General features: G+C 58.0%; 48 protein-coding genes and 1 pseudogene (1 of these 49 running past the window's edge). 27 read left to right on the top strand and 22 right to left on the bottom strand.

The window, feature by feature from the left end; all coding sequences use genetic code 11:
• Positions 1–95, bottom strand: partial view of an HPr family phosphocarrier protein gene (locus ACOYNB_RS05555; protein WP_374257918.1) — the beginning only. 175 nt of this gene lie to the left of the window's left edge; only the first 95 of its 270 coding nucleotides appear in the window; the start codon lies at positions 93–95; its stop codon lies off the left edge, out of view.
• Positions 64–522, bottom strand: coding sequence for a PTS sugar transporter subunit IIA (locus ACOYNB_RS05550; protein WP_422838138.1), 459 nt, complete (start codon positions 520–522; stop codon positions 64–66). The genes ACOYNB_RS05555 and ACOYNB_RS05550 overlap by 32 nt, the downstream gene beginning before the upstream one ends.
• A gap of 246 nt (positions 523–768) precedes the next feature.
• Between ACOYNB_RS05550 and ACOYNB_RS05545 the strand changes: the two genes are divergently transcribed.
• Complete coding sequence (locus ACOYNB_RS05545; RefSeq protein ID WP_422838137.1) at positions 769–1,920, top strand: hypothetical protein; 1,152 nt, start codon at positions 769–771, stop codon at positions 1,918–1,920.
• Positions 1,921–1,934: 14 nt separating this feature from the next.
• Here the strand turns inward: ACOYNB_RS05545 and ACOYNB_RS05540 are convergent, their stop codons facing one another.
• Positions 1,935–2,399, bottom strand: coding sequence for a TlpA disulfide reductase family protein (locus tag ACOYNB_RS05540; RefSeq protein ID WP_422838251.1), 465 nt, complete (start codon positions 2,397–2,399; stop codon positions 1,935–1,937).
• 112 nt (positions 2,400–2,511) lie between these two features.
• On the opposite strand from ACOYNB_RS05540, the gene ACOYNB_RS05535 reads away from it, so the two are divergent.
• Positions 2,512–3,162 (top strand): DUF4197 domain-containing protein, encoded by a 651-nt coding sequence (locus ACOYNB_RS05535; RefSeq protein WP_422838136.1) that lies wholly within the window; start codon positions 2,512–2,514, stop codon positions 3,160–3,162.
• On the opposite strand, the gene ACOYNB_RS05530 is transcribed toward ACOYNB_RS05535, so the two are convergent.
• The gene (locus ACOYNB_RS05530; RefSeq protein WP_422838135.1) at positions 3,137–7,480 is read right to left on the bottom strand and encodes a YhdP family protein; all 4,344 of its coding nucleotides are present in this window, start codon (positions 7,478–7,480) and stop codon (positions 3,137–3,139) included. The two genes, ACOYNB_RS05535 and ACOYNB_RS05530, sit on opposite strands and share 26 nt — an antisense overlap.
• A gap of 134 nt (positions 7,481–7,614) precedes the next feature.
• On the opposite strand from ACOYNB_RS05530, the gene glnE reads away from it, so the two are divergent.
• The 4 genes from glnE (at position 7,615) to ACOYNB_RS05510 (ending at position 14,273) form a co-directional block, all read left to right on the top strand.
• On the top strand, positions 7,615–10,512 hold the full coding sequence (glnE, locus tag ACOYNB_RS05525; RefSeq protein WP_422838134.1) for a bifunctional [glutamate--ammonia ligase]-adenylyl-L-tyrosine phosphorylase/[glutamate--ammonia-ligase] adenylyltransferase: 2,898 nt from the start codon (positions 7,615–7,617) through the stop codon (positions 10,510–10,512).
• A gap of 325 nt (positions 10,513–10,837) precedes the next feature.
• Positions 10,838–11,833: an EpsD family peptidyl-prolyl cis-trans isomerase gene (locus ACOYNB_RS05520; RefSeq protein WP_422838133.1), complete on the top strand. Its 996-nt coding sequence runs from the start codon at positions 10,838–10,840 to the stop codon at positions 11,831–11,833.
• Positions 11,834–11,904: 71 nt separating this feature from the next.
• The gene (gene epsF, locus ACOYNB_RS05515) at positions 11,905–13,365 is read left to right on the top strand and encodes a chain length determinant protein EpsF (protein ID WP_422838132.1); all 1,461 of its coding nucleotides are present in this window, start codon (positions 11,905–11,907) and stop codon (positions 13,363–13,365) included.
• A complete protein-coding gene (locus ACOYNB_RS05510; RefSeq protein WP_422838131.1) occupies positions 13,362–14,273 on the top strand; it encodes a polysaccharide biosynthesis tyrosine autokinase in 912 nt (303 codons plus the stop codon). Before epsF (ACOYNB_RS05515) ends, ACOYNB_RS05510 begins: the two co-directional genes overlap by 4 nt.
• Here ACOYNB_RS05510 and ACOYNB_RS05505 read toward each other — a convergent pair.
• From ACOYNB_RS05505 to xrtB (ACOYNB_RS05475), 7 genes are all read right to left on the bottom strand, one after another.
• Positions 14,260–16,182, bottom strand: coding sequence for a hypothetical protein (locus tag ACOYNB_RS05505; protein ID WP_422838130.1), 1,923 nt, complete (start codon positions 16,180–16,182; stop codon positions 14,260–14,262). The two genes, ACOYNB_RS05510 and ACOYNB_RS05505, sit on opposite strands and share 14 nt — an antisense overlap.
• A gap of 186 nt (positions 16,183–16,368) precedes the next feature.
• Positions 16,369–17,973, bottom strand: a complete 1,605-nt coding sequence (locus ACOYNB_RS05500) for an O-antigen ligase family protein (protein WP_422838129.1) — start codon at positions 17,971–17,973, stop codon at positions 16,369–16,371.
• Between the two features lie 38 nt (positions 17,974–18,011).
• Complete coding sequence (locus ACOYNB_RS05495; RefSeq protein WP_422838128.1) at positions 18,012–19,190, bottom strand: lipopolysaccharide biosynthesis protein; 1,179 nt, start codon at positions 19,188–19,190, stop codon at positions 18,012–18,014.
• 25 nt (positions 19,191–19,215) lie between these two features.
• Positions 19,216–20,394 (bottom strand): glycosyltransferase, encoded by a 1,179-nt coding sequence (locus tag ACOYNB_RS05490; protein ID WP_422838127.1) that lies wholly within the window; start codon positions 20,392–20,394, stop codon positions 19,216–19,218.
• A complete protein-coding gene (gene gmd, locus ACOYNB_RS05485; protein WP_422838126.1) occupies positions 20,394–21,524 on the bottom strand; it encodes a GDP-mannose 4,6-dehydratase in 1,131 nt (376 codons plus the stop codon). Before gmd ends, ACOYNB_RS05490 begins: the two co-directional genes overlap by 1 nt.
• A gap of 1 nt (position 21,525) precedes the next feature.
• On the bottom strand, positions 21,526–22,269 hold the full coding sequence (epsI, locus tag ACOYNB_RS05480; RefSeq protein WP_422838125.1) for an exosortase-associated protein EpsI, B-type: 744 nt from the start codon (positions 22,267–22,269) through the stop codon (positions 21,526–21,528).
• On the bottom strand, positions 22,256–23,161 hold the full coding sequence (gene xrtB / locus ACOYNB_RS05475) for an exosortase B (protein WP_422838124.1): 906 nt from the start codon (positions 23,159–23,161) through the stop codon (positions 22,256–22,258). The genes epsI and xrtB (ACOYNB_RS05475) overlap by 14 nt, the downstream gene beginning before the upstream one ends.
• Before the next feature lie 457 nt (positions 23,162–23,618).
• Here xrtB (ACOYNB_RS05475) and ACOYNB_RS05470 point away from each other — a divergent pair, with 457 nt between their 5' ends.
• The 11 genes and pseudogenes from ACOYNB_RS05470 to ACOYNB_RS05420 all read left to right on the top strand — a co-directional run bounded on the left by ACOYNB_RS05470 (position 23,619) and on the right by ACOYNB_RS05420 (position 35,528).
• Positions 23,619–24,491 (top strand): WecB/TagA/CpsF family glycosyltransferase, encoded by an 873-nt coding sequence (locus tag ACOYNB_RS05470; RefSeq protein ID WP_422838123.1) that lies wholly within the window; start codon positions 23,619–23,621, stop codon positions 24,489–24,491.
• Between the two features lie 96 nt (positions 24,492–24,587).
• Complete coding sequence (gene fcl / locus ACOYNB_RS05465) at positions 24,588–25,529, top strand: GDP-L-fucose synthase (protein WP_422838122.1); 942 nt, start codon at positions 24,588–24,590, stop codon at positions 25,527–25,529.
• Positions 25,530–25,613: 84 nt separating this feature from the next.
• Positions 25,614–26,504: an exosortase B gene (gene xrtB, locus ACOYNB_RS05460; protein WP_422838121.1), complete on the top strand. Its 891-nt coding sequence runs from the start codon at positions 25,614–25,616 to the stop codon at positions 26,502–26,504.
• A gap of 16 nt (positions 26,505–26,520) precedes the next feature.
• Complete coding sequence (gene epsF, locus ACOYNB_RS05455; protein WP_422838120.1) at positions 26,521–27,936, top strand: chain length determinant protein EpsF; 1,416 nt, start codon at positions 26,521–26,523, stop codon at positions 27,934–27,936.
• A gap of 13 nt (positions 27,937–27,949) precedes the next feature.
• Entirely contained in the window at positions 27,950–28,816 is an 867-nt protein-coding gene (locus tag ACOYNB_RS05450; RefSeq protein ID WP_422838119.1) for a polysaccharide biosynthesis tyrosine autokinase, read from the top strand.
• Positions 28,817–28,840: 24 nt separating this feature from the next.
• Positions 28,841–29,530 carry an exosortase C-terminal domain/associated protein EpsI gene (locus tag ACOYNB_RS05445; RefSeq protein WP_422838118.1) on the top strand — a complete coding sequence of 230 codons (690 nt, stop codon included), beginning with the start codon at positions 28,841–28,843 and terminating at the stop codon, positions 29,528–29,530.
• A 15-nt stretch (positions 29,531–29,545) separates the two neighbouring features.
• Entirely contained in the window at positions 29,546–30,514 is a 969-nt protein-coding gene (locus tag ACOYNB_RS05440; protein WP_422838117.1) for an NAD-dependent epimerase/dehydratase family protein, read from the top strand.
• 2 nt (positions 30,515–30,516) lie between these two features.
• Positions 30,517–31,641 (top strand): annotated as a pseudogene (locus ACOYNB_RS05435) (glycosyltransferase family 4 protein); the annotation flags it as partial.
• 44 nt (positions 31,642–31,685) lie between these two features.
• Positions 31,686–33,101, top strand: a complete 1,416-nt coding sequence (locus tag ACOYNB_RS05430) for a cellulase family glycosylhydrolase (RefSeq protein ID WP_422838116.1) — start codon at positions 31,686–31,688, stop codon at positions 33,099–33,101.
• A gap of 7 nt (positions 33,102–33,108) precedes the next feature.
• A complete protein-coding gene (locus ACOYNB_RS05425) occupies positions 33,109–34,500 on the top strand; it encodes a hypothetical protein (protein WP_422838115.1) in 1,392 nt (463 codons plus the stop codon).
• The gene (locus tag ACOYNB_RS05420) at positions 34,497–35,528 is read left to right on the top strand and encodes an acyltransferase family protein (protein ID WP_422838114.1); all 1,032 of its coding nucleotides are present in this window, start codon (positions 34,497–34,499) and stop codon (positions 35,526–35,528) included. Before ACOYNB_RS05425 ends, ACOYNB_RS05420 begins: the two co-directional genes overlap by 4 nt.
• Before the next feature lie 30 nt (positions 35,529–35,558).
• Here the strand turns inward: ACOYNB_RS05420 and ACOYNB_RS05415 are convergent, their stop codons facing one another.
• From ACOYNB_RS05415 to ACOYNB_RS05405, 3 genes are read right to left on the bottom strand one after another with little or no spacing between them, the layout of a single operon-like run.
• Positions 35,559–36,671 (bottom strand): acyltransferase family protein, encoded by a 1,113-nt coding sequence (locus ACOYNB_RS05415; protein ID WP_422838113.1) that lies wholly within the window; start codon positions 36,669–36,671, stop codon positions 35,559–35,561.
• A 23-nt stretch (positions 36,672–36,694) separates the two neighbouring features.
• Positions 36,695–37,804, bottom strand: coding sequence for a glycosyltransferase family 4 protein (locus ACOYNB_RS05410; RefSeq protein WP_422838112.1), 1,110 nt, complete (start codon positions 37,802–37,804; stop codon positions 36,695–36,697).
• An 8-nt stretch (positions 37,805–37,812) separates the two neighbouring features.
• Complete coding sequence (locus ACOYNB_RS05405) at positions 37,813–38,703, bottom strand: glycosyltransferase family 2 protein (RefSeq protein ID WP_422838111.1); 891 nt, start codon at positions 38,701–38,703, stop codon at positions 37,813–37,815.
• A 192-nt stretch (positions 38,704–38,895) separates the two neighbouring features.
• Here ACOYNB_RS05405 and ACOYNB_RS05400 point away from each other — a divergent pair, with 192 nt between their 5' ends.
• Complete coding sequence (locus ACOYNB_RS05400; protein WP_422838110.1) at positions 38,896–40,035, top strand: acyltransferase family protein; 1,140 nt, start codon at positions 38,896–38,898, stop codon at positions 40,033–40,035.
• Between the two features lie 21 nt (positions 40,036–40,056).
• On the opposite strand, the gene ACOYNB_RS05395 is transcribed toward ACOYNB_RS05400, so the two are convergent.
• From ACOYNB_RS05395 to ACOYNB_RS05370, 6 genes are all read right to left on the bottom strand, one after another.
• Positions 40,057–40,962 carry a glycosyltransferase family 2 protein gene (locus ACOYNB_RS05395; protein WP_422838109.1) on the bottom strand — a complete coding sequence of 302 codons (906 nt, stop codon included), beginning with the start codon at positions 40,960–40,962 and terminating at the stop codon, positions 40,057–40,059.
• Between the two features lie 93 nt (positions 40,963–41,055).
• Complete coding sequence (locus tag ACOYNB_RS05390) at positions 41,056–42,534, bottom strand: oligosaccharide flippase family protein (protein WP_422838108.1); 1,479 nt, start codon at positions 42,532–42,534, stop codon at positions 41,056–41,058.
• Between the two features lie 7 nt (positions 42,535–42,541).
• On the bottom strand, positions 42,542–43,630 hold the full coding sequence (locus ACOYNB_RS05385; RefSeq protein WP_422838107.1) for a glycosyltransferase family 4 protein: 1,089 nt from the start codon (positions 43,628–43,630) through the stop codon (positions 42,542–42,544).
• A gap of 125 nt (positions 43,631–43,755) precedes the next feature.
• Entirely contained in the window at positions 43,756–45,087 is a 1,332-nt protein-coding gene (locus ACOYNB_RS05380; protein ID WP_422838106.1) for a UDP-glucose dehydrogenase family protein, read from the bottom strand.
• A gap of 44 nt (positions 45,088–45,131) precedes the next feature.
• Entirely contained in the window at positions 45,132–46,151 is a 1,020-nt protein-coding gene (locus ACOYNB_RS05375; protein WP_422838105.1) for an NAD-dependent epimerase, read from the bottom strand.
• Positions 46,152–46,189: 38 nt separating this feature from the next.
• Positions 46,190–47,281 carry a sugar phosphate nucleotidyltransferase gene (locus ACOYNB_RS05370; protein WP_422838250.1) on the bottom strand — a complete coding sequence of 364 codons (1,092 nt, stop codon included), beginning with the start codon at positions 47,279–47,281 and terminating at the stop codon, positions 46,190–46,192.
• 174 nt (positions 47,282–47,455) lie between these two features.
• Between ACOYNB_RS05370 and rfbB the strand changes: the two genes are divergently transcribed.
• The 9 genes from rfbB (at position 47,456) to ACOYNB_RS05325 (ending at position 56,509) form a co-directional block, all read left to right on the top strand.
• Complete coding sequence (gene rfbB, locus ACOYNB_RS05365; protein WP_422838104.1) at positions 47,456–48,538, top strand: dTDP-glucose 4,6-dehydratase; 1,083 nt, start codon at positions 47,456–47,458, stop codon at positions 48,536–48,538.
• Positions 48,535–49,458 carry a dTDP-4-dehydrorhamnose reductase gene (gene rfbD / locus ACOYNB_RS05360; protein ID WP_422838103.1) on the top strand — a complete coding sequence of 308 codons (924 nt, stop codon included), beginning with the start codon at positions 48,535–48,537 and terminating at the stop codon, positions 49,456–49,458. Before rfbB ends, rfbD begins: the two co-directional genes overlap by 4 nt.
• The gene (gene rfbA, locus ACOYNB_RS05355) at positions 49,455–50,336 is read left to right on the top strand and encodes a glucose-1-phosphate thymidylyltransferase RfbA (protein ID WP_422838102.1); all 882 of its coding nucleotides are present in this window, start codon (positions 49,455–49,457) and stop codon (positions 50,334–50,336) included. Before rfbD ends, rfbA begins: the two co-directional genes overlap by 4 nt.
• A gap of 5 nt (positions 50,337–50,341) precedes the next feature.
• Positions 50,342–50,905, top strand: coding sequence for a dTDP-4-dehydrorhamnose 3,5-epimerase (gene rfbC, locus ACOYNB_RS05350; protein ID WP_422838101.1), 564 nt, complete (start codon positions 50,342–50,344; stop codon positions 50,903–50,905).
• Positions 50,906–50,949: 44 nt separating this feature from the next.
• Positions 50,950–51,921, top strand: coding sequence for a lysylphosphatidylglycerol synthase transmembrane domain-containing protein (locus ACOYNB_RS05345; RefSeq protein WP_422838100.1), 972 nt, complete (start codon positions 50,950–50,952; stop codon positions 51,919–51,921).
• 13 nt (positions 51,922–51,934) lie between these two features.
• Positions 51,935–53,356, top strand: a complete 1,422-nt coding sequence (locus tag ACOYNB_RS05340) for a UbiA family prenyltransferase (protein ID WP_422838099.1) — start codon at positions 51,935–51,937, stop codon at positions 53,354–53,356.
• 7 nt (positions 53,357–53,363) lie between these two features.
• Positions 53,364–54,707: an FAD-binding oxidoreductase gene (locus tag ACOYNB_RS05335; protein ID WP_422838098.1), complete on the top strand. Its 1,344-nt coding sequence runs from the start codon at positions 53,364–53,366 to the stop codon at positions 54,705–54,707.
• Positions 54,704–55,441 (top strand): SDR family oxidoreductase, encoded by a 738-nt coding sequence (locus ACOYNB_RS05330; RefSeq protein ID WP_422838097.1) that lies wholly within the window; start codon positions 54,704–54,706, stop codon positions 55,439–55,441. The genes ACOYNB_RS05335 and ACOYNB_RS05330 overlap by 4 nt, the downstream gene beginning before the upstream one ends.
• A gap of 306 nt (positions 55,442–55,747) precedes the next feature.
• Positions 55,748–56,509: a PEP-CTERM sorting domain-containing protein gene (locus ACOYNB_RS05325; protein WP_422838096.1), complete on the top strand. Its 762-nt coding sequence runs from the start codon at positions 55,748–55,750 to the stop codon at positions 56,507–56,509.
• A gap of 124 nt (positions 56,510–56,633) precedes the next feature.
• On the opposite strand, the gene ACOYNB_RS05320 is transcribed toward ACOYNB_RS05325, so the two are convergent.
• On the bottom strand, positions 56,634–57,302 hold the full coding sequence (locus ACOYNB_RS05320; protein WP_422838095.1) for a Crp/Fnr family transcriptional regulator: 669 nt from the start codon (positions 57,300–57,302) through the stop codon (positions 56,634–56,636).
• Positions 57,303–57,402: 100 nt separating this feature from the next.
• Positions 57,403–57,671, bottom strand: a 269-nt coding sequence (locus tag ACOYNB_RS05315; protein ID WP_422838094.1) for a sensor histidine kinase, incomplete at its 5' end; no start/stop codon positions are given.

The following is a 57,671-nucleotide window of genomic DNA, read 5'->3' as shown; positions in this document are numbered from 1 at the left end:
TCGCAGGGAAAGCTGCTGGCCAATTTCGTCAGCTTTGCCGAAGCGCGCGCGTGCAAACCCAGCTTATTGCTGATGGTGACGGTGGTCTTGATCATGGGTAGGTTGGATCGCTTGGTTGTGCGGCCGGCTGGAGGCAATCTGCATGACACCTTGTGCCCCACCCGCCACCGCCCGGGTCACCACGGCCTCAAGAGGCTCACTGGCGTAATTCAATGCACGCCAAACCATCGGCACATTGACCCCCGTGATGACCTTGACGCGCACGCCATCGGCCAGTCGCTGAACCACATTGCACGGCGTGGCGCCGAACACATCGCTGAGCACCAGCACTTCGTGCCGCGAATCGGAAGCCTCCGCCAAACCTAGCAGCAAGCGAGCCTGAGCTTCCACTTCGTCAATCGGCAAATTGGGGGGCACATCCAGAATCTGGACGTGCTGTGCCGCCTCCGGAAAGCAATGCGCAGCTGCCTGTTTCAAGGCAGAAGCCAAAGGAGCGTGCGCAATGATGAAGAGGCCAGGCATACAGGGCAGATTATCGACTCGCCGACGGAGAAATTGAAAGCACGACGCCGCAGATAGCGTCGTTTTCATCGCAAATCGACGAAATCAGGATGCCCGTACTAACCCGAAAACGAGCTCGCTTGACAAGACGAGAATCGTGAAGAAGATCACACTAATTAAAGCAATGATCTTGGCACTCCCGCGAATGGGGATGGACACACGACAACGTGGTGCGAAAGACTGCTCAAAACACCGACGCCAACAGCCATGTCAAGCTCTTCAGATCGCCTCATGGTGGGACTCGCCGCCCAACCATTCGATGCTGACTCTTTCGAGTCCGTGGCAGAGCATGACCTGTCGCGCTGGCACGCCTTGCTTGCCCAGGTTGGCAGTGAACTGGCCGAGCCACTGACTTCGGCTCTGGAACGCGTCACCGCCATGACCACAACCGGACGCATCGACCATCTTGGCCTGCGCGCCCTGCGTGCGGAGCTGGATCGCGCACGCCAAGCCGGCATTTGGTCTCAGCAAATTGCCCGCCTGGCGTCTGGTCACATTCGGCAGAGCCACGAGCGCGTTCACTTGACGCACACCCTTCAGAGTGTGCTGGCCTATCGCGCCCGCGAGTTGCATAACCGTGGCATCCAACTGACTCAGTCCTTGACCCCCACCGAGGTGCAAGTCGATGCCTCCATGTTATTTGGATTGCTCAACGCACTCGTTGACTGGTGGTTGCAGGCCGCGCAAGGCACGATTGATATCCGCGTCGACACCCGAGGCTGGCCAGAACAGGCCTGTCTGACATGCCGGGTTCAGCATCACCCGCAGGACTTCTTCAGTGCCATCAACATGGACACTTTGTGTGCCAGTTTGAGTACGCTGGAGTGGCGCCTGCTGGAGCAGTACACCCTGTCCATGGGTGTCGGCCTGGAACGCGACATCGGCGCCAGCCACGTCCGAGTTCACTTGCAGTTCCCGATTGCCCCGTCGGTCGTACTTGAGCCGGAACCCGCGCAACTTGGTTTCCTGGACTCGGTCAACTCCCGCCCGCTGGCTGGCAGCCATGTCTTGATCGTGGCATCTCGCCGCGACCTACGGGTCCGAATGAGAGAAAGTTTGAAATCGATGGGACTCATCCTCGATTTCGTCAACACGATTCAAGACGCCATTGACTTCTGCCAGGAAGGCTTACCCCATGCCATCGTGTTTGATGGCGCACTCCGTTCAGCAGACTTCGAGCAACTCGCTGCCAGCATCCGCAAGGAAGTCCCCGAGTTCGTTTTCATTGAACTGGTCGAAGGGGCCGGCAATTTCGAAATGGCCAGTACCTGCCACGATGGCATGGCCAAAGTCGGGCGTCACGTTCTGGATACCGCGCTGCCGTCAGCCTTGGTGTACGAACTGGGTCGCATCATGTAATGCGATGCAGCCTATCAGGCTGGCTGGTTGAGCAACTCCGCCAGCAGTTTGTGAAGCGCAGCAAAATCAGGCTCCCCCACAAACCGCTTCACGATTTCCCCGCGGCGATTGACCACAAAAGTGGTTGGCGTCATCTGGATATCCCCAAACGCCTTGGATACCCCACCATCGCGGTCAAAAGCGACCTTGAAGGGCAATTGTCGGCTTTGCTTGAACTGCGCGACATACTCCGGGGAGTCATAGGACATGGCCACGGCCAAGGTTTCCAGCCCCTGGGCCTGAAATTTCTGATGTGTCGCCACCAGATCCGGCATTTCTTTGACACAGGTCGCACAACTGGTTGCCCAGAAGTTCACGATCAAAACCTTGCCCTTCAGATCAGTTGTACGGTGTACGCTGCCGTCCAGCTGCACATAGGGCACGTCGGGCATCTGCGGAACCGCTGACTGGAAACAACCCGCCAACATCAGCGGCAGCATCCATGCAAACAGGCGGCGGCTCAGTATCATCGAAAGCTTCACAGTGGTCAGAGGAAAAGTTGCCATGAATCGTCGACACGTATTGTCATCTCTCTGTGGCGCCAGCGCCAGCATGTTGGCTTTTCATCTCGTGCCAAGCAACGCCTGGGCAGCAAGCTTCTCTAACACCGACGCCATTTCAGCCTTGCGAGCCGCGCTGTCCAAAGGCGCCGATGTAGCGGTATCCCAGTTGGGTGCCACCGATGGATTCCTGGGCAACGATAAAGTTCGCATCGGTTTGCCAGACATGCTGGAAAAGGCCTCCCCCATCCTGCGCACCATGGGGCGTGGCAAGCAGTTGGATGAACTGATTTCGGCCATTAACCATGCTGCAGAACAATCCGTTGCCCTGGCTCGCCCATTGCTGGCCGATGCGATCAAGAGCATGTCGATTCAAGACGCGCAGAACATCCTGCAAGGTGGTGACAACGCGGTGACCCAGTACTTTGCCACCAAGACCCGAGCCCCTCTCACTCAGCGTTTTCAGCCGGTGGTCAACCAAGTGGTGGACAAACTGGCCGTCACCCGCAGCTACAACGAACTGGCCGGCAGAGCCAGTGCGTTTGGGGTCGTCAAGGGATCTGCCATGACGGTGCAAGACCATGTCACCGCCAAAGCATTGGACGCGCTGTACTTCGTGATTGGTGAAGAAGAGCGTCGCATCCGACGCGACCCGGTCGGCACAGGCAGCGCCATCCTCAAGAAGGTTTTCGGGGCTTTGTAAGCAGATCCCCCACCTTGTCCACCTGTGGGTCCCCCCAGGGACCTGTCACCAGGAACTCTTGCGTGGTCACGTCAGCCATCTGCTTGCGCAGCAGATACTGCGCAATGAACGTGCCCAAGCCAACGACCGGGTTGATGGCGGCATAGGCCAATGAGGCCCCCTCGGCGTTGATTTGTGGAACCACGTAGACATGGAGATTTTGCGTCTCCTTGGCCAGATCTGCCTGCCCTTCCATCAGCACTACCGCTTGCACGCCACGCATCCGCAAGTTACGCGTCGCCGCAACCCCTTGGGTGATCTTGACATCCCCGTCAATCGCATCGAAAGCGAAACCCTGCTGGAACAAATCACGAAAATCCAGCGTCAGTCGTCGAGGCAAGGACTGCAGACTCAGCACCCCCAGCAGCTTCGCGGCGCCAGGCTCCACTTTCAAGAATTGCCCTTCACTGATTTGAATGGTCAGGTCGCCGGACATGGTGGGGGGATCTGGCTCCAAAGGTGATCCCGACCAACTGACCTGGCCCGCAATCCGCCCCTTGCCGCCCTTCATGGTTTGAGGCAGTCCGAGTCGTGTCAGCAAAGCGCCGCTGTTGGCCAGATCCAGCCCGAATGTGAAATTGGACCGTGGGCGCACCTTGGCTTTCCCCCCTGACGTGGCAACGGCGGCAGCCCAACTGCCCGACGCATCCAACTGCGCCTCGGGCGTCTTCATCCTGAACTTGGTCAACCGCCACTCAGGCACCCCAACAGTGCCAGCTGCCAGGCGGTTGATCGCTTCCACCTCAATACGTCCCAAGGGGAGCCCCGCCCACTCGAATTGGTCGATGGCCACGTCCAACGCAGGCAGTGAGGCGGCTTCCGGCGACAGCATCTGCTCTGTCGCATCTTCCTGAATCGCTTGAGCCTCGGCTTTGGGCACAGCAAGACGCGACAGACGCGCAATCAGGCGAGAACCCGCAGAACCCTTGGCCAATGGCGCACGCTCCGGCACCCACTCCAGTTGCCCTGCAGCTTGCTGGGATGTCAATTGCACGCGCCACACACCACCTTCAGGATGTGCCACCGAAGCGTTCACGTCGCGCAGCGTCCGCTTTTGGAGCGTCAAGCTGGGCGTGCGCACCGCGATGCTGTCAGGCACATAGCTTTCCCCTGCATCCCCTGCAGCCTGGCCATTCGCAGGCGCCGACACGTCGTGAATATCCAGAATCTGTTTCCCAACCGGAATCCAGGCGTCGAGATCAAGACCATTGACCATCACCTGGGCGGTCACGCCCTTGGTCGGCAAACTGAGCGATCCCCCACCGCCCGTGGTGTGCTGCAGACTGATGAGCCCACGCGTCACCCGCGCGTTGGCACCTGAAATGTCTCGACGGAAATCGACACGCAGCCACGGCGTTGCGACGGATGTCATGTGCAAGGACTGAGGGTTCCCGACATCCACAATCAACTCATCCTGATGCCCCAGAGCATCATCCAGCCGATGGGTCACCTGCAAGGGCCACACAGCTTGTGCAGGCTTGTTCAACGGTGCAGGCAGGGTCGTACCCATCCCTTGCAGACTGGAGCTCACCGTGACCTCGGATTTGGCGCCAATCGTCACGGCCACATTAAATGGCGTTTCGCCCTGCATGTGCTGCGCAAGCCGGGCCAAAATGGGGTATTCCTGCGATTGCCTCAGTCCGTCAGCGGACATTTGTCCTCGGGCTGAAAACCGGATCACGCCGTCCGCACCTCTGGCGCCCTCAACCGTCGCATCGTGACCCCACACGCGCGCTCGCGCCTGCACGTTCAATTGCGACTCGGTGATGTGGATCGCTCCCTTCAGTGCCGAGAGCACAGGCACCGACGGACTGATTCGCAAATTGGCCTGGTCTCGTTCGGTCAGCAACACACCCGCCTTCAGCTTCGTCTGCTCCGTGCGATCCAAGGGGATATCCAGAGACAGCTGCAACGTCGCAGCGCCTGTTCCTTGCGCCTGGCTCAAGGCATGCCCCGTCCACTCGTTGATGGGCGACAGCGCCAGGAAGCGCATCAGATCATTCAGCGGGCCCTCACCCTGTCCTTTGATCATCAGATGCGGATCACTGCTCCCCAAATTGTCGATTCGGCCCTCTACCTTGCGCAGCGCGAAATTGCCGGTTCCCACGCCCCCCAGTCGGCCGCTGGCGTCCTGGATGAGCATGCGCTGTCCCTCGAACACCAGCAAACCGTCCAGCCCGGTAAAGGCGGGCCAAAAACCCGTCTTGGCGCCCTGAGGCAAACCCAACAGGGATGGCGGCACATAGTCCAAGGTCACATTCTTCAGCGGGACACGTACTCTGAAACGCCCCCCCAGATCATTCTGAAAAGGAAAATCGTCCAAATTCCCCCTGACTTCGAAGCCCACATCTTCACCCTGCCCGCCCTTCATGGCCAACCGCACATACTCACGCGGGCCCGAAGGAATGCTTACCGGCAAGTAGCGCCAAACGCTCGAGGCCTGCGCACGTTGCAACCGCCCCGACAAATCCAGGACACCAGGCAGAGCTGCGAGAGGCTTGCCATCCCGGCCAGGCTGACCTCGACCCGTCCGCCACGTTCCCGTCAAAGTCCCCTGAGCGTCCGAATTGGCGAAACTCGCTTCCGTGACCTTCACCTCGACGCCGTCGGTCAATCCTTTACCCGCAGGCAAAACGGTCCAGTTGACCAAAGCCCTCAACGACGACAGTTCGATGCGTGGATCCTCAAAGACCCCAGGGAAAGCCAACCATCCGTCGCGCATCGTCAACTCAGCCTGCCCCCCCCGCTCATCGGCAGAGATGCGCACATCTGCGCCACTCAAGCCGGGCCGCTCGGGCTGACTGGCTTCCGCCAAACCGAGCCCTGTCACTTGCCCCTTCAGCTTGTAATGACTCGGCGCCGTCAACTGCCCCGCCCATTGGCCATCCAGCCCGGAGACCACACCACGAGGCGCCATTTCAGCCAAACGCTGACGCAGCCCCTCAGCCAGCGGCAATCTATCTGCAATTTGCGCCAACAGTGCCAGATCGAGCCGCTCTGCTTGGATGCTCCCACCTTGCGTCGAGGCCCAATTGGCTTGTGTCCACCCGCCCTTCCATGCCGCGTGCTGCCATGACAAACGTCCACTGCTGGCAGGCCAGCTCAAGCCGTCCTGCAACACAAAAGCCAGCTGGCTGAACGACAGTGTCGACACCGTGGGCTCGTTTTGGAGCACCACCTCGCCAGTCAGCGCCTTGAAGGCCAACGGATTCAGGTCCCCGGCCAACCGCACCTGCACATCCTGCAAGCTCAGCGACACACGCACATTGCGTGGCTCGCCCTTGCGCAAGGAGAGTTCACCACTGACTGCACCGTGCCCCCCATTGATGTCGACGGGGAGACTGAGGTGTTGCTTCAACCGCTGCACGTCCACATGCGGCAAGGCCACGCGCACCTTGCCCGACCACGTCTGCCAATGTGTCGGCCGGGTCAGTCCCACCTGCAGTTGCTGCCACCAGCCAGGGGTATCGCCCTCTTTGACGTCCAGCGTCGAGGAAGTCGCCCACAAAGGCTGATACATGTCACCCTGGAGCTCGAACCGTCGACCGAACGCCGCAGAAGGCGTCGCGGCCAGCGCCAGCTCGTGCTTCCGTCGTCCCAGCCCCAAGCCGTTACGCAAGAGCAATTCCACCTGCTGCAAAGCCAATGGCTGCGCCCCGCGCAGCTCATCTGTCCACCGAACCGTGCCTTGGGTAATTTGGATTCGAGGCTGCGACAACACCCAGTCCAGCCCACTTTGGCCCCCGTCTGCCACCGGACGCGCAGACGAAACCTTGAGCCCAGCCACATGGATGACGCCCGACGCATCCCGACGCACATCCAGCTCAGGACGAACCAGCGTGAGTCGATCCAAGCGCACCTCTCCCGATAGCAAGGCAACCGGCGACAACGTCCTCAGCGAGATTCGCGCAGACACCTGCGGCAACGACAAGGCGACCTGCCCGCGCTCATCCAGCAGTTCAACTTGATTGAGGGTCAGCGTAGGCCAGATGCCATCGGCCTGACCTTGCACCGGTCCTAACCTGACCGTCACCCCTAACGCCCGTGTGGCTTGTTCAGCCAGATCAAACCGCCAGGCATCTGCGCGGGGCAGAATTTGAGTCAGAACGAAGCCCCAAGCAATTGCCAGCACCACCAACAAGATGCCTAGCGCGACGCCCGTCCACTTCAGCAGACGTCGGCCAGTGCGCCCAACGAAAAAGGCGGACGCTTTCAACCAGCCACGGCGCAAACTTTCGGCTGCTTGGTGTGATTCAGAAACGGGGCTCGACACAGACATGCAAAAACAACACTTTTCTTCAGTCGAACCACCTAATGCAGCCTTAGCGCGGCTGCTCTAACATCCGCATCACAGCCTCAGGGATCGACAAGCGATAACCCTAGCACAGACCTCTCAGCCGGCCACACGCTTCCATGATTGATTTCCCGTCAGACGCTGTCAAAACAGACGCTCCAGCCGATCACTCACGCTTTGTGCAGCGCGTACGGCGTCGCTATGGTGTGGAATGGGCGCATTTCGCTCAAACCGCCCCCGGCACGCCTCGTACGGTGGACATCCAGGCGCTGATCGATCATCTGCTGGCTCAAGGTCGTGAGTTAGGTTCTGCCTTGCGGATCGCTCGTCAGTTGGTGCTGGAGCGCTTGGTTTGCCAAGACGTTTCCGCCGGTTCGCCCATGCTGGACATCACGGCGTCGGTGACCGAATTGGCTGAAGTCACCCTCGACCGAGCCTTGGCTGCTGCAGAGGCGGAGCTGGATCAAAAACATGGTGCCCCGCTCAATGACCAAGGCCAACGCGTCGACATGTGGGTCATTGGCATGGGCAAACTGGGCGGACGCGAACTGAACGTGTCGTCGGACATTGATCTCATCTACGTCTACGAAGACGACGGCGAAACAGCGGGGATCAACGACAACGGCATCCTTCGAGGCCGCATCACCGTCCACGAGTATTTCAGCCAAATCGCAAGGCGGCTATCCACCCTGATTGGGGACACCACAGAGGACGGCTTTGTCTTCCGTGTGGACTTGGCGCTGCGCCCCAACGGCAACTCGGGCCCGTCCGTGGTCAGCATGAGCATGCTGGAAGAGTATTTCCTCGTTCAGGGACGCGAGTGGGAGCGTTTTGCCTGGCTCAAGAGCCGCATCATTGCCCCCCGTCGCGCCATGCCCGGTGGCGAGCACCACACGCGCGCGCTGCAGTTGCGCAATCTGGTGATGCCCTTTGTGTACCGCCGTTACCTGGACTACGGCGTGTTCGAGGGCCTTCGTCAATTGCATCGCAAGATCCGAGACGAGGCCACGCGACGCGCAGCAGGACGCCCCGAGCGTGCCAACGACGTCAAGCTGGCCCGCGGCGGTATCCGCGAAATCGAGTTCACGGTGCAGTTGCTGCAAGTGGTTCGGGGCGGTCAGTTCCCTGAAATTCGCACGCGGTCTACCTTGAAGGCCCTGCCACGCCTGGCAGCGAGAGGGTTGATCTCGTCAGGCATGGCAGACAGCCTGGCGCAGGCCTACACGCTGCTGCGACGCATTGAGCACCGCATCCAGTACTTGGACGATCAGCAGACTCACACCCTCCCGACCGAAGACCGAGATCTGGAGTGGATCGCCAACAGTTTGGGCATTCAGGCAAGAGAAAACGGCTCCGCCGAGCGCCCTGACTGTCGCAGTGCCACCTGCCAGATGTTGGACGTGTTGTGCCAAGTGCGTGAACTGGTCGCCAACGAATTCGACTCCCTGCTGCATGACGGGCGCGGCGGCAGTGGTGAAAAGCAAGGCTGTCGCAATTGCGGTGGGCCCGCCCTCCCGGTCGACAGTGAAGAGTTCATCACCAAACTGCCGGAGCCCATCGCCTCGCACGTCAAACAGTTTGCCGCCCAAAACAAAGTCACCATCCTGTCTGATGCGGCCAAGCTCCGTCTGGCCAAACTGATCGGCCGTGCCACACTGATCGCGCTGGGCGACGAAACCAGCACCGACACGACCCGCCCCCTGGGGGCCGACGCGGTCATCCATTTCATTGATTGGCTGAACCCTCTGCTGCGCAGAGACAGCTACCTGTCTCTGCTGGCGGAGCGTCGTGAAGTGCTGACCCGCTTGTTGCGCCTGCTCGGACTTGCCAAGTGGTCCATGCGCTACCTCCTGCGGCACCCGGGCGTGATCGACGAACTGGCCGACCCTCGGCTGATGGATGGCCGCTTTGACCCAGCGGCCTACCAGCGCGAGCTGGAGGAGCGCCACACGGCTTGGGAACGTGCAGGGCAAGCCGACGAAGAGGCCTTGCTTGACACCCTTCGCCGTGCGCACCATGCCGAAGTCTTCCGCACCCTGGTTCGAGACGTTGAAGGCTTGATCACCGTCGAGCAAGTGGCCGATGACTTGTCTGCACTCGCGGACGCCACCCTGTCAGTGGCCATCCAGTGGGCCTGGAGCCATCTCCAGCAGCGTCCAGGCAAACAGGCTCAGTACGCCGTAGGGCGTCCTCCACACCTGGCCGTCATTGCCTACGGCAAGTTAGGCGGCAAGGAGCTCGGTTATGGCAGCGACCTGGACGTCGTCTTCCTCTTTGACGAAACGCTCGACGCACCAGACCCCAATGCCGGCCCCGACACGCCCACGGCCATCGACGCATATCTTGTCTTTGCTCGAAAGCTGATCGGCTGGCTCACGCTTCGAACCGCCGCTGGCGAGCTTTTCGACATCGACACCGCGCTGCGCCCCAACGGCAACTCTGGGCTGTTGGTCACCAGTTTTCACTCGTTCGACGACTACCAGCGTCAACGTGGCAGCAACACAGCATGGACCTGGGAACACCAGGCCCTGACGCGGGCGCGCTGGTGCGCCGGAGAGCCCGCCCTGGACACACGCTTCGAAGAGACCCGACGTGCGGTCCTGTCGACCCCGAGGGATGCAACCGCGCTGGCGCAAGAAGTCTTGGCCATGCGCGCCAAACTGCGAGAGGCCCATGCCTGCCCCGCCACGCAATTTGACATCAAACACAGCCATGGCGGCATGATTGACGTCGAGTTCACCGTGCAGTATCTGGTCCTGACTCACAGCCACGCTCACCCGGAACTCATGGACAACGTCGGCAACATCGCTTTGTTGCAGCGAGCCGAGCAAGCAGGCTTGCTGCCAGCTGGCGTTGGCATGGCTGCCGGACAAGCCTACCGAGAGTTGCGCCGTGTTCAACACAGGGCCAGACTGGATGAGGCCCCCACCAAGCTGGAAGGCGCTGCGGCCGAAGCGTGCCAACCCAGCCGTGACGCAGTCCTGTCACTGTGGCAGGCCGTTTTCCCTGAATTCTGAGCACGTCACACACCTGCGATGGGGCTGTGCCCCCATCGCAACAAATTGGCGGCAAAGGTCACCCCCGGCTTAGGGGATCGTCAGGACGCGGATCTGAGCCATGCGTGCTCCCTATCGGAGTGCCTATCTGGAAAACCCCCAGCGTTTTCCATCGCACCCACCGACACAAGTGGCTATAACACTGCCCCCAGCCCAATGCTCCGCCATACACTCATTTAAGCGGCCGGACAAAACCCCAGGGAACTTACGCCTCGGCTGCATGATCATGCACAAGTGACTTGGTCACCAAGCACGCGTTTTTCTTGACCCCAACATCGGACTCATCATGACCACCCGCCTGCAAGCCCATGCCCGTCATCGTTCCATTCGTACGCTGGCACTGCTGCCTGTCGTTGTTGCAGCCACCATGCTGGTGGGTTGCGGTGACAAGCAAAAGGCGGACAGCAAGGCCAGTCAAGCTGCAGCGCGTGTCAACAGCGATGAAATCACCGTCCACCAGATCAATCAGGTTCTGGAGCGTCAAAAAGGGCTGAAGCCCGACCAAGCCGATGCGGCCAGCCGTCAGATTCTGGAAGGCCTGATCGACCAGCAACTTGCCGTTGCCAAGGCAGAGGAGCAGAAGCTGGATCGCGACCCGCAAGTCGTCCAGTTGCTGGATGCCACACGTCGAAACATTTTGGCTCGCGCCTATCTAGAGCGTGCGGCAGCAGCGGGGGCCGGCACACCGACCGCCGACGACGTGCGCAAGTACTACGACACCAAGCCCGCGTTGTTCTCTGAGCGCAAGGTTTACGCACTGCAAGAGTTCACGGTTCCAGCCAAGCCCGAAGAGAGCAAAACCGTCATGGCGGCGCTCAAGGGAACCAAAACCGCCAGCGAATTCATCGAAGTGTTGAAGGCCAGTGGGCTCAAATTCTCTGCGACGCAAACCACGCAAGCAGCTGAAGGTCTGCCCCTCAACATCCTGGACCCACTCAGCAAAGTTAAAGACGGCGAGGCCCTTTATGTCACCGCACCAGATGGTTTCAAGGCCATCCTCGTCATCGCAACCAAGAGCCAGCCGCTCTCGTTCGAGCAAGCCAAGCCAGCCATTGAGCAATTCCTGACAGTGGATCGCCGCCGCGAGTTCACCCAAAAGGAGATCAAGAACCTGCGCGCTACAGCCAAGATTGAATACATCGGCAAATTTGCAGAGAAGCCGGCATCCGGTGCGTCGGCCTCGGCGCCGGCAACTGAGACGGCCCCATCAACCCCCGAGGCTGCGGCATCAACAGGGTTGGATGCAAACGCCTTGAGCAAGGGCCTGTCTGGGCTGAAGTAAGAGCGTAGAAGGGCCGGTCAGACACCGGCCCGCCACATCATTGCCACGCACCGATTAACTTGAGTTTGGACATGTCCTTGGACCAGATTATTCGCATCATTCGAGCCCGATGGAAGCTGGTCAGCGCGATGGCTTCCTTGGTCGTCTTGGGTACATTGATCACGAGCTTGTTGCTCCCCAAAAACTACACTGCCACAGCGACCCTGATGGTCGACATCAAGCCCGATCCCGTCGCTGGTTTTTCCGCTGGTGCCCAGCCTGGTCAATATCTGGCCACCCAAGTTGATCTGATCAAGAGCACCATGGTGGCGCAGCGCGTGGTCCGCAAGATGCAAGTCGGCGAATCCCCACAGATGCGAACGCGCTGGGAAAAAGAAACGGGCGGACAAGGCAGTTATGACGCGTGGTTGGCCGACCTGCTCGGCAAAGGCCTGGATGTCAAACCCGCCAAGGACTCCAGCCTCATCACGATTAACTATGATGGGTCAGATCCTGCATTCGCCGCGAGCATGGCCAATGCATTTGCCAAGGCATTCATGGACTCCTCGGTTCAAATCCGCGTGGACCCTGCCCGGCAATATGCTGATTTTTTTGAAGAGCGCGCCAAGTTGGCCCGCGAAAAACTGGAGCGTGCCCAGGCTCGACTGTCCGAGGCGCAGCAGGCTAACGGCATCATCTTGACGGATGAGCGATTGGACTACGAGACCAATCGTCTGAACGAACTCTCCACACAGGTTTTGCAATTGCGCGCCATCAAAACGGAGACGGACAGCCGTAACGCGCAGGCCAATCACGATCCCGAGCGCATTCAGGATGTGGTCACCAGTCCATTGCTAAGCAACCTGAAGGCTCAGTTGGCCGTTCAAGAGGCCAAGCAAAACGAGAACACGGCCAAGTATGGTGATGCACACCCTGTGATTCAGGAAGGACAAGCCGCCATCAACAACTTGCGAGAGCGCATTCGCACCGAGACGCGGAAAATTGCAGCCGGTGTGAGCACCTCCAGCAGCATCAACAGCACCCGAGAATCTGTGGCTCAAGCAGCGTTCGAAGCACAGCGCGAGCGCGTCCTCAAGCTCAAAGGGGAGCGGGCCAAGCTTCAAGTGCTGGAACGAGATCTCGATAGCGCGCAACGTGTCTTTGACTCCATTCAATCTCGACTCAACCAAATGAACCTCGAGAGCACCAGCAGCCAGTCGAATATCTATCTGGTCAGCAGTGCGACGCCACCCACCAAAGCAACCAGCCCTCGTATCGTTCTGAATATGGTTCTGTCGGTGATCTTGGGGGGCTTCATCGCCATTTTCACGGCGCTCGGCATCGAGTCCCTCGACAAGCGTGTTCGATGTGCTCGTGACATCGCAGAACACCTTGAGTTGCCAGTCATTGGTTTCATTCCTGCCCCTAACCGCTCATCCTCGCCACTGTGGTCCAAGCTGGTTGGGTCAGGCGCACCACGCTTGTTTGCCACGCTGGGCGCCTCATCGGCCACCCACGATGCATCGCAGTCACAGCAAAAGATCACAACATGAGTCAGCATCATCGTTTTGGGCCCATGCAGGATGCACTCCCCTCGGAGTTCCCTGACACGCAGTTGGCCAAGGACGACCGTTCCATCGGCGAAATCATCAAAGAAGCCAACTCGCTGAGCCCCGATCAGATCGAACAGATCTTGTCCTATCAGCGGGAGCATGGTGTCAAGTTTGGTGAAGCAGCTGTGGCCCTTGGCTTGGCCAACACCGATGATGTCCTTTGGGCACTGGCACAGCAGTTCCACTACCCCTACGCCTCCGAGGGACGAACGCTGTTAAGCCAAGATCTCGTGGTTGCAACGCGTCCATTCTCGGAGCAGGCTGAATCCTTCCGTGCCATCCGCAGCCACATCAACATGCGCCTGCAGAATGAAGCGTCACCTCGTCCTGCTGTGGCCATCCTGAGCGCCAACAGTGGCGACGGGAAATCATTCTTCGCCGCCAACCTGGCAGCTGCATTCGCACAGCTCCCTGGCCGCACCCTGCTGATTGATGCGGACCTGCGTAACCCGCGTCTCCACGAGATCTTCAATATTCCGCCTCGCTCCGAGGGGCTTTCGGCCATTTTGTCCGGGCGCGCCGCGACCAAAGTTATTCAGAGCGTCAAGGAATTCCCCAACCTCTTTGTGATGCCTGTGGGGATCAAACCACCCAACCCCTTGGAATTGCTCGAACGCCCCGCATTGGACCTCCTCTTGAAGGAACTTCGTGTCCGCTTCGATCGGGTCATTGTGGACACACCCGCTACGGCACAAGGCATGGACGGCCCGGTCATTGCTGCCAAGTGTGGCGCTGCACTGATCATTGCACGACAGGATCACACCCGCGTTCAAGACATCCAGCAAATTGCACGCGAAGTGTCGATGAGCTCCGCCAAACTCATTGGCACCATCGTCAACGAGTTCTAACGCGAAGGTCGATGCTGCGGCCAAAGTCCTGAACCGCCTCATTGAGGCGTTTCAGGACAACGCCATTCATCTGATCGATCTGCTCATTGGTCAACCACAGGTAGCCACCCTTGGCGCACCCGTTCGCGTTGTCGGCCAAGTCGTAGGAATAAAGACCCAACAGGCGAACGTCTGCCATGGCGAGCGTGGCGACAGACTGGTAGATCACGTCGGCTTTCTTGGCATCGCTCATCTGATCCAAGTTCGTCACGCCCGCAGCAGGCTGGTTCACACATCGATCAACACCGAACTCGGTCACGGCAATCGGCTTGTTCACCTTGTACGCAGCAAGACGTGCCCGTATCAGCGCCAACTCGTCATCCAAGCTGTCTGCGCTGGCTGCTCGACCTGTCAGATCCCGGCCAGTTCCTTTGTAGATGTGCGCCCCAACCATGTCGCAGAAGTCCGTGATGGACTCACCTTGCGATGTCCTGGCTGCCAGCACGAAGCCCATGCCCTCAGGGCTCGAAGCTTGTGGACAGATGACGGGAATACTCGCATCTGCCGCTTTGACCGACTGATACACAGCTTTGCATTGATCGGCCAAATCACGTTGCGAACCAGCGAAGAAACCGATCACATCGGGTTCATTCCAACATTCGACTGCTACCAGTCGGTCTTTGTAGCGCGACACGGAGTCGCGTACGGCCTTGCCATAGACCTCCCAATTGTTCGCTGGCTCACTCAAGCCTGGCGCGCCAAATGGGTTGTTGCGGTTCTCTGGATGACGGCTCGCTGAAGTTGGCATGCCGCTGAAGACCATCAGTAAACGGCGCTGCCCGGCATCCGCAAACGCATTGGCCCACCGATCCAATCGGGCCCACGCATAGTCGGGACGCTCGGAAGACACTGTCCACCATGGCAACACAGCGTGATCGCTGGCATAGCTGCGAGCGAACTGGTACTTGAGTTTCACCGCGCCCAATCGCTCTGCGCTACGGCCTTGACTGGAATTAGGGTAATGATGAAAGCCCGCACCAATCAGCATCTCATCTGCTTTACCCCATGCGAGGCGCCCGATTACCGCAGCGCCCACACCTGCACCAGCCAATTCAACCGACACACTGGACTGCAACGGTGCAAGCTTGACGGACGCACCGTTCCTCGACAGGCGGTACAACACCCGCACCGCATGCCCATGATCCAAGCCCTGGTTCGTCGGAACACGCATTAGCCAAACATCCCAGATCTGGCCCGAGGTCGCAGCGACGCCATCCGGCAGAGGATGCGAGTCAGTCAGCAACACTCGGCCTTGATCATTGACGATGCTCATCGTCGCCTGCCAGCCCTTTCCCGCAGGCTGTGCAAACCAAAGTGGCACCTGCAGCTTCACGGATCGACCTGAAAGCAGGCTCTTGGGCACGAATGGCAGAGCCCCCACCCCCACCCCAGTCAACGTGGCGCGGGCTACCGCCATTTTGAAAATTCGCAGAACAACCGTTTGCCCGGGCAGAATGTTCATCACCGTCAACCGCGGCGCCACCGAGGCTGGCGCATGCCCCAACCGAGGCATCACCGTGCCGGAGACATGCTCTGCAACCAGGGTCTGTCGTGGCACGAAGTAAACGTCACCCACCCCCTCGGGTGGCGCCCATTCCGTTGCGTAGTTGCCATTCGGTTCAAATGCATGGAAGCCGAGCCCTACGCCTCCTCGAAACTGCCCCCGTTCAATTTGAACGATCGCTGCCACTCGATACAGCACACCCGAGTTCGCCCCCAATCGGTCCCCCACAAACAGCGCGTAATGCCCAACGCCTTGGGCTGCGGCGTTTGTCAGTTCGACTTCAAGATAGCGCTCGGCAGCCTCGCTGGCATATCGATAGCGTGCTGTAACCCCACCTTGGACTTGGTCAGACAGGCCTCTCGGCAAAGTGGTTCTGCCTGAATCCGTGCCCCAAACACCTTCAAGTTTGAAGGTGGACTCAAAGGCCACGCCACGGTCAATCGTCTGAGCAAAACAGGGGCCCCACCAACAAGTCAGGACAACCAAACTTGCTGTCACGACAGATCGCACTACCGCCAACAGCCTGTGCATATCGAGCATGAGATCGCAGCCTTAGGCAACACGTCGCGCGACATACACAGCACGACGCCGTGCAAGCTTGTCTTTGTCAAATGCTGATTGCTGCCATTGCCAGATGGCCCAAGCCACGCCGTAGACAAAGTAAGTGGGCACGATGTAATGGGTCACCTCAAAATGCGGTTCGCCCCAAGCATCCAACAACGTGTAGATCTGGAACATGCACAAACTCAGATAAAACGCCGCCCATCGCCGATCTGTGTGGCGATTTCGGCGATACCCAACTACAGCAACGTAACAAATCCAGAGCTGAACTGCCATCATCACGGCAAACCCGATCAAGCCCGCACGCGTCAAGGTGGTCACATAACTGTTATGCGGATCTTGCACAGCGACCTCTTTGCCATCCTCACCGGTGGTCGTGAGATCGGTCAGCACGCGCCCGTAGCCAATGCCAAGCAGCCTGGATGACATCGAGTAATCCCACAACTTGAGCGAATAGGCGCGCCACGCTTTACGCTGGCTGATGCCTCCCGCAGCACCCGCAAACTCTTCATTCCTGGACTCACCTGTCAGCGAATGCAGGTGGTCAGCCACACCCGACAGACTCAGCGTCCCCACCCGCCCTTTCAGCTGGACTCCAGACACCTCCAGCACCAACAAGCCCATCGCACAGACCAGCAACAGGCCCAGCGCCGATCGCACCAACTTGCCCTGCCCGCCCAGGACAGACATGACCAGCAACGCTGCAGCCACAAACACATAGCCTGCGCGAGACTGCAACATGGCAAATGCGGTCAGCCCGCCCAATGCCACCAGCACGCACACCAGCTTTTGTGCGGCGGTCAGTGGCCTCGCATAGGCCCAGCGCCAGGCCAGCATGCTCAAAATGCCCACAAGCCCGGCCATCGGCCATGTTTGATAGTTCCCCAGGACCGGCACCCACTTTTGCAGCCCCATGAAGCCGGGGGAGTACCGCATCATCACGTCCTGAAACGGAATGAGCAGCCCGTAGATGCCCAATGCAAGCCCCAAAGACCACAAAACAGAACGCACCCAAACCATCCCCTGCTCTGGTCGCTGCAGTGCCATGCGAGCGATCACATACGCAGGGATGATGACCAGCGACTCCGCCACACGCACCCCGTCGCGAGCGGCTGCCGTTCCAAATGCCTGCCAGTCGTCCGGCAAATGCAATGCCAACGTAAAAACGACCCACAGACTCAAGACAACGATGCCAGCAGGCAAGCGAATCGTCCGTTTGCTGTCCAGCAGCACCTTGGACAAAGACATCAACAGGGCGAACGCCAACACCACATCCGTCAATGGCAAAGGCAGGCTGCCCACGGGAAATGCGATCCCGGCAAAACCCATGTTGAGCACAAAGAGCCCCATGGCGACCAACACCATTCCCCTGGCCCAATAGGGCGCAGTGGGGGCAAAGCTCACGACGTACTTGATCAAGACGGCCAAAAAGAACAACAGGCCGAACAACACACTACCAAAGACTGGCGCCAGGCCCACAAATGCCCCGAACAAAAAGAGCACCATGGCGATGAAGGTGCCACCTCCCCAAACAGCTATCGGGGACAACGCCAGCGTCTGCCACGTCGATGGTGCAGCATGCGAAGCCCAATTCACGGCTTCACCATGGGCTGAGTTGCGTCTGAGCCAACTTCTCAAGATTTCCATAAGACCACCAATGCTGCCAACATGCCCACGCAAGATGCAAGCGCCACGCTGTACGCTTGCAAGCCTGGTGCGGCAAGCCAGACCACGACCACGGACAAGAGGGCCTGCAAGACACCCGATGACATGATGCGGGTCGAATGATCCAGCGCCCGCGCACGATACGTCGACAAAAGCCATACGAACGTCAATGCCACCACGGCTGACTGCGCAGTCACCAATGCACCATACGGTCGATAGGATGGACCAAACACCCAGGCCATCAGGTCTGCGCCCTCGATCGAAATCAAGAGCAGCCCCATAGCGAGTCCCCCACCCACCCAAACAGCCACTTGGCGAAGGTAGCGGCTCATCCCGACATGCCCCCGGTTTTTCAGCGCTTCAACGCATCCAGGCTGAATGACGTTATGAAAGGCCTGGAACAGCACGTTCGTAGGCCCAAGTAAATTCTGCGTGGCCCGTACAGCACCAGAGGCCTGAGGGCCCAGCAAGTGCGCCACCACATAGAGCAGCCCGGCGGAGCCCAACCATTGAGACTGCTCGGCAACCAAATAAGCACGCCCAACACGCCACAACTCCAGGCTGGCAAAGCGGAATCCCGTCCAAGACGGGGAAAGTCTGAGGAAAACCAACCCGCACATGCTCCCCAGCGCATAACAAGATGCAACGCACAGCAATGCACTGCCAACCGTCAACTGTGCCTTTTGATGGAGCACCGCCAGGGCACCAACCTGCCCCCCATAGGCCAACAGATCCATCCACAACGCGGCATGTGGCGCCCCCGTTAAAAAGCAATAACGACGGACCCAGTCCTGCAACTGAAAGCAAAGGACCACAGCTGACAGACCGCACACCTCGAACGACGTCAACCAATCCGGACGCCATTGACGCAAGAGGCTTCCCGCAAAAAGCACCACTGAGGCGGCAACCAAGGCCAAAGCGATCTGACTGGCCAATGTCCCGCGGAGAAAAGACATCTTCCGCACGCCGTCCAGACGCGGCGCCAACGTCAGCATGGGCAACCAAATCAATGCGCCAGCCACCGTATTCACATACAGCACCACACCAAATACGAGCGCCCAATGCCCAAACTCCGACACCCCCAGGAATCGCGCGATCAACGCACTCACCAGAAAGTTGCAGGCACTCACCAAACCTTGGTCGGCCAACACCCAAATTGGGCTTCGCCGCGCGTCAGCCACGCATCATCTCCGCTTCGCGCGTCTGGTCGTAAATAGAGGACAACAGCTCGTAATTGCGTTCAGCCGTATAGGACTGTTCATACGCCACACGGGCATTTTGGCCCATTGCACGCATCGCCTCGGGATGGGCGTCGGCCCATTGCAACTTCACCAACAAGTCCGATGCATCACCAGGCTCGAACAACAAACCTGTACGCCCCTCCTGGACCAACTCGGCAAGTGAGCCATGCCGACTAGCAATCACAGGCAAACCTGACGCAAAGGCCTCCACCAACGTGCGAGGAAAGCCCTCATAGCAAACACTCGGAATCACCAAGTACGAAGCTGCCTGCATCTTGCTCAGGATCACGTTCAGAGGTTGAGCCCCACGATAGGTCGGCCCCGCCACCGCGCGAACCTGCGACTCCAGAGGACCCGAACCAATGATCTCGACCTCATGCACTGGATATTGCTGCAAGGCACTCAACAAAACCTGAATGCCCTTCTCCACCGACAGACGGCCCACATAAAGGCCACCCTTGCGCGCCCCCTCCTGCGGGCGCGATACGCCATCCACAAAATTGGGCTTGATCACGATGCGATCGTCAGGCAAACCACCTTCGATGAACTTGCTGCGACAGAACTCATTCAAGGCAATGAACCGATTCACCTTGGACACATAGGTGCCCAGCACCCGATGCAGCCCCAGCATCATCGCAACGGCTGCACTCTGAACACGAGACTCCCGGTAACAGCCATGCACAACAGCCTCCCAAGGGAAATGGCCCACGCAGCGCTCACACACTTGCCCATCCCTCAGCAAAGTCGCCTGAGGGCATAACAGCCGGAAGTTATGCAGCGTCATCACCGTGGGCACACCCAGATCCCTGGCTGCCCAAAACACAGAGGGTGAGACCAAGGGGAAGGCGTTATGAACATGCACGACGTCTGGTCGAAAACGCTGCACAGCCTCCGTCACCTGACACGTTGTCTGCCGAGACCACATGGTCTGCACCGCCACGCTCATGCGAGACATCTGATCGACATCATCGTTATGTCGCAGCAGCATCTCCACATCGTGCCCATGCCGCGTTAATAGCGCGACCTCTGCCTCGACAACGCTGTCCTCCCCCCCTCGTTGCTGGTAGGCGTTATGCACCACCAGCACACGAGCCTTGTCACTGCAGCCCATTATTCATAGTGGTCGTAAGCCTGGAATCCGGCCAGCTTCACCAAACTATCGCGCTTGGCAGAGGTGTAGTCGCTGAGCACCATCTCGGACACCAGTTCTTGCAGGGAAATCTTGGGGGTCCAGCCCAGCTTCTCACGTGCCTTGGTCGGATCACCCAGCAAGGTTTCCACTTCGGTGGGGCGGTAGTAGCGAGGATCCACCCGCACGATCACATCACCCACCTTGCACTTGGCCAGCACCTTGCCGTTGACAGGCTCGACCTTCACCACGGTGCCGACTTCTGCCTCTGCCTCGCCTTCAAACGACAGGGTGATACCCAGCTCCTTCGCAGCGAATTCCACAAACTGACGCACGCTGTACTGCACGCCGGTGGCAATCACAAAGTCTTCGGCCTGGTCTTGCTGCAGCATCAGCCACTGCATTTCCACGTAGTCCTTGGCATGCCCCCAGTCACGCAACGCACTCATGTTGCCCAGATACAGGCAATCTTGCAGACCCAATGCGATGCGGCTGATGGCGCGAGTGATCTTGCGGGTGACAAAGGTTTCACCGCGCACCGGGCTTTCGTGGTTGAACAACACGCCGTTGCAGGCATACATGCCATAGGCCTCACGGTAGTTCACCGTGATCCAGTAGGCGTACATTTTGGCCACGGCATAAGGGCTGCGCGGATAAAAGGGCGTGGTTTCCTTTTGGGGAATCTCTTGAACCAATCCGTACAACTCGCTGGTCGAGGCTTGATAGAACCTGGTCTTCTTCTCCAGCCCCAGGATGCGAATGGCTTCCAGCAAGCGCAGCGCACCAATGCCATCGGCATTGGCGGTGTACTCGGGCTCTTCAAACGACACAGCCACGTGCGACTGAGCTGCCAGGTTGTAGATCTCGTCGGGCTGCACCTTCTGAACAATGCGCACCAGCGAGGTCGAGTCGGTCAAATCCCCGTAGTGCAGGATGAAGTTGCGGTTGTCAACGTGTGGATCCTGATAAAGGTGATCAATCCGATCGGTATTGAACAAAGAAGACCGGCGTTTGATGCCGTGCACTTCGTACCCTTTCTTGAGCAAGAACTCGGCCAGATACGAACCATCCTGACCGGTCACGCCGGTAATCAGTGCAACTTTCTTCGTCATATCACTCTTCTTTGGAACCAAAAAAACGACCTCGATCAGCAGGCGCCATCGCGTGCGCCAGATCATTGATGAACTGGGTGTGCAACAGCTTTGCCTGATTTCGATCAGCTTGATCTGCACCAGGCGTCAAACTGGACACGCGCATCAACATCCCGTCCATGATCCAGCCCTGCAGACCGTACTTCAATTGCGCCAACTTGCGCGACACACCCGGAATACTAGCGCTGCGCCCTAAAGTAACCCAGTAGGTGATTGGCTCATATCGCATACCCGCCGTCGCCATCAGGCGAACCACCCTCAAATCGTGATCCTGAACCTTGATGGCATCGACACCCGTCTTGTTCACCACAAACCCTTGCGCGGCGTAACAGAACTCCGGACGATGCGCCGCCGTTGACTCTGAATTTTGGTTACGCCCGTAAGCGATGGTCAACATGACACGCGAGCCATCATCCCGCAGATAGGTCCGACTCAGGGTCGCAGAGTACAAAGACTGCACCTTGCGCTCCACGGTCGGGTCAGGCAAAACGGGCACCACGGAAGGATCCAAATGCCACGCCCCAAAGCGCTCCGGCACAGCCTGTTCCAAATTCAACGGGGGCAACTCATCGGCCAGTGCCCGTTTTGGCGTCCACCAATAAGAGAGCGCGACCCCCAGCATCAGCACTGCAACGGCAAGCAGTGCGGCCTTCAGAGCGCCCGCCTCCCCGTCACGCGCCAAGATCGTCGATTCACCGGCTGCCACGAGCACCTCCATCCTGGTCAAAACGCGCAGCCAAGAGGCGATCCAATCCGTATGTCAACAGCAGCGCCACGCCAAACAACACCATGCCAGCAAAGCCGTGCATGAACCCCTGACCAGCCTGATCACCAAAATAGTATGTGATCAACACCAAGATCATGACGCGCGTGACGTTCGAAACGAACGAAATGGGAATGATCGCCACCCCCAAAATCACGTTTCGGGCCTTGGAGGTGTAGTTCATGATCTTCATGTACAGAAACCCCAGGGCCTCCAGCGTAAACAGGGAGTTCAGCCCCGAACAGGCGTCTGCCACTAACAACTGATAGGGGCCAATCGACAAGGTGACACCGGTTCGAGCGATCGGGTAGCCTGCCCAGTACAGAACCTGCTCGGCGACCACAGATACGGCGCTCTTGAGTGGCATGGTCATGGCTTGAACCAGCACCCCCGGCAAAGGCACCATGAAAAACAGAAACAACAAGGGAAACCATGCCGTACGCAGCCCGCGCCAACCACACAGCAAAAGTATGCAGGCAGGCAACGTCAACAGCAACGAGCCCGCCTCCAACTCGATGACACGCTGAGATCGCCCGATCGCATAGGTCAAGGCAGACAGCAGCAACAGCGGCAGCGCGACCCATGGTGCTGGCTGCACCCGGGAGGCAAACAAACTGCCCCGCATGTCCCAAAGCAGCCACGCACAGGCGGCCAAAATCATCGGGCCATGCCCTTGTTCATCGGTCGACCACACATCTTCTGCCAGACGGACAAACGTCGGCCCATACATGACCGCCAAACCGCAGACCAAGACACCGAGCGCCCGCAAAGGGTAATGCACGGCCGGCAGCGCGGATACGTCCGTCGTATGGAGCGGAGAAGAGGTAATCGCCATGATGAACAGATAAGAAGCCGCCCTGACGCGGCAGGCTCTACTGTGACGGATAAGGCCGCGAAAGTTCCGGCAACCAAGGGAGAGTGCGCCCCCCCAACAACGGGGCTCGCCAACATGGCGCGTCGCACCTTCGCCCCTCCCCACGCAAATCAGGGGGCGAAGTCGAGCAAACCCCCTCATGGTTGACCCGTGCGACCGACCACGTCAACGCCCCCTCGATTAAACGACGTTGGCGCAATTAGTTCCCATCAGCTGGATGAAACACAGGGTTAATACTCTCCCCGGTCAGCATCCGCTCACGCGACTCACCCCGAAACCCACCCATCCCCGTGACAGCTTGTGACAAACGCCCACTTGTTTCAGCGGTTTCCCTGAACCTGCTCGCCCGGGCCTCGTTTCTACAATCTGTGCAACGACAGCGGCTTCGCGGCTGTTGAAACCCAACAAGGCGGGTTGCATGAGACATCCTGATCCCAACTTTATGTATCCCTCGCAATCGTTCGCCGAACACGAGCGGATGCTCGCACAGCTCAACCTCAAGGTAGGCAAACCCTTCATGCGTCGTGGCGCCTACGTTCTCGACTCGCACATTGACGCCATCAATTGGGACGATGTCCTGTCTCGCCTGGTGGCATGGGCCAACCAGCATCAGTCACGTTACGTCACCTTGTGCAATGTGCACTCCGTCGTCACTGCTGCGCAAGACTCCGCCTTCAACAAGGTCATTGATCAAGCTGATCTGGCGCTGCCTGATGGCGCACCGGTGGCTTGGGCGCTACGTCGTGAAGGGTTTCCATCTCAACAGCGCATCAATGGTCCAGACCTGATGTGGCGTTATCTGTCTGTTGCAGAAAAAATCGGGCAGTCCGTCTTTTTCTACGGCTCTTCCGAGAGCACATTGGAAAAGTTGAAGAACCGACTGCAACAGTCGTTTCCAAAGCTCCGAATCGCCGGCATGATCTCCCCCCCTTTCCGAGAACTCACGGAAGAAGAAGATCGCAGCTATGTTGATCAAATCAACCGTTCTGGCGCGAATGTGGTGTTCGTCGGATTGGGGTGCCCCAAGCAAGAAAGCTGGATGGCTGCACACCGCGGCCACATTCATGGCGTGATGCTCGGTGTGGGCGCGGCATTTGACTACCATGCCGGCGTCATCCAGCGCGCTCCGAACTGGATGCAACGCATGGGACTGGAATGGCTGCATCGACTGGCGAGTGAACCGCGTCGACTCGCTCGCCGCTATGCCATCACGAACAGCGTTTTCATGTACCGTGTACTCAAATCAGCGCTGTTGGGTGCCCCCTCCCCGGAGGACCGGCGAAGTCGTTAAAGCCCGACATTCGTGATTGATACGCCGCTCCACGAGCGGCGTTTTCATTGCCGAAAGCCTAAACTCAACAGCCAAGCCTCTCGCCCCTCATTCAGCATGGACAAGCAAGCCAAAATCTTCGTCGCGGGCCATCGCGGCATGGTCGGATCCGCCATCGAGCGCCAGTTAAAGGCGCGAGGCTACGAACACGTGATCACCCGCAGCCGCACAGAGCTCGACCTGCTGAATCAGCAGGCTGTGCATGACTTCCTCCAAGCCGAGCGCCCGGACTACATCTTCATTGCGGCAGCCAAGGTCGGCGGCATCCAGGCGAATAACGTCTTCCGCGCGGACTTTATCTACCAGAACCTCATGATTGAGGCCAATCTGATTCACGGCGCCCACATGGCGGGCGTACAGCGCCTCATGTTCCTCGGATCCAGTTGCATCTATCCGAAACTGGCGCCTCAACCCATGACGGAAGACGCGTTACTGACAGGGCTGCTGGAGCCGACCAACGAGCCTTATGCCATCGCCAAGATCGCAGGCATCAAGCTTTGCGAGGCCTACAACGCGCAATACGGCCGCCAATATGTGAGCGTCATGCCCACCAACCTCTACGGCCCCAATGACAACTATGACCTGAACAACAGCCATGTGCTGCCCGCCCTGATTCGAAAGGCGCACGAGGCCAAGTTGCGCGCAGATCACGAGTTGGTCGTGTGGGGTACCGGAACGCCCATGCGGGAGTTCTTGTATGCGGACGACCTGGCTGACGCCTGCGTCTACCTGATGGAGCAGGACTACGCGGGGCCATTGGTCAACATTGGCACCGGCACGGATGTCACCATCCGAGAACTGGCAGAAACCGTTCTCAAGGTTGTCGGTTTCAGTGGCGGCCTGACCTTTGACACCACCAAGCCAGACGGTACCCCCCGGAAGTTGATGGACGTATCCCGACTGAAAGCCTTGGGCTGGCAGGCACGCACCCCCCTTGAGGGGGGTATTCAATTGGCATATCAGGACTTTCTTAAGCGTTACGCCTCAGAGGCCACCTAAGGGTCCACACCAAGTTAAGGGGTCAGCCTGATTCGACCCGACATCGTGCGGAACTTCTATTGCATGATGAACGTCGGATCAGCCATGAATTCTTCCCTAACATCCCCTCCAGCCAGCCCGACTTCTCTACCGAGTCGCATAGAACTCGGGCTGCTTGCTGCTGGGCTGCTGGCAATGTACGTCCCGACGTACATCATGCTGGACAAGACCCTCTGGGGGGTGGTGGGGCAAGGGCACGGCCCAGTCATGCTCGCGCTGACAATATGGCTCTTCTGGACCAAGTGGCCGGACTTGGGCAGGCTACCTGACACATCCAACCCTATTGCCGGATCCACCAGTCTGCTGCTTGGCCTGGGCAGCTATGTGATCGGGCGGTCACAAGACATCCTGTTCATGGACGTCGGGTCACAAACGCTGGTTCTGCTTGCCTTGCTCCTGTTTTACAAAGGCTGGGCAGGCGTTCGGCTCATGTGGTTCCCGCTGCTCTTCTCCCTGACCATCGTTCCCATCCCGGGCTCCATCGTCGACAAAATCACAGGCCCCATGAAGGCGGGCGTGTCCTTTGTCGCGGAGTACGTCATGTACGCGCTGGGCTTCCCGATCGGGCGATCAGGGGTCACGCTCACGATTGGCCCCTATCGCTTGCTCGTCGCAGATGCCTGTGCGGGGCTGAATTCCATTTTCGCGCTCGAGGCCATTGGCATCTTCTACATCAGTGTGATTCAGCACACCCAGAAGCTACGCAACGTTCTTCTTGCACTGATGGTCATCCCCATCTCGTTCACATCCAATGTTGCACGCGTCATCGCATTGACACTGATCACCTATTACTTTGGTGACGAAGTGGGACAAGGCTTTGTGCATAACTTTGCTGGCATCTTGCTTTTCATGCTTGCCACAGCCCTGCTGATTCTGTTCGACGGTTTGCTGGGGCTGACCGTTTACCGCAACAAAGCTACTGCCCCCTCAGCCTGACTGACTGGACACCCGAATGAAGTTTTCGCAGTTCCTCGCCATCCTGCGTGCTCGATGGCTCATTCTTGCCGGCACGCTGCTCTTTTTCATCACGTTGGCCGTATTGGCCAGTTTGATGATGGCCAAGAAGTACACCGCCACCGCGGCCGTTTTGGTGGACTCACGATCGCCTGACCCCATCACTGGTGTGATGAGCAGCACTTCGGCATCGTATATCTCGACTCAGATGGACATCATCCGAAGCGAGCGCGTTGCCCTGAAAGTCGTCAAAGAACTCAAGCTTGATGACAACAAGCAACTGCGGAGCATCTGGCAAACCAAAACCGGCGGGATGGGCTCCTTCCCCAACTGGATCACAGACTTGCTGCTGGACAACCTGGATGTTCGGCCGACCAAGGATTCGTCGGTCATTTCTGTCAGTTACGTGGGGGCCGACCCGACATTTGCTGCGGCCATCGCCAATGCCTTTGTGGACGCATACATCGACACATCGCTCGAACTGCGCGTCGAGCCAGCGAAACAGTTCAATCAAATGTTTCAGATGCAGCTGAAACAATCTCGAGATCGAATTGATTCGGCACAAACCAAACTCTCGGCGTTTCAGCAAGCAAAGGGCATCACGGCTGCAGATGAACGCATGGACGTGGAGACGGCCCGACTCAACGAGTTGTCCTCCACCTTGGTGTCTCTGCAAACACAATCTGCGGGTGCCCTGAGTCGGACAGGCAGCACGGGCCTAAACAGCCCAGACGCCCAGGCCAGCCCTGTGATCAGCACCCTGAAAGCAGATTTAGCTCGCCAAGAGGCCAAGCTCAAAGAGTTGAGCGCACGATATGGCGACCAGCACCCAGCCATCGCAGAGACACGTTCGTCGATTGCAGAGCTGAAACAACGCATTGTTGATGAAGCCAAAAGTGTGAACCTGGCAACAGGCGCGACCAGTCAGATCAGCCGGGACTACGAAGCTCGCATCCGCGCGCAACTCAATGCTCAGCGCGAACGCGTCCTGCAATTGAAAGCCGTACGTGACGAAGCGCTGATGCTGCAGCGCGATGTCGACAGCGCTCAACGTGCTTACGACGCCATCTTGGCGCGTGCCAATCAGTCTGTTCTGGAAAGTAGCAGCAACCAGACGAATGTGTCATCGCTGAAGGTGGCTGTTCCACCACTGGCTCACTCGGCGCCGCGGCCTATCCTCTACATCCTGCAGGCAATCTTTGTGGGTCTGTTCTTGGGCATTGCCATGGCCATGGCGGTAGAGATGCGCAATCGCCGCATCCGCAGCACAGAAGACATCGAAGATTTGATTGGCATTGACTTGCTGGGCCGCATGCCCGACGCCACCGCAACGGGTGGTATCAGCCTGCCAATCAAATTTGCACCTCGTCTGCCCGCCCGCGCACTGCTTCAGTTGCCGTCCGCAAGCAAGTAACACCTTCGTAGTCATGCTCGCAACCACTGACAAAACAGACCCGTCGATCGGCGACATCATTTCGCGCATCAACAACCTGAGCGCCGAGCAGATCGAGCAGATTCTTCAACATCAGAAGGCCACCAGCCTCAAATTTGGAGAAGCTGCCGTCGACTTGGGGTTAGCCCAGCGTGAGGATGTCCTGTGGGCACTGTCTCAGCAGTTCCACTACCCCTATCAAGGGCGCGAAGCCGAAAGCGTATCCGACGAACTGGTGGTTGCCACCGACCCGTTCAGCACAACGTCCGAGTTCTTCCGCGACATTCGCACCCAGCTCTTGTCTTCTGCATTTCAAAAAGGACGTGCGGAGCGATTGGCACTGGCTGTTTGCAGCACAGACATTGGAGATGGCAAGACCTTCTTCTGCGCCAACCTGGCGGTCGCCTTCAGCCAGCTCTCCGGACGCACGCTGCTGATTGACGCAGACATGCGCACGCCCCGACAGCAAAAGATCTTCAACGTCGACCCGAATCAGGCTGGCTTGAGCAACATCTTGTCTGGCAGAGCAGAAGCAAACGTCCTGCGCCCCATCGACTCCTTGCCCAATCTCTATTTGTTGCCGGTCGGCGTGGTGCCTCCCAACCCCCTGGAACTGATTCAGGGCGAGGCGTTTGACAACTTGATTGCCAACGTCCTGCCCAAGTTCGATTACGTAATCATTGATACCCCCGCAGCCATTCATGGCGCGGATGCTCGTGTCATTGCGGCCAAAGCTGGTGCAGCGTTGGTCGTTGGGCGAGAGGGCGTAACACGCATTGATGCACTCAAGCCCCTGTGCACGCAGCTCAAAAAGAACTGCGCAGTGTTCGCAGGCGCCTTGATCAACGATCACACATCCTGACCCGCTTCTTGCGCTGAGACCCCCATGGCTGCTTCGTTCCGTAAAACTGCTGTGTTGATGACCTGCTTGCTGGCAGGTGCCATCACTGCACGTTTACTGATACCGAACGCTGTTCATGTGGAGGCTTACCCAGAATTTGACCAGCGCCTTCCCAGCCAAGTAGCACAGTGGACCTACACCCCGTCAGCCATGCAGCAGGTAGCCGCGTCGACGGCCAAAGACACTGATTTGTCCCAGCCGTATAACGAGGTGTCCATGCGCACCTACCGCGATCAGCAGGGACATGCGGTCATGTTGACACTGGCTTGGGGGCAAAGACAGCGCCAAGAGGTCAAGGTTCATCGGCCCGACCTGTGCTATGTGGCACAGGGCTACAAAGTCATCTCGCTTTCCAACAAACAGGCGACGGGATTCTCAGGGGTGTCGCATCCCGTGCTGGTGCATCACATGCTCGCTCAAAATGCGCAAAGCTTCGAAGCTGTGGCGTACTGGATGCGCATCGGGTCGAACTTCTCTGAGGGGGCGCTCGAAACTCGCATGCACATCATTGAGGAAGGGCTCAAGGGCCGCATTCCCGATGGCATTTTGGTCCGCAGCTCTATCAGAGCCAACACAAAAGAAGAGGCCGAGGCGGCGTTCCCGTTGCTGGATCAGTTTTTGCTCGATCTCTACGGCAGCACGCCAAGCATTCTGCGGCCCTACTTGATCCGCTAAGACTCAGGGACCCACATGAACATCGTCATCTTTGGGGGGGCCGGTTACATCGGCACTCACCTGGCCAAACACTTCATTGAAGACAACGAAGACCATCGCGTCGTGATTGCTGACATCCAGCCAAGTGAGCTCGCAAATCATCCGCAGGTCAGTGCCCTTCATGTGGATGTGCGCAATCCGATTCCCCTGGACATTTGCAAGTTCGGCAAACCTGACTGGATCTTCAACCTCGCAGCCATTCACCGTGAGCCAGGGCATGAGCCTCACGAATACTTTGACACCAACATCGCTGGTGCAGAGAACGTTTGCGGCTATGCGACAGCGGTGATGTGCCAAAACATTTACTTCACCAGCAGCATCAGCGTATACGGCCCGACCACAGGCCCGACCCCTGAAACTGCCCGCATTTGCCCCATCAGCCCGTACGGTGGTTCCAAGTTTCCTGCGGAATTGATTCACAAGGCATGGCAGCAACAAGGCGCCAACCGCCGACTGATCATCGTTCGCCCCGGCGTTGTGTACGGCCCCAAGGACCCCGGCAACATCGGACGCATGGTGCACGCCATCAAGAAGGGCTACTTCGCCTTCCCTGGCTCGATGGATGTCAAAAAGTCGTACGCCTACATTTACGGCATGCTCGACAGCATCCGTTTCGCCATGGCGCGCACTGAACCCGTCATCACCTACAACTATGTTGAGACGCCAACGGAAAGCCTGGGCACCATTGCACACATGGTTCGAGACCACGTCAAAAGCAAGGCTCCCATTCTGAGCCTGCCCACAGCACTGCTGCTACCTGCAGCGCACTTGGTGCAAGCGATTGCGGGCAAGCGTAACCCGGTGCATCCGGTGCGCGTCAAAAAAGCGGGCATGTCAACCCATATCGTGCCGCAAACACTCATCGACATGGGCTTTGAGTTCAAGTACCCGTTCAAGGCTTCTCTGGAGCACTGGAACAAGGTCAATCCATCTGACTTTGCCTGAGCATGAAGCCTCTCAACGAACTCAAGGTAGCCATTGTTCATGAATGGCTGATTGACTACTCAGGCTCTGAGCGGGTGGTCGAGCAGTTGCTGCAGTGCTTTCCACAAGCTGACTTGTATTCAGTTGTGGACTTTCTGGAGGACCATGAGCGCGGCTTCCTGGGGGGACGCAAAGCACGTACAACCTTTATTCAGAATCTGCCACGCGCCAAGAAGAGCTTTCGCGCCTATTTGCCCTTGATGCCGATTGCCATCGAGCAACTGGACATGTCGGGTTACGACCTGATTTTGTCGAGTGCCCATGCAGTGTCGAAGGGCGTGCTCACCGGCCCAGACCAAGTACATATCAGCTACGTGCACTCCCCGATCCGTTACGCATGGGATCTGCAGCATCAATACTTGCGAGAGTCGGGCCTCATCAAAGGATTGAAGGCCAACATCGCTCGGGCCATCTTGCACTACATGCGACTGTGGGACACCCGCACGGCCAATGGCGTGGACGTGTTTGTGGCCAATTCGGGATTCATCGGTCGCCGTATCAAGAAAGCCTACCGCCGAGACAGCCTAGTGATTTATCCGCCCGTGGCCACGGACAAGTTCACGCTGCACGACAAGAAAGAAGACTTCTACGTCACAGCGCAACGCATGGTGCCTTACAAGCGCGTGCCGCTCATTGTTGAGGCCTTTTCCAAGATGCCTGACAAGAAGCTGGTGGTGATTGGTGATGGCACCGAGTTTGAAGCCGCCAAGGCGGTTGCGGGCCCCAACATCACCTTCCTGGGATATCAAAGCTTTGAGGTGTTGCTCGACCACATGCAGCGAGCCAAGGCATTTGTCTTTGCCGCAGAAGAGGACTTCGGCATCACCCCCGTGGAGGCTCAAGCATGCGGCACACCCGTGATTGCTTTTGGCAAAGGCGGCGCCTTGGAGACGGTCCGTGGACTGGACTGCACACACCCGACGGGCGTATTCTTCAATGAACAAAGCCCCGTAAGCCTCTGCCACGCTGTCGAACGCTTTGAAAAGGAGCAGGCACGCATCACTGCGACCGCCTGCCGTGAGAATGCATTGCGCTTCAAACCCGAACGTTTCCGCGAGGAAATTCTGGCGCTGGTCACACAGACTTTGAGCGTCAACGCTTGCATCTGATCTCTCCCCCGCAGGAGTCCCGCATGATGCAGTACTTACAGAATGCCAGCATCCACCGCTTGCTGCGACTTGGAAGGTCGACGTTTTCCCTTCTTTGCGCATTCATGCTGAGCGGACTCTCACACGCCCAAACGACCTTCGGCGACACACTCTGCCTTGGCGTCAAGTTCGCCCAAGGGCAGCCGCTGACTGAACTCCCAACACTGCAAGAGCTGGGCGTACGCTGGGTTCGCGACGTGGTGTTCTGGGGGCAAGTCGAGCTTTCCCCCGGCAAGTTCAATGACGAGCTTCCCGCCGCAGTACAACGGCGCCTGCAGTACTACCGAGAGCACCAGATCGGCGTCATCATGATCTTGGGCCTTGGGAACTCACGCGCCTACCCAGATACAGGTGCAAATCCGCTGGCATCCATCTCACCCGACCGCTTTTCGGACTACGCCCTCTACATGGCACGCAAGCTCCAGGAAAGCGGCGTGCAATTTGCGCTAGAGGTCTGGAACGAGCCCCATAACACGTTGTCGCAGAAAGTGGGCGGGCACTGGGCTGGCGCACACCCATCGCCGTGGGTGGACCACTATGTGCGCATGGTGAACCTCACTGTTCAAAAGGTGCGACAGTTTGATTCGACGATCAATATCTTCAGCCAAGATGACATGTGGGTGCCCCACTACTGGTTCATGGAAGCTGGGCTAACGCCCGCCATCACGGGCTTCACAGTTCACCCCTACAACGGTGCGGCCAAAGGCCCGGAAATCACGGCCGTGGGATACGAAACAGATTGGACCCGTCCGTTCCACGTCGTAGATCCTGACAGGTCGTTCCGCTCGGCGGTCAAGCGTCTGCAAGCACAAGGCTTGAAGAAGCTCCGCCATAACACGCCAATCTGGATCACTGAATGGGGCTGGCCGGTGGGGGGCGACTGGAACGGACAAAAGCTCACACCAGAAGATGTCGCCATGATGCTGCCCCGAGCCTTCATCGTGGCCGCAGCAGCAGGTGTGGATAAGACCTGCTGGTTTAGTGCGCAGGACTCTGTGGACGGACCGATGGGCCTGTCTGACAACCAATTGCAGCGACGCCCCGCCTATCAGGCCATGCGAACACTGTCGCAGCAGTTGGGTACTTTCGGCCTCCCAGAACACGTGATGGGCGCGCAGCATGTGACCTCCGGCGTGCAGGGATTTCTGTTCCGTGATGGACAGAGGGCAAAACTGGTGATCTGGAACATTGATGGCCCAAGCAAGCAACTACGATTGACACCCGTTCAGCAAGCAGAATTAAGTGAGATCACTGACTATCTGGGGCGCCAAATTGAGGTCGGAGGCAAGGCCACACTGGAGTTTGGATACCAGCCGCTATATCTCACCTTCAAAACACCCTCTGCGGCTCACACCCTGATCGCCAATATGTCGATCGAGCCCTCACCCGCCAGCCGGTAATCGTGACATGATCCCATCCATCTATGGCGTGCTGATTCTTTTGTTCGCCCCATTTTTATCGGCGAACGGCACCATTGCACTCATCACAATCTGCACAGTGCTTGGCGGTACTGCAGCAGGCTTTCTGATTGGTTTGGGTGGCGCCACGATCAACCCTGCAGTGTTTTCATTGATTTTTGTGTTTTGGCAGGCTTGGCGAAACTACAAAAACGGCGAATTACCCAGCGTACTCCCGCTCAACAGTCCAGCCAATTGGCTAATGATTTTGGCGATCTGGGGCGTGATAAGCGCTGCGACACTACCATTCTTATTCCAAAACAGCGATGTGCTTATTTTCACCTTCGATCGATTTGAAGGGGGGACAGCGCCATTTGCCATACCAATCCGATTTACTTCATCCAATATCTCCCAGCCTGGCTATCTCGTCATGAGTTGGATGGCCATGGTGGCAATGTGCATCTTGCTGCGCCGAGAAGGTGCTGCAGAGGTATTTGCCAAATCGGTGCTATGGGCTAGCACCCTGAATGTGGCGCTCGGTTGCCTGAATCTGCTGCAAATGGCAGGCCTGCCAGACGTGCTAGCCGTCTTACGTAACGGCTCCTATGCCATGCAATCCGGCGAGTTGGCTGGTTTGGTTCGCATCAGTGGCGCCTTCCCGGAAACCTCCGCCTATTCCGCATACAGCCTAACCCTGCTGGGTTTCACGCACTATCTGTGGTTAAGGGGCTATCTTCCTCGTTGGTCCAGTAGCACAAGTGTCGGCAGTCTGGTTCTGCTGCTGCTTTCGACCTCTGGAACCGCCTATGTCGGGTTAGCTGTGTGTGGCGTGTTGTCGTTGATGTACCTCACCTACCGTGTCGCACGCTATGGCTCTGCGGGTCGTGTCGCATTTTATGGCTGGCTGGCACTCCTGGCGCTAATCCTTCTTGCTTCAGCGCTCTTGTTCTACCCAAAAACATGGACCATTTTGAGTGACTACTTTGGCTTCGTGGTCGGCAAAAAGATGGAATCGGGGTCCGGTATCGAGCGCAGCACGTGGAATCGTCAGGCGTGGAGCAACTTCATCGACACACTTGGGTTAGGCACAGGCTTGGGCACCAACGTGGGCTCCAACTTCACTATGGTGTTGCTGTCAAACCTCGGCTGGTTTGGGGCTATGGCCTTTGGTGCCTTCATATGGAAATCATTCACCACGCCAATATCCACCTCCACTGAAGCAGAGGACATTGTTATCAAGGCGTCTCGGCTTGCAATCCTGACGACCTTGATCGGGGCAAACATCTCAGCGCGAGTTTTTGATCTGAGTATTACATTTTATATTTTCGCCGCTGGCGCAACATTTCGAGCGACGCCAACAATCCACCCAAAGCCGACAGAAAATAGCGGATCAACTACATGACCCCCACCCAAAAACATGAAAGGACACCAACGCACCTCGCCCAACAACGCACCGATTGGGTCGATGTCGCAAAAGGCGTAGGAATCATCGCCGTGGTCATTGGTCACGCCATTGGCGGAATGATTGATGCAGGCATAACTGGCAAAGTCAGCCTCTGGGCCACAGCATACCACCTGATCTATACGGTGCATATGCCGATGTTTTTCATCATCTCCGGCCTTTTTATTTCAAAACGCGTAAGCGGCGGCGCCTTGATATTCGCAAAAAATTCAACAATCCGCCTAGCCAGGCCGTACGTGATATGGTTTGCCATTTCAATGGTCGCAATCAATTTCGCGGGCAATACCGCCAACACACCTTATCAAGTCACGTGGCAAGATTACCTTTCAATCCTCTGGAAGCCAGGCGCACATTTTTGGTACATCTATGCGCTGATGGTCCTCAATATCGTTAGTGCGATTATTCTCCCGAGATACGGCTCAGCAGTACTACTGGGACTCAGCTTGGCTGCATTCTCACTTACAGCGGAATTACAGATACCAGCAGCGTTTTGGGGTGCGACCCACTTTGGCTTCTACTATGCTCTTGGTGTTCTGTATGGAGAGCAATCTAATCAACCTAAAACAACCCGCTCACTGCACCGATCTGAGCGCTGGATGTTAGCTGTGGCCCTTAGCTTCTTGTGGTGCTGGGGCGCTAGTGACATGCTAAAGAACAACATCAGTCGATGGACGTTTTCCTCAACCGATGTGTCGCTTTGTGGGGCTGTTGCAACCTTGATGTGGTGCATGTTTGTCAAGGGGCAGCTCCAACGTTGGCTCAGTTCACTGGGACAGCAATCTCTTGCTATCTACATGATGCATGTGCTGTTTGTGGCTGGGGCGCGCATCACACTGGCCCAAAAAATGCACGTGCAAGATCCTATTTTGATCTTCTGCGTCATCACCTGCCTTGGCATCTTCGGCCCGCTCGCATGCAAATGGATGACCGACAAACTGGGCTGGTCTGACAGGCTGGGGTTGGCTTAACCGAGCAACAGCATCCTTGCGACTGGCGGTCTATGCAGAATGCACCGCCGCCTGCGCAACGTCTGTTGGCGCAGGCGTTGCCTTGGGCAAAATATACTTTCTCAAATTCAGTGCGGGCTTCTCAACAAAATGCCAACTCAACGCCGCAAATAGCACGATGAACGGCATGGATACCGAAAAGTTAAACCACGCCGCATAACCAGCCCCGAAGACCTGCGCGACAGTTTGCTGCACGACAAAACCATACAGAAAGATGCCGTATGAATAGTCGGCACCTTTAAGAAAACCAGTTTTGCGGGGATTCCACAAACCAACATATACCGTGCAATAGCTTGCAAAAAATGGAAGCACATAGACGCCATAATCGAACCAGCAGGCCGCTCCAATGCTACCGACCGCACAAACAACAAACACTCGACCACTATAAGGAATGCGACCTCTCAAGATATAGAGCGTCACCCCGTACAAAAATGATGCAACCAACAACCAACCGGGCACGGTGTTGTAGCCTGGGGTCCAATCCCAATTCTTGCTGGCAGCTCGCCCGACTGCATAAACAATGGTCAAAGCAATGGGCGCCACCACCGCCAATTGCCATCGCCGCGCGATTCCAGCATAAGCCAGCGCAGCAATGACAAGATAGCAATATAGTTCGTACGGCACCGTCCAGAGCTGGAGATTAACCAATGCTGGATAGGCGTTTTGCTCAAACACACCGGGCAAAATGAAGTGGATATGCCCCAGCATATTCCACAAGTAACTCATAAACCTAGGGTCTGCGAAATAATCCCCCAATGCATAACTGGTAAGCAAAGGACCAATCACGAAGGCGGACAATACCACCTCCACGGTCAAAGCTGGATAAATACGTATCGCCCGCAAGCCAAGAAAGCGCGGGACGCTCGGGACGCGATACAGACTCCCTGCGACCAGAAAGCCACTCAGTGCAAAAAACATGGGTAAGACCTGCCTGAGCAGCCACCCCATGGGTGAATTCCAATACGCGTTTTCAGCCGCAAGCCCTTGACTCACTGCGACAGAATGAATCGCCACCACAGCGATTGACAACAGCAAACGCATGTAGTCAAAACCCGTTGGGCGCTGTTTGACGGCCAGATAGCGCTCTTCAATTGTGCCGCTCATGAATTCCTCGACTGTGAACAGGATCAGGACGTAAACCAAGGCAACAAGTTGCGCCCTCGAGCACTCCATGTAGCCGATGCATGGTCAAAGCTCAGTGCCTCACTAGACTTCACGCAGGCACGCTGCATCACCTTGGCAAGTGCCTGTACAGAGGTATCTTGTACAACCAGCCCTTGCCCACCCGCTGCTTCCAGCAACTCAGGCACATCAGTCACCACCGGGGTGGTGCCACAGGCCCGCGCTTCCAATACGGGCATGCCAAACCCTTCATAACTCGACGCACACACCAAGGTATCTGCCAGTCCATACAGGGCTGGCATGAGTTCATTGGGCACATAGCCTGGCATCAATACCCCAGCGCCCTTGGCTTCTTGAATGCGCGTTGCCAATGCCTGGTTCTGCCAACCTCGAGCACCAGCCAATACCAATTGATGGGCAGGTAACTGCCCCTGAGATTTCAGACTCATGAACGCATCCAGCACCAATGCCACGTTCTTGCGCGGCTCCAACGTGCCTACGGACAACACGTAAGGTTGCCGAATTCCAAGCTGAGCCAAGCCCTCTCTCGCTTGCACCAGATGTGTCGGATCCAGCTGACGGTAATGCTCCGAAATGCCGGGATGGATGACTGCCTGAGCCTTGACACCCAACGCCCGCACCAAACGGCTCGCGGTGCCCTGTGAATTGGTCAATACAACATCTGCACTGCGCACATCCGCTGCAAACCAAAGTTGATGCGACCAGCGGGTGGAGCGCTGCATGGTCTCGGGCACAACCAGGTGATTGAGATCGTGCACCGTGACGATCGTTTTCACAGGTGCTGGTAAATGTGGATGCAAGGTCCGACCGGCCCAAAAGTGACTCAGTCGATCTTGTTGACACAGACGCAAACCGCGCGTCTTCAGCCACAAGAAGGAGGGAATACGCCGCCAAAGCGGAACCACCTCGTGTCGCACCACCCAACGTGCGGAGGGCAAGCACAAGACCTCCGCCGGATGCCTAGCGTACACAAAAAATTGAGCGTCTGGCAAGAGCTTATCAAGCTCACAGCACAAGCCAAAAACGTAGTTACCCACGCCAGACATCGGCTTGAGTAAGGCCTCGCCGTCAATGCCAATTCGCAACGCAGTCATGCTCATCCTCAGCTCAGATTTTGAGCCTGAAGAGGATGCGCTCGCCCCTTCGCGATATCGATCAACCCAAACAGGTTGCCCTTCAAGCGCCCGCGCCGATCAACCCAAGGCTCCTGCCACAGGGAGCGCAACAGGTTCTTTGCCATGTTTTTGAACATGTGCTTGAACCCATAGGAGAAAGAAAGGCTCCCCTTTCGTATCATGTAATAGGGATTGACAATCTGTGAGTAGCCGAGCTTAAGTCCGGACGTTCGACCCGCTTTGGTGGCTAAATGCACCCCACGCAAGCCGGAGTAATTCACGATGCGGCCATAGGGGGCGACACGTCGGCTGAAATCGATGTCTTCCAGCCACCCATAGAGCGGGAGGTTTTCATCAAAGCGGAGTGCATGCTGCCGGACTACTGATAAACGAAACGACATGTTGCAGCCATAGCCTCCGTAGGTGTCAGACGAAAAACCATCTGAAACTGGGTGCGAGTCGGCAAGGATCTGCAACGCTTGATCGTGCGAGTAGCCTGGCCCGGTCGCCCCGTCTGCCACAGGTTGGTTGGTCGCCACAACGACATCAGCATGCGCAGCAAACAGCTTGTCTATTTGACTGAGATAGTCAGATGCTGGATAGAAATCGTCGTCAATGAAAAGAATGATGTCTTCATCTCGGCAGGCATCAAGGATGACATTGCGCTGCCGAGTCAACCCCTTGGGGCCGCAGACCACCTCTACATCGAACGGTAGAGGCGGCAGGATGCTCTGATCAAAGTCCTGCGGTGTTGCTGGACACACGATGACCCGATCAGGCTGACGAGAGAGCATGGCCAGTTGCGCCAAGGTCCTCGGCATTTGCTCGCGACGACCAGCAGTCGCGATGCCGACAACAATTTTGAAATCTGCCCTCATGACGTCTCTTCCCCAACAACCCGACATACGTTTTTGCAAACGAGTGTAAGGGCGTTACCTAGGGACACTACCAAGCATGGCAAAGAGTCCATTCGGATGGGGGGGCGCAGCGCTCAAATCATTGAACTGTCCACAGTGGACACACAGGCCTAGGGTAACCTCAGTTGAGGTCGAGATTTTCAGGGGTGAGATTTGAATCAGCGTGTCAACAGCATCGACGGTCTCCGCGCCGTGGCCATGACGATGGTTATCGCCCAGCACTCCGGCCTTCTCCCCATGGGGTGGTCTGGTGTATGGCTGTTTTTTGTCATTTCTGGCTACGTCATCACGCGCGGCTTCATGAGCGAAGAGAGAAAGCTCGCAAGCGATGCCACGCCACTGAAACGCTACAGCGCATTTTTGAAGCGGCGGGTCTTACGTATCTTCCCCGCGTACTTTCTTTACTTGATCATCTGCGCACTGTTGACATGGGGAGCTTCCGGGCGAACGTTGGTTGACCTGTATGGATTGATATGCTTCACCTACAACTGGCAGATGATCTACTTTGACTACGAACATGCCAGGCCCTGGGTTGGCGTAGGCCATTTGTGGACGCTGAGCGTAGAGCAGCAGTTCTATATCTTTTTCCCGCTGCTGTTTCTGTGGGTGCCAGAGCGCATGCGCTGGAAACTGGCCACGCTTCTGATCTTGCTGGCCCCGGCCATTCGATACGGCTGGGTCAGTTTCAACCAATGGTCACACCCGCAGGGTGACGATGCCTTTCTCGCGTTCGCGGTCTATGCAGCAACCCACTGCCAAGCCGATGCGTTTTTAATGGGTGCCTTGCTGGCCCGATACGAAAGCGACTTGCGGTCCACCCGTCAACTACCTACCAAAGCCATGTACGCAGCCCTCGGACTGACCTGCGCGTACATGCTGAGTTATGTCGTGGCGAACCACTTGCGAGGTGACCACGGTCTGGGTTTGGTGAAAAACATCATCTCCGGCACGCTGTACGGTCAAGGCCGAGAGACCTTGGTTTACAGCGTCATGGGCATTCTGTCGACTGCGATCATGCTGGAGACGCTCTCCGGTGCCCGCTATACCCAATGGCTGTCACATCGCTTTCTGACTTGGGTGGGGCAGGTATCGTACGGGGGCTATTTGTTCCATGTGCTACCACTGGCCTGGATCAGCGCTGCAATTGGCAGTGAACTGAAGACTGCGCCGCTCGGCATTAGGCTGGGAGCCTTCACAATCACTTGGGCTACATCTGTCTTGTTGGCGTCGATGTCGTTCAAATACTTCGAACAGCCGATAGCCCAGAAATGGAAAAACTGGGCCAACCTTTGACTGCGGCAAACTCGCACGCGCTCAAGAAGATTGGAATACCCGATTCATTTTCCCCGTAATTGAGGCGCAGATACCTGCAGTGGCGTACAGAAATGATCGATGTGATCTCACGGCAAAAGACCACCACATCGGGATGGCAGCGACGCCCTTGCTACGCACGGCTCGAGAGAAAAGCCGATAACTGAAGTAGTAAGCAGCACTCTCTGGCGAAATCACGCTGGAACGTCGCCTCATCCAGTCAACGGAAACTGAAACATCAGACACACCGATTGAAATCCTCAAAGGGTCTGCCTCGGCCACATAGATTGCCAGAGGCATATCGCTGTACGCCAACTTGAATCCTGCCGCCTCTAGCCGAAATACCAAATCCCAGTCCTGGTGCTTTCTGAGCGTTGGATCAAAAGGCACCTGCAGCAGGACATCTCGCCTGATCAATAGCCCCGATGTCTGATAAGCCCCATCTCGCACCATGAGATAGTGACTGATGTGTTCGTTTGGACGCCTGACTTTGGTATTGAACACGACGTCCGCATGGCGCCCATTACGCCAATAGACGTTAGAGGACAGTACGTCGATACTCTCTGGCGAAGCATTCAAAAACTCAACTTGCTCTTTCAGCTTGTTGGGTAGCCAAAGGTCATCCGAATCGAGAAAAGCAACCCATTGCCCCTGCGCCTGCTTGATGCCCTCGTTCCGAGCTCCGCCACCGCCGGCCTTCACAGTGAGTGGCACATAGCGAATGAGTGGGCTGATCGCCCCCCAGTCGATCTCAGCCGTGCCATCGGTGGACAGATCGTCCACAACGATGATTTCCAAGGGTTGCAGTGTCTGATCCAAGACAGACTTGATCGCCGCCAGCACTTTGTCTTTGCGGTTGAACGTTGGGATGACAACGCTAATCTGTGGATCAGTTTGATTGGATGACATTCGAAAACTCGAGCAGCTTCCGAAAAGCTGACCTTGGGCAGCATCGTACGTCTTGGTGCATGCCTAACGTCCATGCATTACAACCAGAAACACTCATGCGGGGGACTCCGCAACACGCTTTCGGAACGCAAGGATCTCACTCAGTTGACGCCAAGGCTCGCGTCCACTTGCAATCAGGTAAGTGACCGCGGCGATCAACACTTCGGCGATCAATCGCATCAACGTCGTTCCGGGTTGCATCAAGCGTGTGACTGCGTACATTGATGCAGACATCACGCCCACGGCTGCCAGCGGGTGGCGCAACTCTTTGAGTACCACCACGGGGCTCCAGCCGACATTCACATAGAGCAACCACCCCAAGAAGCTGGTCATGAACAACCCGGCGCCGAGTTGGAACCACGCAATCGCAACTGGGGTCGCGTAAAAGTAGCCGCCCATCGCGGTGAAAGCCGTTGTGACACACATGGACAGCAAGGCAATGCGGGGGATTAATTTGCCCTTCTCGATGACAGACAACGAGCTTTCGGAGAACAGCGAAACAATCCCGCACAGCTTGGACAGCGCCAGCACGGCAATGATGGGAGCGGCCTCACGCCAATCTGCACGCTCCAGCACCAAGTCCACCAAGTCAGACGCCACGAAATACAGTCCGACAAAAATCGGCATGCACACGAAGAAAGCAAAGCCAAGCAGCAGTTCGAGTGCAATAGAGATTTTGCGACGACGCTGATCAAGGTTGGATGCAGCGGCGATGGCATTCCAGCCTATGACACGCAGCGGCTCAAAACACACTTCGGCCACCGCGCCAGCGATACGACTGGCCACGCGATAAATGCCAACCTCACGCAGCCCAAGGAAAGCGCCAATCAAGAATTCCGCGCCATAGGAGTTCACGAAGGACACGACTCTCGCCGCCACAAGAACCATCGAATATCGATAGTTGTCACCCCAATCAGCTCGAGAGAAGGTGGGGGACGGAATCCAACGAACGGCTAGGAAGGCGCCCCCTACCGTAAAACCCGCAACGGTCACTCTGGAATATGCGAGCGACAGGTTTCCTTGCCCATGCATGAGCGAATAAATGCAAACCGTGGTCCCAGCAATCTCGGCCACGGCTTGAATACCAGCCAATGTTGACAAACGTCCATCGCGGATCAAAACACCATACTGCGTAGACGCCATGGCTGTAGGCATCACCGTACAGATCATTGCAAAGTAAATTGCCCAGCCATGAAATGGCATCTCCCAGAAGATGCCACCGACAACGCCGATCAATATGTAGGCCAGCGTCATGGTGCCGCTGGCAGCGACAGCACACCAAAAGATGTTGGCGTCCGGCAACTTCCCAGGAGACGATGCGGTAGCCAACTCTGCCCAGCCCGCCTCAGACACTTTGGTGGCAAGTAACACCGCAGACGACATCAGCGCAAACATGCCCATCTCATCCTGCCGCAGGGTGCGCGCGGCATAGATCAAGACCAGCAGGCCACACGCCTGGATCAATATGCGTGAAGCCGCCAAGGCAAGTGGCCCCAGCGTAGCTAGATTGATTCTGCGCCCCAATACAACCATGCGGTGATCACCTCGCCTTGAGCGCGTTTTCAATGACGCCAATGTTGATTCTGGCCGCTTCAGCCCACGAATACTGGGCCGCTCGCTGGAGACCTGCGTTGATCAAGCGATCACGCAGCTCGGGATTCGCAAAGAATGTTTTGATGCGGGCAGCCAACTCTTCGGGATCATGCGGATCGAAGTAGATGGCTGCATCGCCACAGACTTCGGTCACAGCCTCTGCGGTTGACGCCAGAACCGGGCACCCGCAAGACATGGCCTCCAGTGGCGGAATACCAAAGCCTTCATAAAAGGAAGGAAAGACGAAGCATGCCGCGTGCTGATACAGCGCTTTCAATTCACCATCAGACACATATCCCGGGCGAATCAGATGCTCGGACTTAACGTCTGTCTGCTGAAAAATGGTGCTGTTGTTCGCGCCGGCGATCACACACGTCGGCGCCGCATCACCAAGCAGTGAGAGCGCTGCCATGATGGCGGCAAAATTTTTGTTGGGCGAGGCACTGCTAACCGCCAGCAAAAATGGACGCCCCCGCAACTGATGCGCATCCAGGATGCGATCGTCAGATTGGATGCGCTCAAGGTGCTGCCACCCCTCGGTGCTGACCGTGATGCGGTCAGCACGAGCACCAAAACACGCGATGGCTTCGGACTGACTGAATTGCGAGACGGCGACAACGCGCAATGCTTTGCGTGCCAGTCGGCTAACCAGCAGGCTGTACCAAATTCTGAACTTGGCGGTGTAGGCCTGAGGGATACGCAAAACAGCACCATCGTGGATGGTGATGATCTGACGGGAATGCAAGATCGGGCCGGTAAAACCAAAGCTGAACAGCAACCCCTGCCGCGCATGGCGGTAGAGATCCCACTGTTCCCACGCGTGGCCGCTGCGCGTGCCGACCTGCTGAAACACGATGTGTTTCAGGCCGGGATCAGGTGTACCCGGAGGCGCCAACAGTACCCATGAATGCGAGGATCGAGCAACTTGCTCGTCCATGCACGCCAAGGTTTCGCGTGCGTAGCGCTGAACCCCCGTAACACCCTGCGTTAAGAACCGTCCGTTGATGAAGACAGTTTGCTGTGAGCGATCTGCCATGGTCGCCTGATTTTTTCTGCCCGTGAACACCCGGGGTTTCGGGGCAGTTTACTTTCAGATGCCAGCACGCTCTGTGAGCCCCCGCGCATTTACCTGCATGCAGGGGGCTCGATCCGAGCCGTAGATCAATGGCCAGTGTTTCGACCAATGGCCGAATAGCCCAAGCCCATGCGGGCGACCAAAGCGGGGTCGTAGAGGTTGCGACCGTCAAAAATCACAGGCGTCTTGAGTTCCGCCTTGATGCGCTCGAAGTCAGGGCTGCGGAATTCCTTCCACTCGGTGACGATGAGCAGGGCATCGGCGCCTTGCAGAGCCCCCATGGGGTTCTCGGCGTAGGTCAAACGAGGCTCGTCACCAAAGATGCGCTGGGCTTCTTCCATGGCAACGGGGTCATAGGCGGTAACAGTGGCGCCACGCTTGAACAGTTCAGCCAATACCACACGGCTGGTGGCTTCGCGCATGTCATCGGTGTTGGGTTTGAAGGCCAAGCCCCACAGAGCGAAGTGCTTGCCGGTGAGGTCTTCACCGAATTGCTTGACGACCTTGTCGACCAGCACGTACTTTTGACGGTCGTTGGCGGCTTCAACGGCCTTCAACACGAACAGGTCTTGCCCTTCGTCGGAAGCAGTCTTGATCAAAGCCTTGACGTCTTTGGGGAAGCAACTGCCGCCGTAACCACAACCTGCGTACAGGAAGTGGGTGCCGATGCGAGGGTCAGAGCCAATGCCCACACGCACTTGCTCGATGTCAGCGCCCATTTTTTCAGCCAACAGCGCCAGCTCGTTCATGAAGCTGATGCGGGTGGCCAGCATGGCGTTGGCGGCGTACTTGGTGAGTTCGGCGCTGCGCACATCCATGACGACCAGACGGTCGTGGTTGCGCTGGAAGGGGGCGTACAGGGCGCGCATGAGCAAGATGGCTTGCTCGTCGTCTGCGCCCACCACGATGCGGTCGGGACGCATGAAGTCGTCCACCGCAGCGCCTTCCTTCAGAAATTCGGGGTTGGACACCACAGCGAACTTGGCATCAGAGCCGCGCTTGGCGAGCTCGTCGGCCACGGCGGCACGCACCTTGTCAGCCGTCCCCACGGGCACGGTGGACTTGTCAACGATGACCTTGAAGTCGGTCATCAGGCGGCCAATGTTGCGCGCGGCGGCCAGAACGTATTGCAGGTCGGCTGAACCGTCTTCATCCGGGGGCGTGCCCACCGCGATGAACTGGATGGTGCCGTGCGCCACCGCACGGGCAATGTCCGTCGTGAAATGCAGGCGCCCTGCTTTGACATTGCGCGCCACGACGGCGTCCAGACCGGGCTCGTGGATGGGAATACCGCCATTTTCCAAGATCTCGATCTTGCGAGGATCGACGTCCAGACACAGGACATCGTTACCCATTTCGGCCAGACAGGCCCCAGTGACAAGACCGACGTAGCCGGTGCCGACAACAGAGATTTTCATATTGAACTTGCGAGAGATCGAATTCGGTTCAGGGATGGATTGTGTCACCGTCCGTAGTAGCTGCGGTACCAGTCAGCGAATCGCTGGATACCGACTTCCAGGCCTACTTCAGGTGACTGCCCAGTCCAGTCCGCCAGGGCACTCACGTCGGCGTAGGTGGCGGCGACATCGCCGGGTGCCATGGGCTGAAAGTCCTTGATGGCATCAACGCCCAAGGCACGCTCAAGAGTCCCGATGAAGTCCATCAACGGCACAGGCTCGCTGCGACCGATGTTGAACACGCGATATGGAGCCCAGGACGCGGCCGACGAGGGGTGTTCACGGTCGAAGTCTGGCGCAGGCTGGGGAATGCGGTCGAGCGTGGCCACCACCCCGCGCACGATGTCGTCGATGTAGGTGAAGTCACGTTTCATCTGGCCATGGTTGAAGACCTTGATGGGCTCCCCCGCCAGGATGGCTTTGGTGAACAGCATGGGCGCCATGTCCGGCCGCCCCCAAGGGCCATAGACCGTGAAGAAGCGCAGGCCCGTGGTTGGCAAGCCGTACAGGTGGCTGTAGGTGTGCGCCATCAACTCATTGGCCTTCTTGGTGGCCGCATAGAGGCTGACGGGGTGATTGACCGGATCGGTTTCGGCAAACGGCATGCTGACATTGCCGCCGTAAACACTGGAGCTGCTAGCGTAGACCAGATGGCCGACCTGGTGATGCCGGCACACTTCGAGGATGTTCACGAATCCGACCAGGTTGGACTGGGCATAGGCATGAGGGTTGGTGAGCGAATAACGCACGCCAGCCTGTGCGGCCAGGTGCACCACGCCATCAAACCGGTGCGCCTTGAAAATCGCCTCCAGCGAAGGCAAGTCCGCCACGTCGACTGCCTCGAACAAGAATTGCTCGGCGCCGGGTTGCTGAGCCAGATGGGCCAGGCGGTCACGCTTGAGTTGGGGATCGTAATAATCGTTGAGGTTGTCAATGCCGACAACCTCATCCCCACGGCCCAGCAGGTGCTGGGCGACGTGCATACCAATGAAGCCGGCCGCGCCGGTCACGAGATATTTGCTCATGCCCATATTGTCGGCGACCTCAGGGCGTTGCGCGCATATCAGGCGCGGGCATCGCCCCAGCGCAGATAAGTGCTCTCGTCACCCTGGTAGATGGTTTGCCCATGGCGATTGACCACGTAGACCGGTGAGGCGACCACTTCGTCAAACACCGTGTTTTCGCCCAGCCGGGTGTATTCAAAGAGAACGCTTCGCACGACCTGGCTGTTCTTGCGCAGCAGGCTGCCGTGCCCGATCCAGCTGGGGCCGACGATCGTTACGCCAGGCTCGACACAAACACCCGAGCCGATGTAGACAGGCCCCTCGATTGACACATTGTCCCAGTCGATGCGGGTGTTGAGCCCCACCCAAACGCCAGGACGCACTTCCTTGCCGGGCATGTGCATTTGGGCGACTTCGCCGCGCAAGACGCGCTGGCAAACCGACCAGTAATCGCTCACACGGCCGATGTCGATCCAGTTGAAGAAACGATTCTGGGCATAGAAGGGCAAATCCTTCTCAACCAGCAGCGGAAAGAGCTCGCTACCGATGTCGAACTCTTTGCCTTGGGGCACCAAGTCGAGAGCGCTGGGTTCAAAAATATAGATGCCCGTACTGGCCAGGCGAGAGAGCGCGTCTTCAGGAGAGGGCTTCTCTTGGAACGAAGTGATCTTGCCGTTTTTGTCTGCCACCACGATGCCGTAGTTCTTGACTTGATCTTCAGGGACTTCGAGCGTCACCACACTGGCGATGGCACCTTTGTTCTTGTGCTCAAACAGGGCTGCCTGGATGTCCAGATCGATGATGGCATCGCCGCAAAGGACCAGGGTCGTATCGTCAAAGAACCCGCTGAAGTCTTGAATGCGGCGCATCCCACCCGCAGAACCCAAGGGACGCGGCACGATTTCGCCGTGCTCACGCACACCTTCATAGGCGTAACCGATCTGCACGCCCCACCGACGACCATCACCAAAGTAGTTCTCGATCTTCCAGTGGTTGTACGCCACGTTGATCATGATTTCGGTGACGCCGTAACGCGCCAGGTGTTCGATGATGTATTCCAGCACCGGCTTGCCCAAGATCGGAATCATGGGCTTGGGCGTTTGTTTGGTCAGAGGGCGCACCCGGGTCCCCTGACCGGCTGCCAAGATCATTGCTTTTGCCATTTTTTGCTCTCGTCGCGTGCGCGTTACTGCTGCTGAATGAGATGAATGATGCAATAAAGGTTTGCATTTGCGCATGAAATGCCGACGTTCTCCCACCTATGGAGGGGGGGCTTGAGGCAGATAATCGGTCGATCAACGACAGTTGCACCCACAGGCAGCACGATGCTTCTGATCACAGGCGGCGCCGGTTTCATCGGCGGAAACTTTGTTCACCATTGGTTTGAGCGGGCATCCTCTCAGGGCGCAGTGCCGGAGCCGATCGTGGTCCTGGACAAGTTGACCTATGCAGGCAATCCGTACACGATTTCAGAACATCTGAACACAGGGCGAGCCACACTCATTCAGGCCGATATTGCTGACCGCGATGCGGTGCGCGATGTGCTGACAACGCATCGCCCCCGAGCTGTTATCCACTTCGCGGCGGAGAGCCATGTGGACCGTTCCATCCTGGGGCCAGGCGAGTTCATCCACACCAATATGGTGGGCACATTCAGCCTGCTGGAAGAAGCCCGAACCTATTGGTCTGAGTTGCCTGAGGGCGAGAAAGCCGCTTTCCGCTTTCATCACATCTCGACGGACGAGGTGTTTGGCTCTCTTGAAGACTCCGATCCACCTTTCAGTGAAACCACGCCCTATGCCCCCAACAGTCCGTACTCGGCCAGCAAGGCGGGCAGTGATCACTTGGTGCGCGCGTACTTTCACACTTACGGTCTGCCGGTACTGACCACCAATTGCAGCAACAACTACGGGCCCTATCACTTCCCAGAGAAGCTGATTCCGCTGATGATTCTCAATGCGCTGGAGGACAAACCGCTGCCGGTGTATGGCGACGGCCTGAACATCCGCGACTGGCTCTATGTGCGCGACCACTGCGAAGCCATTTGCCAGGTGCTGGAAAAAGGGCGTTTGGGCGAGACCTACAACGTGGGTGGCATCAACGAGATCCGCAACATCGACGTGGTGACCACCATTTGCCGCAAGTTGGACACATTGCGTCCTCGTGCAGACGGTACGCCGTACGAGAGCCTGATCACCTACGTCAAGGACCGACCGGGGCATGACCGCCGGTATGCCATCGACCCCAGCAAGATCCAACGCGAGATTGGCTGGCAGCCCGCCGAATCGTTTGAGTCCGGTATCGACAAAACGGTCCGATGGTTCCTCGACAACACGGCCTGGATCGACACCGTGCGTTCCGGGGCCTACCGCGACTGGCTGGATCAGAACTATGCGGAGCGCACATGAACATCTTGCTGCTGGGCTGCAATGGTCAGGTTGGATGGGCGTTGCAGCGTGCCTTGACGCCGCTGGGCATCGTGACCGCACTCAGCCATGACACGCCGGGCCCCGTTCAGTGCCCGGACCTGCGCGCCGACTTTGCCCACCCGCAAGACGTGGCCGCGCTGGTGCGTGCCGTGCAACCCGACGTCATCGTCAATGCGGCCGCCTACACCGCCGTCGACAAGGCCGAGACCGATGAGGATCGCGCTCGCCTGGTGAATGCGTCGACCCCGGCCCTGCTGGCGCAAGAAGTTGCTCGCAGCGGCGCCTTGTTCGTCCACTACAGCACCGACTACGTGTTTGACGGCTCAGGCGAGGCGCCGCGTGATGAGCAGTCTTCCACTGCTCCCCTCAATGTGTATGGGCAAACCAAGCTGGAAGCCGAACAGGCGATTCAAGCCAGCGGGTGCCGGCATCTGATCTTTCGCACCAGTTGGGTGTACGGCACTCGGGGGCAAAACTTTGCCAAGACCATGCTGCGCCTGGCTGCTGAGCGAGACCAGTTGCAAGTCATCCACGACCAGGTCGGTGCGCCCACGGGGGCGGACCTGCTGGCTGATGTCACGGCACACGCCATCCGCGCCACGAGCCGAGATAAGGCCTTGTCAGGGCTTTATCACCTGGTCGCCAGCGGGCACACCACCTGGCACGACTATGCCTGTCTGGTGATCGAATGGGCGCGCGCGCACGGCTGGCCAGTGCGTGTGGCCACTGACGCCATCCGCGCCGTCCCCACATCCGCCTACCAGACGCCCGCACGTCGACCGTTGAATTCCAGGCTGGAAACAGCCAAGATCTGCGACGCATTTGAACTCGTCTTGCCCCCATGGCAGCAAGGCGTCGAACGCATGCTCGCCGAGTTACATGGGAACCCAGTCAAATGACCCGTAAAGGCATCCTTCTCGCTGGCGGTGCTGGCACACGCTTGCACCCAGCCACGCTGGCCATCAGCAAACAGTTGCTGCCGGTCTATGACAAGCCCATGGTGTACTACCCGTTGAGCACATTGATGCTGGCCGGCATTCGCGACATCTTGCTCATCAGCACACCGCAAGACACGCCGCGCTTTGCCTCATTGCTGGGCGACGGCAGCCAATGGGGCTTGAACATCAGCTATTGCGTACAACCCAGCCCGGATGGCTTGGCGCAGGCGTTCATCCTCGGTAAAGAATTTGTGGGCAACGCCCCCAGCGCCCTGGTGTTGGGCGACAACATTTTCTATGGTCACGACTTTCAGAAACTGCTCACACACGCTGCCAATCGACAAGATGGTGCCAGCGTGTTTGCGTATCACGTGACCGACCCGGAACGGTACGGGGTTGTGGACTTTGATGCCAGCCAGCACGCTTTGAGCATTGAAGAAAAGCCCATCAAGCCTAAGAGCAATTACGCGGTCACCGGCTTGTACTTCTACGACAACCGCGTGTGCGACATCGCGGCCAGCCTCCAGCCCAGCGCGCGCGGTGAGCTGGAAATCACCGACGTCAATGCCACGTACCTGGCCAATGGTTTGCTGGATGTAGAAATCATGGGACGGGGCTATGCCTGGCTCGACACCGGCACCCACGACAGCCTGCTGGAGGCCAGCCAGTTCATTGCCACACTGGAAAAGCGCCAAGGCCTGAAGGTGGCCTGCCTGGAAGAGATCGCTTACCGATCAGGGTGGATCAGCGCCGAACAAGTAGCCAAGCTGGCTCAGCCCATGCTGAAGAACGGCTATGGGCAGTATCTGCTCAAGGTCTTGAACGACAAAACATTCTGATCTAAATGCAATTCATCCAGACCCGGATACCCGATGTGGTGATCATTGAGCCGGCCGTTTTCAGTGACGACCGCGGCTGGTTCATGGAAAGCTTCAATCAGGCGAAGTTTGAGGCCGGCCTGGCTCACCTGGGATTGCCCGCGCCCAAGTCGTTTGTGCAAGACAACCATTCGTGCAGCCACGCAGGTGTCTTGCGCGGTCTGCACTATCAGTTGCCACCGCATGCACAAGGCAAACTGGTGCGCGTGGTCAAAGGGGCGGCGTTCGATGTGGCCGTTGACATCCGCAACAGTTCAGCCACCTTTGGTCAATGGGTTGGGGTCGAACTGAGTGCCGACAACCAGCGACAACTCTGGATTCCCCCTGGCTTTGCCCATGGTTTCCTGGCTTTGCAGGACGACACCCACTTCCTCTACAAAACCACCGACGTGTATGCCAAAGACTGCGAGCGCAGTCTGCTGTGGAACGACCCTGACATTGGCATTCAGTGGCCAACGGGCGACTTTTCTTTGCGCTTGGCCGACAAGGATGCCCAAGCCCCCCGCCTGAATCAGGCCGACACTTTCTGACTCATCACCTCGCGAAGCACGCCCCCCACAACGATAATCGCGGGATGAGTTCTCCCGCAGTGATGCCCGCCTCGCCCCCCGCCGCCGTGCCTGTATGGCGGCGCGTGTTGGTCTATGGCGTGTTTGCGTTGTTTGCCGCATGGTGCATCAAGGCGTTCTGGCACGACATCGCGCAGATCGACCTGACACCGCTGAAGACTGGGTGGATGGCCGTCTTGGCGGCAGGCGCCCTGTCCCTCTTCAACTACGCCCTGAGGGTGTGGCGCTGGCGTCTGTACCTGAACAAGCTGGGGCACACCTTCAGCTTGCGATTCGTGGCCCTGACCTTCATGTCCGGGTTCGCGTTCACGTTGTCACCTGGCAAGCTGGGCGAAATGGTCCGCGCACGCTATTACCAGCCCAAAGGCTTGTCGGTGGCGGCCACCAGTGGCGCCTTTTTCATCGAGCGCTTGCTGGATCTGCTGGTCATGATTTTGCTGGCCTCTGCTGCGTTGGTGGATATCCAAGCCTACCGGTCTTTTCTCTGGGTCGCGGTCGCCCTCGTGGGCAGCTTGCTGGCCAGCGTGGCGATCATGCCTTGGGCCCGCATTGATCAGGCCATGGGGGCCATCCCGGTCGGCAAGGTCCGGCAGGTGGTCAAAGCCATGGCCCACATGTTTGTCAGCGCCCGGCAATTTCTGACGCCCGGCATGCTGGTGGCAGGCTTGCTGCTGGGCATGGTGTCATGGGGTGCCGAGGCCGTGGGGTTGAAACTGGTGGCCGACGTGGTGGGGGTTCAGCCCTTGTCGGTGTCTGCCGCCATGGGCATTTATGCTGTGGCAATCATCGTGGGGGCTTTGTCCTTCCTGCCAGGCGGGTTGGGCAGCACCGAGGCGGTCATGGCCGCTCTGTTGTTTGCACACGGCTACACCATGCCTCAGGCCATTTTGCTGACCTTGGTCTGTCGCCTGCTGACCCTGTGGCTGGCCGTGTTGATCGGCTGGCTGTGTGTTTGGGCACTGCGCGGCGAAGCTTGAAAACAAGTCATTCATGAGTAAACCCGTTCCTCTTTGCGTTGACCTTGACGGCACCCTCATCCACAGCGACCTGCTGCTGGAATCGTTTCTGCTGCTCATCAAGCGCAACCCGCTTTATCTCTTTCTGGTGCCCCTGTGGCTGCTCGGTGGCAAGGCCCGACTCAAAGCTGAAATCGCCAGCCGCGTCCAGCTGAATGGCGCTGCGCTGCCCTACACCCAGCCCCTGCTCGACTGGCTGAAGGCAGAGAAAGCCGCCGGGCGCCCTCTGTGGCTGTGCACGGCATCGGATGCCCGACTGGCCCAAGCGGTGGCAGATCACCTTGGCATCTTCGACGGGGTCCTGGCCAGCAATGGACAGCTCAATCTGTCAGGCCGCAACAAGGCGGCCGAACTGGTCAAACGATTCGGTGACAAGGGGTTTGATTACTGCGGCAACCACCGGGTGGATCTGCCCATCTGGCAACAGGCTCGCACGGCCATCGTCGTCAACGGTCCGTCTTCTTTGGAAGCCGCCGCCGCCAAGCTCACATCCGTCGGGCGCGTGATCCCGCCTCGCAAAGTTGGCTTGCGCGTCATCGCCAAAGCCTTGCGCGTGCATCAATGGGCCAAAAATGCCCTGATCTTCGTGCCCGTGGCCGCTGCGCACAAATTGACCGATGCCGGCGCACTCACCGACAGCCTGATGGCCTTTGTGGCATTCAGCCTGTGCGCCTCGTCGGTGTACCTGCTCAACGACATGCTGGACCTTGAAGCCGACCGCCAGCACCACAGCAAATGCAACCGCCCGTTCGCCGCAGGCAGCCTGAGTCTGATGTTTGGCTTGTTGGCCACGCCCGCATTGCTGGCGGTGGCGCTGGTCATTTGTCTGCTGCTACCTGTGCAGTTTCTAGGGGTGCTGGCCGTGTACTACATCGCCACACTGGCCTATTCGTTTGGCATCAAGAAGGTGGTGATGGTGGACGTGCTGGCCCTGGCCGGCCTGTACACCATCCGGATCGTGGCGGGTGCCGCCGCATCCCACATTCCGCTGTCGTTCTGGCTGCTGATCTTCGCCATCTTCATCTTCCTGAGCCTGGCCATCGTCAAGCGCTATGCCGAGCTTTATGTCATGCGCGAACAGGGCAAGCTCAGCGCCAAGGGTCGCGGCTACCACGTTGAAGACCTCAGCATCTTGCAAAACCTGGGCACCGCATCGGGCTATATCAGCATCCTGGTGCTGGGGCTGTACCTCAACTCTCCCGACGTAACGGTGATGTACCACCACCCCAAGTTTGCCTGGGGGCTGGTGCCCATCATGCTGTACTGGATCAGCCGGATCTGGATGGAAACCCATCGCGGCCAGATGCACGATGACCCCTTGGTCTACGCCCTGAAGGACCGCACCAGCCTGGCCACGGGCGCCTTGGCGGCCTTGGTGCTGTGGCTGGCCGTGTGAGGCAGGCATGAGCGCAACACAGGTGTTTTCGGCTTGGGGCCGGGTGCTGAAAGAACCACATCAGGCCTTGGGTCTGAGCAGTCGACATGCCTCCCTGCCTTTGCCAGATGACGACACCTCGGTCCTACCCTATGGCAATGGCCGCAGTTACGGTGACAGCAACCTGAACCCGGGCGGTGCCTTGCTGCTGGGCGCCCAACTGGACCGCTTCGTCGCCTTTGACCCCGCCACGGGCCTGCTGCGCTGTGAAGGCGGCGTGCAGCTGTCGACCATCTTGCGACTGGTCGTTCCGCAAGGCTGGTTCTTGCCTGTGACACCCGGCACGCAGTTCGTGACCGTGGGCGGCGCCATTGCCAACGATGTGCATGGCAAAAACCACCATTTGGCGGGCTCGTTTGGCAACCATGTGACTCAGTTTGAGCTGTTGCGCTCGGATGGTTCGCGCCGCGTGTGCTCCCTCACTCAACATGCAGACTGGTTTGCGGCCACGATTGGCGGCCTGGGGCTGACCGGCCTGATCACGTGGGCCGAGATCCAGCTCAAGCGCATTGCCAACCCCTATCTGGACACGGAATCGATCAAGTTCCGCAGCCTGGAAGAGTTTTTTGAGCTCAGCTCGGCCTCAGAGCGCGACTACGAATACACCGTGTCGTGGATTGACTGCGCCTTCACCGGGCGTCGCCTGGGACGCGGCTTGTTCAACCGCGGGAACCACGCCAGTGCAGCGATGGACACACGGCTTTTGCCCAAGCACCTGCCCAGCGGCGTGGCCGAACACAGCCTCAAGGTGCCGGTGACGCCGCCACTGTCCTTGATCAATACCGTGTCGCTCAAGAGCTTCAACACGCTGTATTTCAACAAGCAGCGCCAGGACATGGTGCGCAGCGTGCAGCACTATCGCCCCTTCTTCTATCCGCTTGACGCCCTGCTGGAGTGGAACCGCATCTACGGCCCGCGCGGCTTTTACCAGTACCAATGCGTGATCCCGCCCGAGCGGGCCTTGCAAGCGACCCGTGAGCTGCTGCAAACCATTGCCGCCAGTGGCATGGGGTCCTTCCTGGCCGTGCTCAAGCAGTTTGGCGAGCCCGCATCCCGCGGCATGTTGTCCTTCCCTCAGACGGGCACCACCTTGGCGCTGGACTTCCCGAACACCGGCCCTCGTCTGCACCAGCTCTTTGCCGCGCTGGATCGCATCGTGCTGGCCGCAGGCGGGCGCCTGTACGCCGCCAAAGACGGCCGCATGGGCCCTGAACTGTTCAAAGCGGGCTACCCCCGCTGGTCTGAATTCACGTCATACGTTGACCCCCGCTTCAGCTCCGGGCTGTGGCGCCGGGTCATGGAGCAAGCATGAGAAAAATCCTGATCATCGGCGCCACCTCGGCCATGGCCGAAGCCTGTGCACGCCTGTGGGCACAACGTGGCGACAAGCTGTTCCTCGCCGCACGCAATGCCGCTCAGCTGCAATCGGTGGCCGATGACCTCAAAGCGCGCGGCGCCTCGCATGTGGGCACCAAGATCTTTGATGCCAATGCGTTCGAGTTGCATGCGGCCCTGTTGGCCGATGCCACGACCGCCATGGGTGGGCTGGACACGGTGCTGATTGCACACGGCACGCTGTCCGACCAAGAACGAGCCCAGCACGACGTGGGCTACGCCTTGCAAGAAATCCAGACCAACGGCACGTCTGTGGTGTCCTTGATGACCTTGGCGGGAGAGCAGTTGGCGCAACAGGGACATGGCGCCATCGCCGTGATCTCATCGGTGGCCGGTGACCGCGGCCGGCAAAGCAACTATGTCTACGGTAGCGCCAAGGCTTTGGTCTCAGCGTTTGCCTCGGGCTTGCGCCAGAGATTGGTCAAGCGTGGCGTGCATGTCATCACCATCAAGCCCGGCTTTGTCGACACACCCATGACGGCCAGCTTCAAAAAAGGGGCACTGTGGGCCAAGCCCGACCAGGTCGCGCGTGACATCAGCCGCGCCATCGATAAGGGGCGCAATGTGGTCTACACCCCGAGGTTCTGGCGTTACATCATGCTGATCATCAAGCACATCCCAGAGCGGGTGTTTGTGAAGATCAGTCTTTGAGACCCGCCGACAAAGGCAAATAGAAGACTGTTCTACTCTGGTACCACCCCCGATGCGAGGGGGAATCAAACCCACGCCCTGCGGTTCAAGACAGTCTCAAAATGATTTTTGTCATGCGAAAACAAACATTCGTGCGCGCATTCAACACGCAGCCCTGACAATTATCAGAATCGTACAGCGTGCGTGCAGTCGTGACATTTCTCACGATGTTGACCCGCTATCTGCGACTGGATACCGTGGAAGTGCTCCCTGGGCATTTCGGTGTTCTGAAGGGAGTTCACGACTCTTTTCAAACCGGAGGATTCCATGTCCAACATGACCAGCAAGCGCACTGTCAAAGCTTTAGCCATCGTGCTCGGCACCACTCTCTTGATGACGGGTCAGGTTCAAGCCACATCCTTGGCTGACCTGATCAGTTCAGGAGGCTCCTTGACCGTAGGCGATAAGGTATTCAGCAACTTCAACTACACCGCCACAGGTTTTGACAATCATGCGGTGGCCATCGGTACACCGTGGGACAACACCACAGCGGCTTATTTGGCACAAGCAGCGCTGATTGATGTCAACGGCACGACCATCGCGGGCAACTACGGCCTGGAGTTCTTGGGCGAATGGCATGCTCATCCGAGCAACTCGGCAACAGCTCAGATCTCTTATCTCGTCACGTCGCTGGGCGGTTACATCACCGACTTCCATTTGGACGGTGCACCAAAGGCCATCGGCCACTCATCGGCTGAAGTCACCGAGAGCCTGCTGAGTCCGCTTGCGCATACCCCCATCCCCACCATTCCGCCCACCTTGCTGAGCGTGTATGACCTGGGCGGCTCTGCAGTCAACCTTTCGGCCACTTCGGACGTGGTCGGCGGAGCTGGCTACAAGCTGACATCGGTATTCGTACAGACGGACATCCGAGTAGCTGCTTTGAATGGTGAGGGCAACTACGGTCAGGTCACGCACATCGAGGAAACGTTCTCGCAGGCCGTCCCTGAGCCCTCCAGTTACGCCATGATGCTTGCGGGACTGGCTGTTGTCGGAACGATTAATCGCCGCCGCCGCCGCAACAACTAACACCACGGCGTGGTTCTACACCAGCTTGCGCGAACACAGCCAAGCTTATTGAGGCTCATATTTTGAGCCTCAATTTCTTTTATCCGTCAATCGAGCCACGACCCCAACCAGCATCACCGCCAGTCTATTGGTCACGATCAATCGTGAAAACCCCACCGCCCTCACGAAGCGTACCTTCTCTCTTGAGGGAGGCGATTGTTCGACTGATCGTCTCGGGCGTCAATCCCAGCAACGATGCCATGTCGTCTCGAGGAGGTGCCTGGCACATTGAACCTGCATCGCCCGCATTGCACAAATGCTCCAGCAATGACATCACCCGCTGGCGGGCGGCCCCCGTCGAGAGTTGGGAAATGACGAAATCGGCCTCGTCCAAGGCACGGCACCACTCGTTCATCAACTCGCCATGCATGCTGGGCGCATGTTCCGCGAGTTCCCTGATCGTTCTGACGGGGATCAGGCAAACTTTGGAACGACCAACGCTGCGCGCGGAATGATGACATGGTGAATCAGCCATCACCTCCAACCCGAAAACACAACCCGGCCTCAAAAGGCGAACCGTACGGACCCCACCATCAGGCAAACGCTGATCCAGCTTGACCAGGCCTCGGCACACCGAGTACAGGTTGGTTCCTGGCTGGCCCTGGCGGTAAATGAGGTCGCCGTGGCTGCATTCTCGCGTGCAGCATGGTGAAATCCGATCCCCGTCACCGAACGCGTCTGCACGCCCCAGCAGATTGGTGCGACAAAAGGCGCACGCCTCGAGGGCATGCCTGCCGGCATCGACTGGAACCATGTTTCCACCCTCGTAATCTCACTATTAATATAAAGATTATGAGTGACAGAAAAATGATATTTGTCAGGCCCAGACTACCTGTCGTGATCGAGGATGCACGCTATATCGGAAGGTGAATCACAAAACAACTGCCGCCTCCCACACGGTCCTCGCACCGAACATAGCCGCCGTGGCGCAAGGCAATTTGTCGCACAAGGCTCAGCCCCAAGCCTACCCCCCCCGCATGTTCGGCATGTCCAGGCAAACGATAGAACGGCTCAAAGATGCGCTCCCGCAAGTCGGCGGGAACGCCCGGCCCACGATCTTTGACACGCAGTTCGACGGCGCGCGCTGAACTGGTCAATTCCAACTCGACATCCCCCCCCCCAT

It is taken from the genome of Aquabacterium sp., assembly GCF_049317225.1.
GTDB lineage: Bacteria > Pseudomonadota > Gammaproteobacteria > Burkholderiales > Burkholderiaceae_C > Aquabacterium.
The sequence above is the reverse complement of the archived record's forward strand: the minus strand, read 5'-3'. Positions and strand labels throughout refer to the sequence as shown.

Excerpts from the sequence above, each read along its gene's own strand:
- ACOYNB_RS05490 (WP_422838127.1), bottom strand. The coding sequence starts at position 20,394 with ATGGGCTGCAGTGACAAGGCTCGTGTGCTGGTGGTGCATAACGCCTAC.
- ACOYNB_RS05380 (WP_422838106.1), bottom strand. The coding sequence starts at position 45,087 with ATGAAAATCTCTGTTGTCGGCACCGGCTACGTCGGTCTTGTCACTGGG.
- ACOYNB_RS05450 (WP_422838119.1), top strand. The coding sequence starts at position 27,950 with ATGCTCGCAACCACTGACAAAACAGACCCGTCGATCGGCGACATCATT.
- ACOYNB_RS05390 (WP_422838108.1), bottom strand. The coding sequence starts at position 42,534 with ATGGTTGTATTGGGGCGCAGAATCAATCTAGCTACGCTGGGGCCACTT.
- ACOYNB_RS05470 (WP_422838123.1), top strand. The coding sequence starts at position 23,619 with ATGAGACATCCTGATCCCAACTTTATGTATCCCTCGCAATCGTTCGCC.
- ACOYNB_RS05430 (WP_422838116.1), top strand. The coding sequence starts at position 31,686 with ATGATGCAGTACTTACAGAATGCCAGCATCCACCGCTTGCTGCGACTT.
- rfbB (WP_422838104.1), top strand. The coding sequence starts at position 47,456 with ATGCTTCTGATCACAGGCGGCGCCGGTTTCATCGGCGGAAACTTTGTT.
- ACOYNB_RS05520 (WP_422838133.1), top strand. The coding sequence starts at position 10,838 with ATGACCACCCGCCTGCAAGCCCATGCCCGTCATCGTTCCATTCGTACG.
- ACOYNB_RS05330 (WP_422838097.1), top strand. The coding sequence starts at position 54,704 with ATGAGAAAAATCCTGATCATCGGCGCCACCTCGGCCATGGCCGAAGCC.
- ACOYNB_RS05425 (WP_422838115.1), top strand. The coding sequence starts at position 33,109 with ATGATCCCATCCATCTATGGCGTGCTGATTCTTTTGTTCGCCCCATTT.
- ACOYNB_RS05410 (WP_422838112.1), bottom strand. The coding sequence starts at position 37,804 with ATGACTGCGTTGCGAATTGGCATTGACGGCGAGGCCTTACTCAAGCCG.
- ACOYNB_RS05405 (WP_422838111.1), bottom strand. The coding sequence starts at position 38,703 with ATGAGGGCAGATTTCAAAATTGTTGTCGGCATCGCGACTGCTGGTCGT.
- ACOYNB_RS05320 (WP_422838095.1), bottom strand. The coding sequence starts at position 57,302 with ATGGTTCCAGTCGATGCCGGCAGGCATGCCCTCGAGGCGTGCGCCTTT.
- ACOYNB_RS05325 (WP_422838096.1), top strand. The coding sequence starts at position 55,748 with ATGTCCAACATGACCAGCAAGCGCACTGTCAAAGCTTTAGCCATCGTG.
- rfbA (WP_422838102.1), top strand. The coding sequence starts at position 49,455 with ATGACCCGTAAAGGCATCCTTCTCGCTGGCGGTGCTGGCACACGCTTG.
- fcl (WP_422838122.1), top strand. The coding sequence starts at position 24,588 with ATGGACAAGCAAGCCAAAATCTTCGTCGCGGGCCATCGCGGCATGGTC.
- ACOYNB_RS05375 (WP_422838105.1), bottom strand. The coding sequence starts at position 46,151 with ATGAGCAAATATCTCGTGACCGGCGCGGCCGGCTTCATTGGTATGCAC.
- xrtB (WP_422838121.1), top strand. The coding sequence starts at position 25,614 with ATGAATTCTTCCCTAACATCCCCTCCAGCCAGCCCGACTTCTCTACCG.
- rfbD (WP_422838103.1), top strand. The coding sequence starts at position 48,535 with ATGAACATCTTGCTGCTGGGCTGCAATGGTCAGGTTGGATGGGCGTTG.
- ACOYNB_RS05540 (WP_422838251.1), bottom strand. The coding sequence starts at position 2,399 with ATGCTGCCGCTGATGTTGGCGGGTTGTTTCCAGTCAGCGGTTCCGCAG.
- gmd (WP_422838126.1), bottom strand. The coding sequence starts at position 21,524 with ATGACGAAGAAAGTTGCACTGATTACCGGCGTGACCGGTCAGGATGGT.
- epsF (WP_422838132.1), top strand. The coding sequence starts at position 11,905 with ATGTCCTTGGACCAGATTATTCGCATCATTCGAGCCCGATGGAAGCTG.
- ACOYNB_RS05345 (WP_422838100.1), top strand. The coding sequence starts at position 50,950 with ATGAGTTCTCCCGCAGTGATGCCCGCCTCGCCCCCCGCCGCCGTGCCT.
- ACOYNB_RS05420 (WP_422838114.1), top strand. The coding sequence starts at position 34,497 with ATGACCCCCACCCAAAAACATGAAAGGACACCAACGCACCTCGCCCAA.
- ACOYNB_RS05535 (WP_422838136.1), top strand. The coding sequence starts at position 2,512 with ATGTTGGCTTTTCATCTCGTGCCAAGCAACGCCTGGGCAGCAAGCTTC.
- ACOYNB_RS05530 (WP_422838135.1), bottom strand. The coding sequence starts at position 7,480 with ATGTCTGTGTCGAGCCCCGTTTCTGAATCACACCAAGCAGCCGAAAGT.
- ACOYNB_RS05510 (WP_422838131.1), top strand. The coding sequence starts at position 13,362 with ATGAGTCAGCATCATCGTTTTGGGCCCATGCAGGATGCACTCCCCTCG.
- ACOYNB_RS05415 (WP_422838113.1), bottom strand. The coding sequence starts at position 36,671 with ATGAGCGGCACAATTGAAGAGCGCTATCTGGCCGTCAAACAGCGCCCA.
- ACOYNB_RS05445 (WP_422838118.1), top strand. The coding sequence starts at position 28,841 with ATGGCTGCTTCGTTCCGTAAAACTGCTGTGTTGATGACCTGCTTGCTG.
- ACOYNB_RS05335 (WP_422838098.1), top strand. The coding sequence starts at position 53,364 with ATGAGCGCAACACAGGTGTTTTCGGCTTGGGGCCGGGTGCTGAAAGAA.
- ACOYNB_RS05385 (WP_422838107.1), bottom strand. The coding sequence starts at position 43,630 with ATGGCAGATCGCTCACAGCAAACTGTCTTCATCAACGGACGGTTCTTA.
- ACOYNB_RS05545 (WP_422838137.1), top strand. The coding sequence starts at position 769 with ATGTCAAGCTCTTCAGATCGCCTCATGGTGGGACTCGCCGCCCAACCA.
- epsF (WP_422838120.1), top strand. The coding sequence starts at position 26,521 with ATGAAGTTTTCGCAGTTCCTCGCCATCCTGCGTGCTCGATGGCTCATT.
- ACOYNB_RS05370 (WP_422838250.1), bottom strand. The coding sequence starts at position 47,281 with ATGATCTTGGCAGCCGGTCAGGGGACCCGGGTGCGCCCTCTGACCAAA.
- ACOYNB_RS05440 (WP_422838117.1), top strand. The coding sequence starts at position 29,546 with ATGAACATCGTCATCTTTGGGGGGGCCGGTTACATCGGCACTCACCTG.
- xrtB (WP_422838124.1), bottom strand. The coding sequence starts at position 23,161 with ATGGCGATTACCTCTTCTCCGCTCCATACGACGGACGTATCCGCGCTG.
- rfbC (WP_422838101.1), top strand. The coding sequence starts at position 50,342 with ATGCAATTCATCCAGACCCGGATACCCGATGTGGTGATCATTGAGCCG.
- ACOYNB_RS05550 (WP_422838138.1), bottom strand. The coding sequence starts at position 522 with ATGCCTGGCCTCTTCATCATTGCGCACGCTCCTTTGGCTTCTGCCTTG.
- ACOYNB_RS05340 (WP_422838099.1), top strand. The coding sequence starts at position 51,935 with ATGAGTAAACCCGTTCCTCTTTGCGTTGACCTTGACGGCACCCTCATC.
- glnE (WP_422838134.1), top strand. The coding sequence starts at position 7,615 with ATGATTGATTTCCCGTCAGACGCTGTCAAAACAGACGCTCCAGCCGAT.
- ACOYNB_RS05395 (WP_422838109.1), bottom strand. The coding sequence starts at position 40,962 with ATGTCATCCAATCAAACTGATCCACAGATTAGCGTTGTCATCCCAACG.